The sequence below is a fragment of the Terracoccus sp. 273MFTsu3.1 genome (assembly GCF_000383675.1).
GTDB lineage: Bacteria > Actinomycetota > Actinomycetes > Actinomycetales > Dermatophilaceae > Terrabacter.
Genome location: NZ_KB911825.1, coordinates 229,186 through 286,856, shown reverse-complemented (window position 1 = coordinate 286,856; position 57,671 = coordinate 229,186). Strand labels below are relative to the sequence as shown.

45 protein-coding genes and 1 tRNA gene (2 of these 46 only partly in view) are annotated in these 57,671 nt (G+C 72.4%); 27 read left to right on the top strand and 19 right to left on the bottom strand.

Annotated features, from left to right (window positions below):
- The 3 genes in view from mfd to H283_RS0118090 are tightly spaced (at most 33 nt apart) and all read left to right on the top strand, a layout consistent with a single transcriptional unit that may run on beyond the window.
- On the top strand, nucleotides 1-2,228 hold the 3' portion of the coding sequence (gene mfd / locus H283_RS0118100; protein WP_020144943.1) for a transcription-repair coupling factor. The gene continues 1,453 nt to the left of window position 1, outside the view; 2,228 of the gene's 3,681 nt are visible here — the last part of the coding sequence; the start codon falls outside the window, past its left edge; it ends in the stop codon at nucleotides 2,226-2,228.
- Between the two features lie 33 nt (nucleotides 2,229-2,261).
- Nucleotides 2,262-2,825, top strand: a complete 564-nt coding sequence (locus tag H283_RS0118095; RefSeq protein WP_231372319.1) for a hypothetical protein — start codon at nucleotides 2,262-2,264, stop codon at nucleotides 2,823-2,825.
- A gap of 19 nt (nucleotides 2,826-2,844) precedes the next feature.
- The gene (locus H283_RS0118090) at nucleotides 2,845-3,858 is read left to right on the top strand and encodes a MazG family protein (protein WP_020144941.1); all 1,014 of its coding nucleotides are present in this window, start codon (nucleotides 2,845-2,847) and stop codon (nucleotides 3,856-3,858) included.
- 110 nt (nucleotides 3,859-3,968) lie between these two features.
- Here H283_RS0118090 and H283_RS0118085 read toward each other — a convergent pair whose 3' ends face one another.
- The gene (locus H283_RS0118085) at nucleotides 3,969-5,405 is read right to left on the bottom strand and encodes a sugar transferase (protein ID WP_020144940.1); all 1,437 of its coding nucleotides are present in this window, start codon (nucleotides 5,403-5,405) and stop codon (nucleotides 3,969-3,971) included.
- 405 nt (nucleotides 5,406-5,810) lie between these two features.
- On the opposite strand from H283_RS0118085, the gene eno reads away from it, so the two are divergent.
- From eno to H283_RS0118065, 4 genes are read left to right on the top strand one after another with little or no spacing between them, the layout of a single operon-like run.
- Nucleotides 5,811-7,112 (top strand): phosphopyruvate hydratase, encoded by a 1,302-nt coding sequence (gene eno / locus H283_RS0118080; RefSeq protein ID WP_020144939.1) that lies wholly within the window; start codon nucleotides 5,811-5,813, stop codon nucleotides 7,110-7,112.
- Between the two features lie 4 nt (nucleotides 7,113-7,116).
- On the top strand, nucleotides 7,117-7,890 hold the full coding sequence (locus H283_RS0118075) for a septum formation initiator family protein (protein ID WP_020144938.1): 774 nt from the start codon (nucleotides 7,117-7,119) through the stop codon (nucleotides 7,888-7,890).
- A gap of 57 nt (nucleotides 7,891-7,947) precedes the next feature.
- A complete protein-coding gene (locus H283_RS0118070; protein ID WP_020144937.1) occupies nucleotides 7,948-8,523 on the top strand; it encodes a DUF501 domain-containing protein in 576 nt (191 codons plus the stop codon).
- Nucleotides 8,516-9,490 (top strand): Ppx/GppA phosphatase family protein, encoded by a 975-nt coding sequence (locus tag H283_RS0118065; RefSeq protein WP_020144936.1) that lies wholly within the window; start codon nucleotides 8,516-8,518, stop codon nucleotides 9,488-9,490. The genes H283_RS0118070 and H283_RS0118065 overlap by 8 nt, the downstream gene beginning before the upstream one ends.
- A gap of 39 nt (nucleotides 9,491-9,529) precedes the next feature.
- Here the strand turns inward: H283_RS0118065 and mptB are convergent, their stop codons facing one another.
- Both mptB and H283_RS0118055 read right to left on the bottom strand, forming a co-directional pair.
- Nucleotides 9,530-11,113: a polyprenol phosphomannose-dependent alpha 1,6 mannosyltransferase MptB gene (mptB, locus tag H283_RS0118060; protein WP_020144935.1), complete on the bottom strand. Its 1,584-nt coding sequence runs from the start codon at nucleotides 11,111-11,113 to the stop codon at nucleotides 9,530-9,532.
- Between the two features lie 191 nt (nucleotides 11,114-11,304).
- A tRNA-Leu gene (locus H283_RS0118055) sits at nucleotides 11,305-11,379 on the bottom strand.
- Nucleotides 11,380-11,564: 185 nt separating this feature from the next.
- Between H283_RS0118055 and H283_RS0118050 the strand changes: the two genes are divergently transcribed.
- The gene (locus tag H283_RS0118050) at nucleotides 11,565-12,437 is read left to right on the top strand and encodes a Bax inhibitor-1/YccA family protein (protein ID WP_020144934.1); all 873 of its coding nucleotides are present in this window, start codon (nucleotides 11,565-11,567) and stop codon (nucleotides 12,435-12,437) included.
- 20 nt (nucleotides 12,438-12,457) lie between these two features.
- Nucleotides 12,458-12,766 (top strand): hypothetical protein, encoded by a 309-nt coding sequence (locus tag H283_RS0118045; RefSeq protein ID WP_020144933.1) that lies wholly within the window; start codon nucleotides 12,458-12,460, stop codon nucleotides 12,764-12,766.
- A gap of 110 nt (nucleotides 12,767-12,876) precedes the next feature.
- On the opposite strand, the gene H283_RS0118040 is transcribed toward H283_RS0118045, so the two are convergent.
- Nucleotides 12,877-14,100: an acetyl-CoA C-acetyltransferase gene (locus H283_RS0118040; RefSeq protein ID WP_020144932.1), complete on the bottom strand. Its 1,224-nt coding sequence runs from the start codon at nucleotides 14,098-14,100 to the stop codon at nucleotides 12,877-12,879.
- Between the two features lie 322 nt (nucleotides 14,101-14,422).
- Here H283_RS0118040 and H283_RS0118035 point away from each other — a divergent pair, with 322 nt between their 5' ends.
- Nucleotides 14,423-15,184 (top strand): hypothetical protein, encoded by a 762-nt coding sequence (locus tag H283_RS0118035; protein ID WP_020144931.1) that lies wholly within the window; start codon nucleotides 14,423-14,425, stop codon nucleotides 15,182-15,184.
- 61 nt (nucleotides 15,185-15,245) lie between these two features.
- Here the strand turns inward: H283_RS0118035 and H283_RS25690 are convergent, their stop codons facing one another.
- Nucleotides 15,246-16,475, bottom strand: a complete 1,230-nt coding sequence (locus H283_RS25690) for an SGNH/GDSL hydrolase family protein (RefSeq protein ID WP_020144930.1) — start codon at nucleotides 16,473-16,475, stop codon at nucleotides 15,246-15,248.
- A 156-nt stretch (nucleotides 16,476-16,631) separates the two neighbouring features.
- Between H283_RS25690 and H283_RS0118025 the strand changes: the two genes are divergently transcribed.
- Nucleotides 16,632-18,002: a cystathionine beta-synthase gene (locus H283_RS0118025; RefSeq protein WP_020144929.1), complete on the top strand. Its 1,371-nt coding sequence runs from the start codon at nucleotides 16,632-16,634 to the stop codon at nucleotides 18,000-18,002.
- 93 nt (nucleotides 18,003-18,095) lie between these two features.
- On the opposite strand, the gene H283_RS0118020 is transcribed toward H283_RS0118025, so the two are convergent.
- Nucleotides 18,096-18,668, bottom strand: coding sequence for an HhH-GPD-type base excision DNA repair protein (locus tag H283_RS0118020; RefSeq protein WP_020144928.1), 573 nt, complete (start codon nucleotides 18,666-18,668; stop codon nucleotides 18,096-18,098).
- Between the two features lie 83 nt (nucleotides 18,669-18,751).
- The gene (locus H283_RS25685; protein WP_020144927.1) at nucleotides 18,752-19,405 is read right to left on the bottom strand and encodes a YigZ family protein; all 654 of its coding nucleotides are present in this window, start codon (nucleotides 19,403-19,405) and stop codon (nucleotides 18,752-18,754) included.
- Nucleotides 19,406-19,527: 122 nt separating this feature from the next.
- Between H283_RS25685 and H283_RS0118010 the strand changes: the two genes are divergently transcribed.
- The 3 genes from H283_RS0118010 to H283_RS0118000 all read left to right on the top strand — a co-directional run bounded on the left by H283_RS0118010 (nucleotide 19,528) and on the right by H283_RS0118000 (nucleotide 20,988).
- Nucleotides 19,528-20,157 (top strand): hypothetical protein, encoded by a 630-nt coding sequence (locus H283_RS0118010; protein ID WP_028785710.1) that lies wholly within the window; start codon nucleotides 19,528-19,530, stop codon nucleotides 20,155-20,157.
- 103 nt (nucleotides 20,158-20,260) lie between these two features.
- The gene (locus H283_RS25680; RefSeq protein ID WP_020144926.1) at nucleotides 20,261-20,626 is read left to right on the top strand and encodes a CrcB family protein; all 366 of its coding nucleotides are present in this window, start codon (nucleotides 20,261-20,263) and stop codon (nucleotides 20,624-20,626) included.
- On the top strand, nucleotides 20,623-20,988 hold the full coding sequence (locus H283_RS0118000) for a CrcB family protein (protein ID WP_020144925.1): 366 nt from the start codon (nucleotides 20,623-20,625) through the stop codon (nucleotides 20,986-20,988). The genes H283_RS25680 and H283_RS0118000 overlap by 4 nt, the downstream gene beginning before the upstream one ends.
- Here the strand turns inward: H283_RS0118000 and H283_RS0117995 are convergent.
- Nucleotides 20,981-21,670, bottom strand: a complete 690-nt coding sequence (locus H283_RS0117995) for a sirohydrochlorin chelatase (RefSeq protein ID WP_020144924.1) — start codon at nucleotides 21,668-21,670, stop codon at nucleotides 20,981-20,983. The genes H283_RS0118000 and H283_RS0117995 overlap by 8 nt on opposite strands.
- A 166-nt stretch (nucleotides 21,671-21,836) precedes the next feature.
- Here H283_RS0117995 and cobA point away from each other — a divergent pair, with 166 nt between their 5' ends.
- Nucleotides 21,837-22,904 (top strand): uroporphyrinogen-III C-methyltransferase, encoded by a 1,068-nt coding sequence (gene cobA, locus H283_RS0117990; protein WP_020144923.1) that lies wholly within the window; start codon nucleotides 21,837-21,839, stop codon nucleotides 22,902-22,904.
- Between the two features lie 77 nt (nucleotides 22,905-22,981).
- A complete protein-coding gene (locus H283_RS0117985; protein WP_156023307.1) occupies nucleotides 22,982-24,115 on the top strand; it encodes a uroporphyrinogen-III synthase in 1,134 nt (377 codons plus the stop codon).
- Here the strand turns inward: H283_RS0117985 and H283_RS0117980 are convergent.
- Nucleotides 24,105-24,494 carry a helix-turn-helix domain-containing protein gene (locus H283_RS0117980; RefSeq protein ID WP_020144921.1) on the bottom strand — a complete coding sequence of 130 codons (390 nt, stop codon included), beginning with the start codon at nucleotides 24,492-24,494 and terminating at the stop codon, nucleotides 24,105-24,107. The genes H283_RS0117985 and H283_RS0117980 overlap by 11 nt on opposite strands.
- Before the next feature lie 96 nt (nucleotides 24,495-24,590).
- On the opposite strand from H283_RS0117980, the gene H283_RS0117975 reads away from it, so the two are divergent.
- Nucleotides 24,591-25,466, top strand: a complete 876-nt coding sequence (locus tag H283_RS0117975; protein WP_020144920.1) for an SDR family oxidoreductase — start codon at nucleotides 24,591-24,593, stop codon at nucleotides 25,464-25,466.
- 67 nt (nucleotides 25,467-25,533) lie between these two features.
- Here the strand turns inward: H283_RS0117975 and nirD are convergent, their stop codons facing one another.
- The 5 genes from nirD to H283_RS0117950 are packed head-to-tail and all read right to left on the bottom strand — an operon-like array spanning nucleotide 25,534 to nucleotide 33,744.
- The gene (gene nirD / locus H283_RS0117970; protein ID WP_020144919.1) at nucleotides 25,534-25,968 is read right to left on the bottom strand and encodes a nitrite reductase small subunit NirD; all 435 of its coding nucleotides are present in this window, start codon (nucleotides 25,966-25,968) and stop codon (nucleotides 25,534-25,536) included.
- Nucleotides 25,969-25,986: 18 nt separating this feature from the next.
- On the bottom strand, nucleotides 25,987-28,545 hold the full coding sequence (gene nirB / locus H283_RS0117965) for a nitrite reductase large subunit NirB (protein WP_028785706.1): 2,559 nt from the start codon (nucleotides 28,543-28,545) through the stop codon (nucleotides 25,987-25,989).
- Nucleotides 28,545-30,113 (bottom strand): FAD-dependent oxidoreductase, encoded by a 1,569-nt coding sequence (locus H283_RS25675; protein ID WP_020144917.1) that lies wholly within the window; start codon nucleotides 30,111-30,113, stop codon nucleotides 28,545-28,547. Before H283_RS25675 ends, nirB begins: the two co-directional genes overlap by 1 nt.
- Nucleotides 30,110-32,236 carry a molybdopterin oxidoreductase family protein gene (locus H283_RS0117955; RefSeq protein ID WP_020144916.1) on the bottom strand — a complete coding sequence of 709 codons (2,127 nt, stop codon included), beginning with the start codon at nucleotides 32,234-32,236 and terminating at the stop codon, nucleotides 30,110-30,112. The genes H283_RS25675 and H283_RS0117955 overlap by 4 nt, the downstream gene beginning before the upstream one ends.
- A gap of 17 nt (nucleotides 32,237-32,253) precedes the next feature.
- Nucleotides 32,254-33,744, bottom strand: coding sequence for a NarK/NasA family nitrate transporter (locus tag H283_RS0117950; protein WP_020144915.1), 1,491 nt, complete (start codon nucleotides 33,742-33,744; stop codon nucleotides 32,254-32,256).
- Nucleotides 33,745-33,994: 250 nt separating this feature from the next.
- Between H283_RS0117950 and H283_RS0117945 the strand changes: the two genes are divergently transcribed.
- Nucleotides 33,995-34,828 (top strand): alpha/beta fold hydrolase, encoded by an 834-nt coding sequence (locus H283_RS0117945; RefSeq protein WP_020144914.1) that lies wholly within the window; start codon nucleotides 33,995-33,997, stop codon nucleotides 34,826-34,828.
- Between the two features lie 160 nt (nucleotides 34,829-34,988).
- Here H283_RS0117945 and H283_RS0117940 read toward each other — a convergent pair whose 3' ends face one another.
- Both H283_RS0117940 and H283_RS0117935 read right to left on the bottom strand, forming a co-directional pair.
- On the bottom strand, nucleotides 34,989-35,693 hold the full coding sequence (locus H283_RS0117940; protein ID WP_020144913.1) for a response regulator transcription factor: 705 nt from the start codon (nucleotides 35,691-35,693) through the stop codon (nucleotides 34,989-34,991).
- A complete protein-coding gene (locus tag H283_RS0117935; protein ID WP_020144912.1) occupies nucleotides 35,690-37,165 on the bottom strand; it encodes an ATP-binding protein in 1,476 nt (491 codons plus the stop codon). Before H283_RS0117935 ends, H283_RS0117940 begins: the two co-directional genes overlap by 4 nt.
- A gap of 85 nt (nucleotides 37,166-37,250) precedes the next feature.
- On the opposite strand from H283_RS0117935, the gene H283_RS0117930 reads away from it, so the two are divergent.
- The 3 genes from H283_RS0117930 to H283_RS0117920 all read left to right on the top strand — a co-directional run bounded on the left by H283_RS0117930 (nucleotide 37,251) and on the right by H283_RS0117920 (nucleotide 41,290).
- Nucleotides 37,251-38,609, top strand: coding sequence for a PspC domain-containing protein (locus tag H283_RS0117930; RefSeq protein WP_196806017.1), 1,359 nt, complete (start codon nucleotides 37,251-37,253; stop codon nucleotides 38,607-38,609).
- Entirely contained in the window at nucleotides 38,606-39,196 is a 591-nt protein-coding gene (locus tag H283_RS0117925; RefSeq protein WP_028785705.1) for a hypothetical protein, read from the top strand. The genes H283_RS0117930 and H283_RS0117925 overlap by 4 nt, the downstream gene beginning before the upstream one ends.
- A gap of 135 nt (nucleotides 39,197-39,331) precedes the next feature.
- The gene (locus H283_RS0117920) at nucleotides 39,332-41,290 is read left to right on the top strand and encodes a M13 family metallopeptidase (protein ID WP_028785704.1); all 1,959 of its coding nucleotides are present in this window, start codon (nucleotides 39,332-39,334) and stop codon (nucleotides 41,288-41,290) included.
- 71 nt (nucleotides 41,291-41,361) lie between these two features.
- Here the strand turns inward: H283_RS0117920 and H283_RS0117915 are convergent, their stop codons facing one another.
- Together H283_RS0117915 and H283_RS0117910 are read right to left on the bottom strand one after the other, a co-directional pair.
- Nucleotides 41,362-41,817, bottom strand: a complete 456-nt coding sequence (locus tag H283_RS0117915) for a GNAT family N-acetyltransferase (RefSeq protein WP_020144909.1) — start codon at nucleotides 41,815-41,817, stop codon at nucleotides 41,362-41,364.
- Nucleotides 41,817-42,281 carry an SRPBCC family protein gene (locus H283_RS0117910; RefSeq protein WP_020144908.1) on the bottom strand — a complete coding sequence of 155 codons (465 nt, stop codon included), beginning with the start codon at nucleotides 42,279-42,281 and terminating at the stop codon, nucleotides 41,817-41,819. Before H283_RS0117910 ends, H283_RS0117915 begins: the two co-directional genes overlap by 1 nt.
- Nucleotides 42,282-42,504: 223 nt before the next feature.
- Between H283_RS0117910 and H283_RS0117905 the strand changes: the two genes are divergently transcribed.
- Nucleotides 42,505-53,040, top strand: a complete 10,536-nt coding sequence (locus tag H283_RS0117905) for a calcium-binding protein (RefSeq protein ID WP_020144907.1) — start codon at nucleotides 42,505-42,507, stop codon at nucleotides 53,038-53,040.
- Nucleotides 53,041-53,119: 79 nt separating this feature from the next.
- On the opposite strand, the gene msrA is transcribed toward H283_RS0117905, so the two are convergent.
- A complete protein-coding gene (gene msrA / locus H283_RS0117900; RefSeq protein WP_020144906.1) occupies nucleotides 53,120-53,794 on the bottom strand; it encodes a peptide-methionine (S)-S-oxide reductase MsrA in 675 nt (224 codons plus the stop codon).
- 162 nt (nucleotides 53,795-53,956) lie between these two features.
- Here msrA and H283_RS25670 point away from each other — a divergent pair, with 162 nt between their 5' ends.
- From H283_RS25670 to H283_RS0117875, 5 genes are all read left to right on the top strand, one after another.
- Nucleotides 53,957-54,973: a GNAT family N-acetyltransferase gene (locus H283_RS25670; protein WP_020144905.1), complete on the top strand. Its 1,017-nt coding sequence runs from the start codon at nucleotides 53,957-53,959 to the stop codon at nucleotides 54,971-54,973.
- Nucleotides 54,970-55,968: a GNAT family N-acetyltransferase gene (locus tag H283_RS0117890; RefSeq protein ID WP_020144904.1), complete on the top strand. Its 999-nt coding sequence runs from the start codon at nucleotides 54,970-54,972 to the stop codon at nucleotides 55,966-55,968. Before H283_RS25670 ends, H283_RS0117890 begins: the two co-directional genes overlap by 4 nt.
- A gap of 164 nt (nucleotides 55,969-56,132) precedes the next feature.
- Nucleotides 56,133-56,546 carry a hypothetical protein gene (locus tag H283_RS0117885; protein ID WP_020144903.1) on the top strand — a complete coding sequence of 138 codons (414 nt, stop codon included), beginning with the start codon at nucleotides 56,133-56,135 and terminating at the stop codon, nucleotides 56,544-56,546.
- Between the two features lie 50 nt (nucleotides 56,547-56,596).
- Nucleotides 56,597-57,112, top strand: coding sequence for a hypothetical protein (locus tag H283_RS28245; protein ID WP_020144902.1), 516 nt, complete (start codon nucleotides 56,597-56,599; stop codon nucleotides 57,110-57,112).
- 50 nt (nucleotides 57,113-57,162) lie between these two features.
- Nucleotides 57,163-57,671, top strand: partial view of an ATP-binding protein gene (locus tag H283_RS0117875; RefSeq protein WP_020144901.1) — the 5' end (the start) only. The gene runs 940 nt beyond the window's last position; the window shows 509 of its 1,449 coding nt (coding positions 1-509); the start codon lies at nucleotides 57,163-57,165; its stop codon lies beyond the right edge, outside the window.

Sequence of the window (57,671 nt, the reverse complement as noted above, 5' to 3'; positions counted from 1 at the left end):
GCGCCCGCGTCGAGGTGCTCACCGAGACCGACCTCACCGGCCAGCCCGGCAGCGGCACGTCCACCAAGGACATGCGGCGTATGCCGTCGCGGCGCCGCAACCAGGTCGACCCGCTCCAGCTGCGCCCCGGCGACCACGTCGTCCACGAGCAGCACGGTGTCGGCCGCTTCGTCGAGATGATGCAGCGCACCGTCGCCGGCGCGACGCGCGAGTACCTCGTCATCGAGTACGCCCCGGGCAAGCGCGGCCAGCCGGGTGACCGTCTCTTCGTCCCCACCGACCAGCTCGACCAGGTGACGAAGTACGTCGGTGGCGAGGAGCCCACCCTCAACAAGATGGGTGGCTCCGACTGGTCCAAGACGAAGTCGCGGGCCAAGCGCTACGTCAAGCAGATCGCGGCCGACCTCATCCGTCTCTACAGCGCCCGGCAGGCCACGAAGGGGCACGCCTTCGCGCCCGACACCCCGTGGCAGCGAGAGCTCGAGGACGCCTTCGGCTACGTCGAGACCCCCGACCAGCTGATCAGCATCGACGAGGTCAAGGCCGACATGGAGAAGCAGGTCCCGATGGACCGGCTCATCTGCGGTGACGTCGGCTACGGCAAGACCGAGATCGCCGTCCGCGCGGCGTTCAAGGCCATCCAGGACGGCAAGCAGGTCGCGGTCCTCGTGCCGACGACCCTGCTCGTCAGCCAGCACCAGCAGACCTTCGCCGAGCGCTACGCGCAGTTCCCGGTCAAGGTCGCCTCCCTCTCGCGGTTCCAGAGCGACAAGGAGGCCAAGGACGTCATGGCCGGGATGGCCGACGGCACCATCGACCTCGTCATCGGCACGCACCGCCTGCTCGCCAAGGACGTCACGTTCAAGGACCTCGGGCTCGTCATCATCGACGAGGAGCAGCGCTTCGGCGTCGAGCACAAGGAGCTGCTCAAGACGATGCGGACGGCCGTCGACGTCCTGTCGATGTCGGCCACCCCGATCCCGCGCACGCTCGAGATGGCGGTCACCGGCATCCGCGAGATGTCCACGCTCGCAACGCCGCCCGAGGAGCGCCACCCGGTGCTGACGTTCGTCGGCGCCTACGACGAGAAGCAGATCACGGCGGCCGTCCGCCGCGAGCTGCTGCGCGAGGGCCAGGTGTTCTTCGTGCACAACAAGGTGAGCAGCATCGAGCGGGCGGCGGCCCGCCTGCGTGAGCTCGTCCCCGAGGCGCGCATCGCCACCGCGCACGGCCAGATGGGTGAGCACAAGCTCGAGCAGGTCGTCGAGGACTTCTGGGAGAAGCGCTTCGACGTGCTCGTCTGCACCACGATCGTCGAGACCGGCCTCGACATCTCCAACGCCAACACCCTCATCGTCGAGCGCTCCGACATGCTCGGCCTCAGCCAGCTGCACCAGCTGCGCGGTCGGGTCGGTCGCGGTCGTGAGCGGGCCTACGCGTACTTCCTCTACCCGCCCGAGAAGCCGATGACCGAGACGGCCCACGACCGTCTGCGCACCATCGCGAGCAACACCGACCTCGGATCCGGCATGGCGGTCGCGATGAAGGACCTCGAGATCCGCGGCGCCGGCAACCTCCTCGGCGGCGAGCAGTCCGGCCACATCCAGGGCGTCGGCTTCGACCTCTACGTGCGGCTCATCGGCGAGGCCGTCGCCGACTTCCGCGGCAACGCCGTCGACCTGCCCGCCGAGATCAAGATCGAGCTGCCCGTCGACGCGCACCTGCCGCACGACTACGTGCCGGGGGAGCGGCTGCGTCTCGAGGCGTACAAGAAGCTCGCGACGGTCGAGACGTTCGAGGCCGTCGACGAGATCGAGGCCGAGCTGCGCGACCGCTACGGCGCACCGCCCAAGCCCGTCGAGAACCTCCTCGAGGTCGCGCGGCTGCGCGTCGTGGCCCGGGAGGCGCGCATCGGCGACATCGGCGTCCAGGGCAAGGTCGTGCGCTTCGGCCCGGTCAAGGACCTGCGTGAGAGCCAGCAGCTGCGGCTCATGCGCCTCTACCCGGGCACGATCGTCAAGGACGCCCTCGGCACGATCCTCGTCCCCGCCCCGATGACGGCCCGGGTGGGTGGCAAGCCGCTCCGCGACGTCGAGGTGCTGACGTGGGCGCGACAGCTCATCACGGCCGTCCTCCTCGACGACATCGCCGCCGCGTCGGGAGCCGCGGCCAGTGCCTCCGCGGGCGCTTCGTCGGGCGCGGCGAAAACCCGCGTGGGAGCACCGTAGGATGTCAGACGCATCCGCCAGAGGAGGAAATCAGTGAAGGCTTGGTCTGCTCAACCCGCGAAGCGCGTGGCCGTCGTCGGCATCGCCGCGCTCGGCGCCGTGTCGCTGCTCGGCGGGTGCGGTTTCGAGACGCGCCAGCAGGCCGCCGCCGTCGTCAACGGCGAGGTCATCCACGAGTCCGACGTGCGTGAGACGTACGACCAGCTCAAGGCGGCCAAGCTCGACTTCGCCGAGAACATCGTCGTCACCGCCCTCGTCGCGGCGCCCCTGCTCAAGGACGTCGTCGAGAAGTCCGGCAGCTGGAAGCCCGACGAGACCTACGCCTCGGTCATCTCCTCCATCCCCGACGCCACCGACACGACGAAGGAGTTCGTCGCGGCGGTCGCCCTCATCCAGTCGCAGAAGATGACGCCCGCCGACGTCGCCGCCTACCGCGCCAACCTCAAGAAGGCCGACATCAGCGTCAACCCCAAGTACGGCTCCGTCGTGCAGTCCGCCGAGGGACCCGTCTACTTCACCATCGGCCAGCAGACGCCCAACTGGGTCAAGCCGGGCAGCAACCCTGCCCCGGCCACCGCCCCGGCCACGGCCCAGTAGACCTCCGCAGCCCTCCGTCGTGACCGCCCGCGTCGTCCTTCTCGTCACGACCCCACGCATCGCCCCGGGACTGCTGACCCGTGAGGCGTGGCAGAGCCTCGAGGGGGCACACGCCGTGTGGGGCCGTCCCGACGAGCCGCAGGTCGCCGCGCTCGTCGAGGCCGGCATCGCGGTGCTTCCCCGCGAGGACGGTCACCCGGCCGACCTCGCGCGCGACCTCGTCACCGCCTCCGAGGTGGGTGACGTCGTGTGGGTCGGCTCGTCCGACGGTGACCCCGGCCTCAGCGACGCCGTCGCCGTCGAGGTGACCCGGCTGCCCGAGCCGCCCGAGGTCGAGCTGCTCATCGGCTCGTTCGACGTGCCCGGTGCTCGGCTGCTCGACGTCGTCGCCGTCATGGACCGGCTCCGGTCGCCCGGTGGCTGCCCCTGGGACGCGAAGCAGACCCACGAGACGCTCGTGCCCTACCTCCTCGAGGAGGCGCACGAGGCCATCGAGGCCATCGAGGGCGGCGACCCGTCGCACATGCAGGAGGAGCTCGGCGACCTGCTGCTGCAGATCGCGTTCCAGTCCCGCGTGGCGCAGGAGCACCCGAGCGAGCCGTTCGACATCGACGACGTCGCAGGCGGTCTCGTCGACAAGCTCGTCCGGCGTCACCCGCACGTCTTCGCCGACGTCGAGGCCGACACGGCCGATGCCGTCGAGGCCAACTGGGAGTCGATCAAGGCCGACGAGAAGCAGCACCGCACCCACCCGGTCGAGGGCGTCCCGAGCTCACTGCCGGCCCTGGCCCGGGCCGAGAAGTACGTCTCCCGCCTGCGTCGCGCGGGCCGCGAGGACCTCGTCGACGACGCCGTGGCCGGCGGGGGGCTCGGCGCACAGCTGCTCGACCTCGTCCGCACGGCGCGGGCCGAGGGCATCGACGCGGAGGCCGCCCTCCGCGAGACCCTGCGCGCTCTGGAGGCCGCCAGCGCGGCCGGCACGCAGGCCGGCCCCGCCCTCGGCCCCGACCCTGATCTCGACGCGGACGCCTGAGCCGGCCGGACGGCATACGCCCTCGGGTCGTGCCGGCCGAGGCCGGACGAACGGTGAGGGCCGACGTCACCCTGCGGCGACGCGGCCCTCACCGGGCAGAGGATGCGGCGTCAGTAGGCGCCGCGCGAGGCGAAGACCGCGTGGATGGTCTTGGCCATGATCGACAGGTCCTGGACGATCGACCAGTTGTCGACGTAGTAGAGGTCGAGGCGCACCGTGTCCTCCCACGACAGGTCGCTGCGTCCGGAGACCTGCCACAGGCCCGTCATGCCGGGGCGGACGTGGAGGCGGCGCTGGACGTCCGGCACGTAGCGACGCACCTCGGCCGGCAGGGCGGGCCGCGGGCCGACGAGGCTCATGTCGCCGTTGACGACGTTGATCAGCTGGGGCAGCTCGTCGATCGAGTAGCGGCGGATGAACGCGCCGACCCGGGTGATGCGCGGGTCGGACTGCGCCTTGAAGAGCACGCCGTCGGCGTTCTGGTTCAGGTGCGAGATGCCGGAGAGCTTCGCCTCGGCGTCGATGACCATGCTGCGGAACTTGAGGCACTCGAAGAGCTCCCCGTCGCGGCCGACGCGCGTCTGCCGGAAGAGCACCGGCCCGCCGTCCTGGAGCTTGGTGGCGATCGCGACGACGATCATGACGGGCGCCGCGACGAGCAGCAGGAGCGTGGCGCCGACGAAGTCGAAGGCGCGCTTGAGGCCGCGTGAGGCACCCAGGCTCTGCGGCTGCTCGACGTGGACCAGCGGCAGCCCGCCGACCGGTCGCATCGCCATCCGACCCGAGCTGATGTCGCTGAGGCTCGGGACGACCGCCATCTGCACGTGGTGGCCCTCGAGGTCCCACGCGATGCGGCGGAAGTCGACGGCCGACGGGAACGCGCCCTCGGTGAAGACGACCATGTCGGCCTTCTCCGCGATGACCGACTCCGCGGTCTGCCCGGTGTTCCCGACGACCGGCACCCCGCGCGGCGTGGCCGCGGTCGGGTGCGACGACGGCGTCAGCGCGCCGACGATGCGGTAGCCGAGCCACGTCTCGCGCTCGAGCACCGCGGCGACGTCGTCGACGTGCGACGCCGAGCCCGAGATGAGCACGCGCGTCAGCAGGTGGCCGTGGGCGTGCGCCCGGTGCACGAGCCGACGGGCGTACCACCGCCAGAGCAGCACGAGCGGAACCCCGATCGCGAAGATCAGCACGAAGAAGCCTCGCGAGAGGTTGAACTTCGTCAGGTAGCTGAGGATCCCGATGGCCCCGGCCGTGAGGCCGGCCGCGCTGCACACCCGGGCGTACTCGATCGTGCCGACCCCCAGGTGGCTGCTCGTGTACGTCCCGAGCGCGAGGTTGGCGACCATCCACGCGGCGACGATCCACAGGCCGACCGACTGGGCGACTTGGTTGACGTCGTTCGCGACGTCGAAGACGTCGAGACCCGTGCGTCCGACGGCCGCCAGGGCGGTCGCCGCCGTGATGATGACGAGGTCACCACCTGCGATCCCGAGCTGCAGCAGACGCTGCCCCCGGCCCCTCTCACTGAGCGGCTGCGTCACCGGACGCGCGCTCACATTCAGTAGAACAACCCCCGACTCGCGCATGGGTTGACCCATGACAACACCCCACCCCCGGCACCCACTGGTGCCCTATTCACGACCAGCTCCACCCCCCCGGATGGCTAGTTGTGAGTATGCCTGCTCCCGGTCAGCCTTTGGTAAGGAAGTAGTAAAAATGTTTGGGCGGAAGGACCCCGGTTTGTCCCCGTGCCCGATACGTCCCGGTCTGCCCCACGTGCCGTTCCACCTGCCCGTATGCCGGGTCGCTCCACCGGGCCGGAGACCCCACGGGCTAGGCTCGTCCCCAGCACCTGTGCTCGGTGCGCGGGGGTTCGCAGCGCTGCGACTCGCCGGCGCCGAGCACTCCCAGAGCACCCATGAGCAGCACCAGCACAGGAGAGCCAAGTGGCCAGCATTGAGGAGATTGGCGCCCGCGAGATCCTGGACTCGCGCGGCAACCCCACCGTCGAGGTCGAGATCCGTCTCGACGACGGCACGTTCGCTCGCGCGGCCGTCCCGTCGGGCGCCTCGACCGGGGCCTTCGAGGCGTCCGAGCGGCGTGACGGCGACAAGGGCCGCTACCTCGGCAAGGGCGTCGAGCAGGCCGTCGACGCGGTCATCGAGGAGATCAACCCGCGCCTCGTCGGTTTCGACGCGAGCGAGCAGCGCCTCATCGATGCCGAGATGATGGCGCTCGACGGCTCCGCCAACAAGGAGAACCTCGGCGCGAACGCGATCCTCGGCGTCTCGCTCGCCGTCGCGCACGCCGCCGCCGAGTCGGCCGGCCTGCCGCTCTTCCGCTACGTCGGTGGCCCGAACGCCCACGTGCTCCCGGTCCCGATGATGAACATCCTCAACGGTGGGTCGCACGCCGACTCCAACGTCGACATCCAGGAGTTCATGATCGCGCCCGTCGGCGCGCCCACCTTCCGCGAGGCCGTGCGCTGGGGCGCCGAGGTCTACCACGCGCTCAAGAAGGTCCTGCACGAGCGCGGTCTCGCGACCGGCCTCGGCGACGAGGGCGGCTTCGCCCCGAACCTCGAGTCCAACCGTGCCGCCCTCGACCTCATCCTCGAGGCGATCAAGGCCGCCGGCTACGAGCCGGGCCGCGACATCGCCCTCGCGCTCGACGTCGCGGCGTCCGAGTTCTTCGAGGACGGCTCCTACGCCTTCGAGGGTGCGAGCAAGTCGGCCGACGAGATGATCGCCTACTACGCCGAGCTCGTCGAGGCCTACCCGCTCGTCTCCATCGAGGATCCTCTCAACGAGGAGGACTGGGACGGCTGGAAGTCCATGACCGACCTGCTCGGCTCCAAGGTGCAGATCGTCGGCGACGACCTCTTCGTCACCAACCCCGAGCGGCTCGGTCGCGGCATCTCGACCGGCACCGCCAACGCGCTGCTCGTCAAGGTCAACCAGATCGGCACGCTCACCGAGACGCTCGACGCCGTGACGCTCGCGCAGAGCAACGGCTACCGCTGCATGATGAGCCACCGTTCCGGCGAGACCGAGGACGTCACCATCGCCGACCTCGCCGTCGCCACCAACTGCGGCCAGATCAAGACCGGCGCCCCGGCCCGCTCCGAGCGCGTCGCGAAGTACAACCAGCTGCTGCGCATCGAGGAGGAGCTCGACGACGCCGCCGTGTACGCCGGCACGGGCGCCTTCCCGCGCTTCGACGCGAGCCGCTTCGGCGCCGAGGGCTGACCTCGTGGCCGACCGCACGCCGTCCCGCCCGGGCCGCCCGTCGTCGACGGGCCGCCCGGGCGGTGGCGCGCGACCGGCCACCCCCCGACAGACCCCCGGTGCGAAGCCCGGCGCCAAGCCCGGTCCGAAGGCGACGTCGAAGCCGAGCGCGAAGCCGGGGGCGGGCGCCGGGACGCCGGGCTCGACGTCCACCGGTCGCCCGTCCTCCGCCCGGTCGCCCGGTCGCACGGGCGCGGGCCGCTCGTCGGCCACCCGCCCGGGTCAGTCCCGTCCCGGGGCCGCGCGCGCGAGCCGTCCCGGAGCCGGCAAGGAGCGTCCCGCCCTCGCGGCCCGCCCCCGCACCCCGCAGACGGCGCCGCCGTCGGCCTCGACCGCCTGGGTGCGCGGCGCCATCCTGCTCGGCATCCTCGTCATGCTCGCCGTGACGATCGTGCCGACCCTCCGCTCCCTCGTCCAGCAGCGGGGCGACGCCGCGGCGATGCAGGACAAGGTCGCCGCCCAGCGTGAGACCGTGGCCCAGCTCGAGCGCGAGGCTGCGTTGTGGAAGGACCCCGCCTACATCGAGGTCCAGGCCCGCGAACGCCTCAAGTTCGTGCGGGTCGGCGACCGTGCCTACACCGTGATCGACCCGTCGACCAACGAGGCGAGCGCGCCCGCCGCGGAGCGCCCCGTCGTCGCCGCGCCCATGGCCAACGCCGCCTCGCCGTGGTACGGCAAGGTGTGGCAGTCCATCCAGATCGCCGACCGACCCACCGCCGGGGTCAACCGTCCCAAGTGACCTCGTCGTCACCCACGGCAACCCGGCGTCCCTGAGAGCCCGAGAAGTGAGTAACACGTGAGCGACCCCTCCCGTCCGACCGCACCGGCCGCCGCCGGCGCCCGCCACGTCGAGTTCGCCGACCTCGATGCCGTCGAGCGCCAGCTCGGTCGCCGGCCGCGCGGTGTGGCCGAGGTGGCCCACCGCTGCCCCTGCGGGGAGCCCGACGTCCTGCGCACCGAGCCCCGCCTGCCCGACGGCACTCCCTTCCCGACGACGTACTACGCGACGTGCCCGCGCCTCACCGGCGCGGTGAGCACCCTCGAGACGGCCGGGGTCATGAAGGAGATGACCGAGCGGCTCGCCCACGACGAGGAGCTCGCCGCCGCCTACGCGAAGGCGCACGAGCACTACCTCGCGCAGCGGGCCGAGCTCGGCGACGTGCCCGAGATCGACGGCATCTCGGCCGGTGGCATGCCGACCCGCGTCAAGTGCCTCCACGTCCTCGTCGGGCACTCCCTGGCGGCCGGTCCCGGCGTCAACCCGCTCGGTGACGAGGCCCTCGCGATGCTCGACGACTGGTGGCTGCCGACGTCGTGCGCAGCCCTGCACGCGGCCGAGGACGCCGGCGTCGAGGGAGCCACGGGTGAGTGACCGCACCGTCCGCGTCGGCGCGATCGACTGCGGCACCAACTCGATCCGCCTGCTCGTCGCCGACGTCGACCCGCAGACAGGCAGGCTCACCGACGTGCTCCGCCGGATGGAGATCGTGCGCCTCGGCCACGGTGTCGACCGCACCGGCGTCATCGCCCCCGAGTCCATGGAGCGCACGCTCGCCGTCACGCGGGAGTATGCCGCGTCGTGCCGTGAGCTGGGCGCCGTGCACGTGCGCTTCGTCGCCACCTCGGCGTCCCGCGACGCGCGCAACGCCTCGGACTTCATCGAGGGCGTGCGCAACGCCTTCGTCGAGCACTTCGGCTCCGAGGTCTCGCCCGAGGTCGTCTCCGGTGACGAGGAGGCCGCCCTGTCCTTCGCCGGCGCGACGGGTGGCCTCGCCGTGCAAGGCGTCTCCGGGCCCTACCTCGTCGTCGACCTCGGCGGCGGCTCGACCGAGCTCGTCCGCGGCACCGACCACGTCGAGGCCGCTCGCTCGGTCGACATCGGCTGCGTCCGGATGACCGAGCGACACCTCGTGTCCGACCCCGCCACCGATGAGGAGGTCGCGGCCGCCACCCGGGACATCGACGCCGCCCTCGACGTCGCCGAGTCCGTCGTCCCGCTCGAGGGCGTCGCGACGCTCGTCGGTCTGGCCGGCAGCGTCACGACGATCACGGCGCACCTGCTGCGGCTGCCGGCATACGACGCCGAGCGCATCCACCTGGCTCGCTCCGCCCCGGCCGAGATGGTCGCGGCCTGTGACGACCTGCTGGCGATGCCGCGCGCGCAGCGCGCCGAGCTGCCGTACCTGCACCCGGGCCGCGTCGACGTCATCGGGGCCGGCGCGCTCGTGTGGCGCCGGATCATCGAGCGGGTCGTCGACCGTGCCGGCGTCACCGAGGTCATCACGTCCGAGCACGACATCCTCGACGGCATCGCCCTCAGCGCGGCGCGGCCCAGCTGACCGACGCCTGACCGGCGGGTCAGCAGGGACCAGCAGCGGTCAGCGGCGGGGGAGTGCCGCCGCGAGCACCGGCTCGTCGGCCCGCTCGTGCACGCGTCGGCGGTTGGCGCGCAGGCGGGCCGCCATCCAGAGCGCGGCCGAGACGCCGAGCGCCCACGTGCCGTTGGAGACCGTCGCGTCGACGACGCCGTAGGTGACGAAGAAGAGCGTCACGAAGACGACGGCGCGCAGGTGCTTCGCCGAGAGGCGCACGGCGGCGAGGAGCAGCCCTCCCCAGAGGAGGTACCACGGGTGGATGACCGGACCCGAGGCGCAGAGCACGAGCAGGGCGCCGGCCGTGGCGAGCACCGGGTTGCGTGGGGCGACGCGCCACGTGATCCAGGCGATGCCGGCCAGGCCCAGGAGCAGCCCGATCGTCTGGGCGATCGGGACGGGCGCCGAGGTCACGCTCTCGGGCATGCCGGCGAGCTTCAGCAGCCACTCGACGACGCTGCCGACGAAGGTCGGCGGCGACAGCATCGAGCGGAGCGAGACGGGCACGGAGAGGTTGGGGATCCAGCCCCAGCCGAGACCCGAGACCGCGGTGATCGCCGTGAAGGTGGCCGCGGTGACGCCGCCGTAGACGAGGCCGTGCCGGACCATCGCCTTGAACCGCGCAGGCGCTCCGGGCTCGAGATCGGTCTGCGCCTGCAGGGCCATGCCGACGACGCCGATGAGAGCGAGGACCGCCGTCTGCTTGTAGGCGGCGGCCGCTGCGATCGTCACCGCCGCGACGACGAACTGGCCGCGGCTGGCGAGGAGCAGGGCGAAGGTCACGAGGGCGACCATGACGGCGTCGCCGTGGCCTCCGCCGACGAAGTGCATGAGGACGAGCGGGTTGAGCACGCCGAGCCAGAGGGCGTGTCGACCGCTGACGCCGTAGCGCTCGGCAAGGCGAGGCAGGGCGTAGGCGAGCAGCCCGACGGCGAGGAGCGCGGGCACGCGCATGGCCAGCGCCGAGACGTAGGCGTTCTCCGGGAAGATGCTGACGACGAGGTGCTGCACCTGCAGTGCGAGCGGACCGTAGGGCGCCGGGGTGTCGATCCACATCGGGTCGACCTGGTCGGCGAAGGGGCCGGGCACCCAGAACGGCCCCACGGCGTACGGGTCCATCCCGCGCAGGACGATCTGTCCCTGCGCCGCGTAGCTGTAGGCGTCGCGGCTGAAGAGCGGCGGCGCGAGCATGATCGGCAGGCTCCAGAAGAGCCAGGCCATCGACGGGGCCTTGCGGCCGTGGACGGGGCGCATCCGCAGCCACGCGTCGACGAGGAGGGCCATGCCGACGGCGAGCAGGATCGTCGTGAGGACCCGTCCGGCGCCTGAGCCGAGCCACACGAGGCCGAAGCGCTCGATGAGCGGGGAGGCGGGCAGCTCGAAGGTGTCGGCGGGCAGGAACGCGGGGCTGACGGAGCCGGCGGCCACGAGGGTCGTGCCGAGCGTGCCGCGGCGGACCATGGGGTCGGCCCACGTGCGCCGGAGCGCGGCGGAGAGGCGGTCACCGAAGTCGACGACGCGCGGGTCGACGACCCAGGCCGCGCGCGGCGGAGCAGCGGTCGTCGCGCCGGCGACACGATGCTCCAGCACCCGCTGCTCCTTCGTGTGGTGAGGGGTTCGCACTCGAAGTGCGGTACAGGTCGTGCAGGAGCGGATCGGAAGGGCCCCTGGACCTCGGTCTCGACGGCCAGTCTAGGCGGAGCGGGCGCATGCGTGCCGTGCCACGCCAAGGCGTGAGCGGGGCGTTACCGAACCGTGCCGCACAGCCGACGCCCGTGACGTACCCCCGGAGGGACTCGAACCCTCACCTGTGGCGATTTTAAGTCGCCTGCCTCTGCCGATTGGGCCACGGGGGCGGGGTCCCCAGTATGCCGTCGCGCCGGGTCGCGGTGGTCACCCCGGCCCGCGTCACGATCCCGTGTCGGGCGAGCACTTCTCGCGCGCGGGAACCTTCCGGTGGGGTGCGTTCGCTTACTCTTGGGGACAGTCGCCACGCCCAGTCGCGGGTCGTGGCACCCAGTGCTTTTAGGAGCGCACTCACATGGCAGGTGGAAACCCGGTCTTCGACCGGCTCAACAAGCAGATCGAGAAGGAGCGCTACGCCGGCTTCGGCTCGCCGCAGGGCAACCCGCAGCAGGGCACCCAGGCCGCGACGACCGGTTACGCGACCCAGGACGCTATGACGGCGCAGCAGCTCAACGAGATGTACGCGCAGCCGCCGGCCGGCCCGGCCGACACCGGCCGCGTCACGGTCGACGACGTCGTCGTCAAGAGCATCACGCTCTTCGTCGTCACGGTCGCCGTGGCCTTCGTGTCGTGGTTCTGGACCGAGGCCAACACCGACATGACGCTGCCGTTCTGGCTCGGCGGCATGTTCGGCACGCTGATCCTCGGCTTCGTCATCGCCTTCATGAAGAAGGTCTCGGTGCCGCTGCTCATGGTCTACGCGGTGCTGCAGGGTGCCTTCCTCGGTGCCTTCAGCCAGTACATCGCGGCGATCCCGGACTACGACGGCGTCGTGCAGATGGCCGTCCTCGCGACGCTCTGCGTCTTCGTCGCGATGTACGTCGGCTACGCGACCGGCTTCGTCAAGGTCAACGACAAGACGCGCCGGATGTTCTTCTTCGCGATCGTCGGCTACGGCCTCTTCTCGCTGCTCCAGGTCGTCCTGCTCATGACGGGCGTCATCGACGGTTGGGGCTTCGGCGGCAGCGGGATGCTCGGCATCGGCCTGTCGATCCTCGGGGTCGGCCTCGCGTCGTACTCCCTGGCCATCGACTTCGACTCGATCGACCGCGCGGTCCAGATGGGCGCCCCGAAGAAGTACTCGTGGCTGCTCGCCCACGGCCTCATCGTCTCGATCGTCTGGCTCTACATCGAGTTCGTCCGTCTCTTCGCGCGTCTGCGCGACTGACGACCGTGACACCTCAGCGCGTGGGTTCGCCGACCCCGCACGAGGTGTCCGACGAGCTCCGGCGCGTGGTCGAGCGGTGGCACCAGCTGCCGCTCGACCACGCGCTTTCGCGTATGCCGTCCGTCCGGGCCCTCGTCCAGTCGCTCGCCGACCGCGTGGCCGCGGCCCGCGGGGCCTCCGGCTCAGACGCGCCGCCGGTGCCCGACCTCGGCCCGGCCGTCGTCATGGACCAGCTCGCGGTCATGCTCTTCGACCTCTTCCGGGCCGAGCCCGACGCCGACCCCCGCGTGGTCGCGGAGGGCCTGGCCGGCATACGCCGCGCTCTGTAGCCGAGTCGGCACGTTCCCGCACCGGGACGGACCGCGAACGTCGAGTGGGCACCCTCCCGCGGGGGAGGGCGCCCACTCGACGTGGTTCTGGCGGGCGGCAGCCCGCGGGGTCAGCTGAGGCGCTCGAAGATGACGGCCATGCCCTGGCCGCCGCCGACGCACATCGTCTCGAGGCCGAACTGGCCGTCGCGCTCGCGGAGCGCGTTGATGAGCGTGCCGGTGATGCGGGCTCCGGTGGCGCCGAACGGGTGGCCGATCGCGATGGCACCGCCGTTGACGTTGAGCTTGTCGTAGTCCATGCCGATCTGGTCGGCCGACCCGATGACCTGCGCGGCGAACGCCTCGTTGATCTCGTAGAGGTCGATGTCGCCGATCGACAGGCCGGCCCGCTTGAGCGCGAGGTTCGTCGCGTCGACCGGGCCGAGACCCATGATCTCGGGGGAGAGCCCCGTCGCGGCCGTCGAGACGACGCGGGCGAGCGGCTCGAGGCCGAGCTCCTTGGCCTTGGTGTCGCTCATGATGACGAGCGCCGCGGCGCCGTCGTTGAGCGGGCAGCAGTTGCCGGCCGTGACGGTGCCCTGCTGGCGGAAGACGGGGTTGAGGCCCTGGACGGCCTCGAGGGTGACACCGGCGCGGGGTCCGTCGTCCTTGCTCACGACCGTACCGTCGGGCGTCGTGACGGGGGTGATCTCCCAGTCGAAGAAGCCGCGGCCGATGGCGGCCTCGGCGCGGTTCTGGCTCGTGACGCCCCACTCGTCCTGGCGCTCACGCGAGATGCCGTAGGCCGTCGCGACGTTCTCGGCCGTCTGGCCCATCGCGATGTAGATGTCGGGGAGCAGGCCCTCCTCGCGGGGGTCGGTCCACGTCTCGTTCGTCTCGGCGATGCGCTTGGTGCGGGCCTGGGCATCGGCGAAGCGGCCGTTCTGCTGGTCCTCCTTGGCGCCACCGGCGCCGGCCCAGTCGGTGTACTGCGAGACGCACTCGACACCGGCCGAGACGAAGATGTCGCCCTCGCCGGCCTTGATCGCGTGGAAGGCCATCCGCGTCGTCTGGGCCGAGGAGGCGCAGAAGCGGTTGATCGTCGCGGCAGGGGTCGCGTCGATGTCGAGGAGCGTGGCGACGACCTTGGCCATGTTGGAGCCGTGCCGGCCCGAGGGCTCGGCGCAGCCGAGGTAGAGGTCCTCGACGAGGCGCTTGTCGAGCGCGGGCACCTTGTCGAGCGCGGCCTGGATGACCGTGGCGGCGAGGTCGTCGGGACGGACCTCCTTGAGCGAGCCCTTGAAGGCCCGGCCGAACGGCGAGCGGGCGGTCGAGACGATGACGGCTTCGGTCACGGGGGATCTCCTGGTGCAGCATCGACGGCCCGCGCGGCGGTGCGACGGGCGACTAAGCGCTTGCTCAGTCCCCACGATGGTAGGACGTCCTCGCACCGGTTGGACAGGCCACCGGCCATGACGTGCGTCTCGCCCACCCCACGCGTACGCTCGGTCCGCTCCGCCCCGCCAGACCGCTCCGAGGACGCCGCCCGCCCAGCGGGTACGACTCCGAGGTCCGCTCACGCGACCGCTAGGGTGGATGAGTTGTCGGCGCCTCCACGCGCCGGCCGGGTCCGGACGCTCACGCCGGACCCTCCGACGATCAGGGGGCACGCCCACCATGAAGACCTTCACGACCCGCGTCGTCGCCGTGTCCGGCGCGATCGCGATCAGCCTCGGCGCCGCCGCGTGCTCGAAGTCCGAGACGCCCGCCACCGGCTCCACCGGCGCGAGCGCGTCGACGCCGGCCGCCTCGGCGAGCTCGTCCACGTCCGCCGCCACCGACGCCCCCAAGGCGTCGGAGATCCTCGACAAGGCCAAGACGAACGCGCTCGCCGCGACGTCGGGCGCCTTCGTCGGCCAGGTCGACCAGAGCGGCAAGACGATCAAGATCGACTTCAAGGGCACGAGCGACGGCAAGACCGCCGACATCGCCATCGAGATGGAGGGCGACGGCAAGGCACGCGTCATCTCCGTCGCAGACGGCGTCTACATCCAGGGCGACGCGACCTTCTGGAAGAAGCAGGGCGCTCCGACGTCGGTGCAGAACGCCGGCGACAAGTTCATCAAGGCGCCGTCCTCGGCCGGCTCGATGACCCAGAGCCTCAGCCTCAAGAGCTTCCTCGAGAAGGCCTTCGGCGCGGTCACGCCCCAGCAGCTGGCCACCGACGTCGCGAGCGAGAACGTCGGCGGCGTGGACTGCTGGGTCCTCACCGACAAGAAGGGCAAGTCGGAGGGCGCGCTCTACGTCTCGAAGGACAAGTCCGAGGTCGTGCGCTTCACCGGCTCCTCGACGAGCCCCGGTCAGCTCGACTTCTCGCAGTGGAACGCCGACCTCGGCATCAAGGCGCCCGATGCCAGCCAGATCATGAAGATCAGCTGAGCTCGTCCACGCAGCGAAGGGGCCGTCCGCACCAGCGGGCGGCCCCTTCCGCCTGTCCCGGTCAGTGCAGGACGGGGTCCTCGGCCCGGCCACCGGCCGGCCGCTCGTCGGTGCCGCCGGCGTGGTGGGCGGAGTCGGTCCGGTCGGTGTCCTCCGTCGGGGCCGGGTCCACGTCACCGAGGGCGTATGCCGTCCCGGAGGTCGTCCCGGCGTCCGGCGCGCTCGCGTCGGAGGCGGGGGCCGCCGACGGGGCTGCGGGTCGGCCCGGCGGTGCCGGCAGTGCCGGCAGTGCCGGCAAGGGCACGGTGGGTCGGATGCGGTGCAGCAGGACGGCCCAGCGACCGTGGGCCCCGCGCGCCTGACCGCCGACCTCGGCCGGAGCCACCTCGGTGCCCGGCTGGGTCACCGCCTTGGTCGCGGCCACGGCCAGGGGGCCGACGCTCTCGCCGCGCCGCAGGTTGGGCTCGGCGGGCGTGCTGCCCTCGCCGAAGAGGTCGAGCGCCGCGCTCACCGTCGGGAGCAGGGCGGCGGCGACGCGGGCGTAGCCGGCCGGGCTCGGGTGGAAGCGGTCCTTGCTGAACATGACGTGCGGCTCGGCCGAGAACGCCTCGCTGAGCAGGTCGCCGACCGACACGGCGCGCCCGCCCGCCTCGACGACCGCGACGGTCTGGGCCGCCGCGAGGTCGCGCGACCAGCGGCGGGCGAGGAGGCGCAGCGGCTGCGGCACGGGCTGGATGGCCCCGAGGTCGGGGCACGTGCCGACGACGACCTCGGCCCCGGCCTCCCGGAGGCCGCACACGGCCATCTCGAGGTGGCGCACGGCGATCGAGCGGTCGATGCGGTGGGTCACGTCGTTGGCACCGACCAGGATGACGGCCACGTCGGGCTGGGGGACGGCCGCGAGGCCGCGCTCGAGCTGCTCGTCGAGGCCGGTCGACTCGGCGCCGATGACGGCCACGTTGGTCAGCTCGACGGGGCGGCCGCTGAAGGCGGCGACGCCGCTCGCGATCGTCGCCCCGACGGTCTGGTGGGGGTGTTCGGCGCCCATCCCGACCCCGGTCGAGTCGCCGAGCACGAGGAACCGCAACGGCGACCCCGAGCCGGACCCGTAGGTGCCGCTGTCGGACGGCGCGCCCTCGAAGTGCTGGCCCACGATCCGCCGGGCCATCATCGCCTCGCCGCGCAGGATGCCGTAGCCGAGGGCCCCGAGCGCGCCGAGACCGGCGACTCCCATCCCGCCGCCGTAGGCCGCCGCCTGGGCGATCTTGCGCGCGCGTCGTGCACGCCCCATGCCGGACCCCCTTCCAGTGCCGTGTCGAGCTGCTCGACCGGGTCCACCACGGTAACGCCCGGGCCGGACGCTCCGTGCCGCTTCGCACGTCCTTCGGGCGCGGTGCCGGGCACCCGCGTGTCTCGGACCGTGGGACGGCCCTCCTAGGATGGACGCGTGAAGTACGCAGAGAACGTCGCCGACCTCGTCGGCAACACGCCCCTGGTCAAGCTCGGCTCCGTCGTCGCGGACGCGGGGGTGAGGTGCACGGTGCTGGCGAAGGTCGAGTACTTCAACCCCGGCGGCTCGGTGAAGGACCGCATCGCCCTGCGCATGGTCGAGGCCGCCGAGCGCGACGGCCTGCTCCAGCCCGGCGGCACCATCGTCGAGCCGACGAGCGGCAACACCGGTGTCGGTCTGGCCCTCGTGGCGCAGCGCCGCGGCTACCACTGCGTGTTCGTCTGCCCCGACAAGGTGAGCCAGGACAAGCGCGACGTGCTCAAGGCCTACGGCGCCGAGGTCGTCGTCTGCCCGACGGCCGTCGAGCCCGAGCACCCCGACTCCTACTACTCCGTCTCCGACCGGCTCGTCCGCGAGATCGACGGGGCCTGGAAGCCGAACCAGTACTACAACCCCGAGGGGCCGAACAGCCACTACCTGACGACCGGACCCGAGATCTGGCGCGACACCGACGGGCGCATCACGCACTTCGTCGCGGGCGCCGGCACGGGCGGCACGATCAGCGGCACCGGCAAGTACCTCAAGGAGGTCAGCGACGGCGCGGTGCGCATCATCGCGGCTGACCCGGAGGGGTCCGTCTACTCCGGCGGCACGGGCCGCCCCTACCTCGTCGAGGGCGTCGGTGAGGACTTCTGGCCGGGCGCGTACGACCCGTCGGTCGTCGACGACGTCATCGCCGTCAGCGACGCCGACTCCTTCGAGATGACGCGCCGCCTCGCCCGCGAGGAGGGCCTCCTTGTCGGCGGCTCGTGCGGCATGGCCGTCGTGGCCGCGCTGCGCGCCGCGAAGGACCTGCCCGAGGACGCCGTCATGGTCGTGCTGCTGCCCGACTCGGGCCGCGGCTACATGAGCAAGATCTTCAACGACGAGTGGATGCACTCCTACGGCTTCCTCAACGACCACACCGAGGCGACCGTCGGGTCCGTGCTCCACGGCAAGTCCGGTGACATGCCGGCCCTCGTGCACACCCACCCCAACGAGACGATCCGCGACGCGGTGCAGATCCTGCGCGAGTACGGCGTCTCGCAGATGCCGGTCGTCAAGGCCGAGCCGCCCGTCATGTCCGGCGAGGTCGCCGGTTCCGTCAGCGAGCGGGCCCTGCTGGCGGCGCTCTTCACCGGTCAGGCACACCTCGCCGACTCCGTCGAGAAGCACATGGAGAAGGGCCTGCCCCTCGTCGGTGCCGGCTCGCCCGTCTCGGCCGCGCGCAAGGAGCTCGAGGAGTCCGACGCGATCCTCGTCGTCGAGGACGGCAAGCCGATCGGCGTGCTGACGCGGGCCGACCTCCTCGGCTTCCTCGCCGACTGACCTCCGTCAGGCGCTGCCTGAGACCACGTATGCCGCTGGGCTCGCTTCCATGAGAAGCGAGCCCAGCGGCATACGTGCGAAAAGTGTTGCGGCTCAGGCGTCCTGCTTGGCCTTGGCCTCGGCCTTCTTGGCCTGCTTGAACTCCCGCACCTTGAGGAGGGAGTCGCCGTCGACGACGTCGGCCACCGAGCGGTATCCGTCGAGCGCGTAGTCACCGGCGACGGCCTCCCAGCCCTCGGGCCGGACACCGAGCTGCTTGGCGAGCAGCGCGACGAAGATCTGCGACTTCTGCTTGCCGAAGCCCGGCAGCTCCTGGACCCGCTTGAGCAGCTCCTTGCCGGTCGTCGCCTCGGTCCAGAGCCGGGTCACGTCGCCGTCGTAGCGATCCTCGACGAGGGCGGCGAGCTCCTGCAAGCGGGCCGCCATCGAGCCGGGGAAACGGTGGATGGCCGGTGGGGTGCTCGCCATGGCCTTGAACTCTGCGGGGTCCGCGGCGGCGATCGCAGCCGGGTCGAGCGTGCCGAAGCGGCTCAGCACCTTGTAGCCGCCGCGGAACGCGTGCTCCATGCCGTACTGCTGGTCGAGCATCATCCCGACGACGACGGCGAACGGGTACTCGTCGAGGACCTGGTCAGCGGCTGGTTCGTTGGCGATCTGGAAGCCCATGCAGGCATGGTCTCACGCGTCCGTCGGCTGTCGGCGGGACCGGCGGGGACCGGTGGGGACCGGCGGGACCGGCAAGGGGACGACTACCGCGTCGGGACCCGGACCCACGACCCGGGTCCGCCCGTGACCTCTCCCGCGCCTGCGGTGAGGGCGCCGACGAGCCCGCGCACGGAGTCGCTGGTGCCGGGCTCGACCGCGAGGGCGAGGACGATGCCGGTCGCTCCCCACGTCGTCGACGTGACGGCACACCCGGGGTGGCCGCGCAGCGCGTTCTCGACGCGCGGCGCGTCGGCGCTCCCGACGGTCACGACGAGCCCGTCGCGCAGCGCGTAGGCCACGGGCGTCGCCGCGTCGACGGCGGAGGTGACGGCGTCACCGTACGCGCGGATGAGACCTCCGGTGCCGAGCAGGGTGCCACCGAACCACCGGGTCACGACGGCCACGACGTCCGTCAGGGCGCGACCGCGCAGGACGTCGAGCATTGGCGCGCCGGCCGTCCCCGAGGGCTCGCCGTCGTCGTTGCTGCGCTGGGTGTCGCCATCGGGCCCGAGCACGAACGCGGTGCAGTGGTGCCCCGCGTCCCGCGTGGCCGACCGCACCGTCTCGATGAACGCCCTGGCGTCCTCCTCGGACGCCACCGGCGCCACGTCGCAGAGGAAGCGTGAGCGCTTCACCTCGAGCTCGGCGGAGGCCGGGGACGCGAGGGTGAGGTAGCGACGCGGCGGGCTCAGCCACATACCTTCTCCGGCGGTGGGCGGGACGCTCCGAGTATGCCGTGGAAGCGGGGAGGGCTCCCCATTGCACGGGGCGGCGCCGGCAGGTGAGGATGGGCCCGGTGTGCAGGGGTGAAGGGAGATCTGTGTTCTCGAAGGGTGCTGACGTCGACGCGCTGCGCGACTCGGCGGGCCGGATGGCGTCGTTCGGCCGTGAGGTCGACGTCGTCCGCGCGCGTGGGCAGCGAGCCGTGTCGACGATGCAGGGGGCCTGGCACGGGCCGGACCTGCAGCACCTCGTCGAACGGTGGCGGCGGGTCGAGCACGACCTCACGCGGATCAGCACGGAGTTCGACCGGCTGTCACGACGCCTGCACGACAACGCCGACCTCCAGCACCGCTCGAGCGGCACGTCCGTCGGAGACGGAGGGTCGCACCACAGCGTCGGTGGCGGTGGTGCTGCCGCTCCCACAAGCGACGGTCAGACGACTGGTCACACGGGTGGCGGCGCAGGTGGTCACGGGGGTCGACCCACGCTGCACGCAGCGCCGGCCGCCGCGTGGTCGCAGGTCCTCGTCGGGTGGGGACCGGACGGCGGTCGACCGATCGTCACGCCCGGCGTTCCGCAGCCGCTCCACGGGATGGGCTGGGGCCTGTGGTTCGGCAGCCCGTCCGCCGGTGCCGGGTCGGCGCCGGTCGACGCGGCGTACGGGCCGGCGCTTCCTGCCGACGTGGCCGCCGCCACAGCGCACGGTCTCGGCCTGCCGATCCGCTGAGGACCCCTGAGCCCGCCGGGGACTGCCCGGCACGGTCGCGTCGCGGCTCGCCCGGACAGCGGCCTCGCGCGGACGGCCGTGCTCGGGCTGAGAGACTGGCGCCATGCACCCGTTCGCAGTGGCCCTCGGCGGCGCCGTGGGCACCCTGCTACGGCTGCTCCTGACGATCGGCGGCAGCGGCGCGGTCGGCTGGGACCCGCGGATCAGCGTCATCAACGTCGTCGGCGCCTTCCTGCTCGGGGTGCTCGTCCGGCTTCCCGTGCGGCCCCGGCTCCGCTCGATGCTCGCCTCGGGCGGGCTCGGCTCGCTGACGTCCTTCTCGGCGCTCAGCATCACCTTCGTCGACGGCACCCCCGGGTATGCCGTCGCGCTCGGTCTGTTGACGAGCATCGGCCTCGGGGTGGCCGCCGCCGCGCTGGGCATGTGGCTCGGTGGTCTGCTCACCGCCGGTGTCCGGGGGACCGCGTGACCGCGGTCGCCTGGTGGGGCTGGGCGCTCGCCGTGGCAGCCGGCTCGATCGGCGCCCTCCTGCGCACGTGGCTCGTGCGGACGCTGTCGAAGCGACCGCTGCCCTTCGGGGTGCTCGCCGCCAACGTCGCGGCGTCGGTGGTCGGTGGGGCCGTCGTGGCCGCCCGGGCCGAGCTCGGGCCGACGTGGTCGCTCGTCCTCATCGGTGGCTTCTGCGGCGGCCTGTCGACCCTGTCGACGCTCGCGGCCGACACCGTGGAGCTGTGGCTCGAGAACCGTCGCCGTAACGCCGTCGGCAACGTCGTCGTCAACGTGGCGCTCGGGCTGTTCGCGGCCTGGAGCGCCTGGGCGCTCGTCAGCTGAGGTAGCGCTCGACGACGACGTCGACGAGGGCCTCGGGCGCGGGTTCGTGGGGCAGCAGGAGCGGTGGCGTCACGACGTCGGCGCCGGACCTGCCGGCCAGGTCGGCGAAGAACCCGGGCGCGAGCAGGTAGGTGGCGACCACCACGCGACGCCCCGGAACACGTTGTGCTGCAACGGCATCGGCGAGCTTCGGCTCCACGGCCGACAGGTAGCCGGCCACGACGGGTCGCCCCAGGCGCCGCCCGAGGGCGGCGGCGACACGCTCGCAGTCGTCGACCGCCGAGGCCTGCGACGACCCTGCCGCGCCGAGCACGACGGTGTCGTCGTCGCGCAGCCCGGCTGCCACGAGCCGGTCGCGCAGCAGGTCGGCGAGGCGGTCGTCGGGGCCGAGGGCCGGTGCGACCGTGGTGCCGGGCACTCGTGCGGCGGCCTCGGCGAGGTCGACGTAGACGTGGTAGCCGGCCGACAGGAGCAGTGGCACCAGCCGCGCAGGCGCGTCGTCGTGCAGCGACGACAGCACGGCGGCAGGGTCCGGGGGCTGCACGTCGACGAAGGCCGCGCGGACGGTGAGGTCCGGGCGCCGCGCGGCGACGGCCGCGACGAGGCTGCCGATGGCCGACCGGCCGGCGGCGGACGACGTGCCGTGCGCCACCGCCACGAGCACGGGCACGGGGCTGGTCATGGGCCCACTCTGTCAGGTCGGAGTCAGGTCGAGCCGGACCGTCGGTGTCGTGAGGACGCGGGACGGGGCCCGGGTCGCGACCGCACTGGACGCCCACGCCCGGGTGAGTCGGCCGTTACCGGGGCATCGCGGGACGGAAACGCGGACGAAACACACCCTTCCTACCGTGGGAGCCGACGTGGACCACGAGCTGCGACGGGAGGCCGCCGTGCTGATCGAGACCGACCTGACGGGACTGCCCGTGCTCGTCGTGGGGCCTCCGGGCCTCACGGCCTCCGTCGTGCGACGCCACGAGCGAGCCGGGGCCGTGGTCACGGTCGCTCCCTCGCCGGGCGACGTGACGGACGAGGTGTGCGCCGACGCGCGACTCGCGGTGCTCGTCGGGCCGGGAGCCGGGTGGGCGTCCGTCCGCGACGCGCTCGCGGGACGGTGCCCGGTCGTGGTCGAGGTCCCGGACGCGCCCCGGGGTCGGGTCGTCCTCGTGGGGGCGGGTCCCGGGGGTCCCGAGCTGCTGACGCTCGCCGGGATCCGCGCCCTCGCCGAGGCCGACGTCGTGCTCACCGACCGGCTCGCCGAGGTCGGTGACGTCGCGCGTCTCGCGCCCGGTGCGGAGGTCGTCGACGTCGGCAAGCGGCCGGGACACCACGCAGTGCCCCAGGACGAGATCGAGCGGATCATGGTCGCGCGGGCGCGCGCGGGCCTCACGGTCGTGCGCCTCAAGGGCGGTGACCCCTACGTGTTCGGCCGCGGCGGCGAGGAGGTCGCGGCGGCCGTCGAGGCGGGCCTGCCCGTGACGGTCGTGCCCGGGGTCTCGTCGGCCGTCGGCGTGCCGGGGAGTGCCGGCATACCGGTCACCCACCGCGGTGTCAGCCACGTCTTCACCGTCGTGTCGGGGCACGTCCCCCTCGAGCCCGAGCAGGCACGCTCGCTCGCGGGCCTCGGAGGAACCGTCGTCCTCCTCATGGGGATGCACAACATCGTCCCGCTGACGACGGCGCTGGCCCGGGCCGGGTTGGCCGCAGACACTCCGGCTGCCGTCGTCGAGCGCGGCTTCACCCCCGACCAGCGCAGCATCGTCGGGACCCTCGCCACGCTGCCGGACCTCGCGGCCCGGGCCCGGGCCACGTCGCCGTCGGTCATCGTGGTCGGCGAGGTCGTGCGCCAGTCGGCCGTGTGGGCCCGACGCGTGGGGGCGGGGTCCGCCGACGCACCCGCGATGGACGGCGTCGCGTGAGCGAGCCGAGCGTCGCCTCCACGCGAGCAGCCCGGCAGGCGCGGCGCAGCCACCCGCCGACGGCGTGGTCGGCCGAGCTGACCGGACCCGACCCGGACGCCGCCCGGGTGGACCCGACGGGCCCGGTGCTCGACGGCTTCCGGATCGCCGTGACCTCCGACCGGCGGTCGGGAGACCTCATCGACGCCTTCGTGCGCCGTGGCGCCGAGGTGCTGCACGCGCCGGCCGTCCGCATCGCCCCCGTCGACGAGGACGAGATCCTCATCGGCGACACGCGCGCCGTCATCGACTGCCGCCCCGACGTCGTCATCGTCACGACGGCCTACGGCTTCCGGCGGTGGATCGAGGCGGCCGACGCGGCGGGCCTCGGTGAGGACCTGGCGCGGACCCTCGACCGGGCCCGCATAATCGTCCGCGGTCCCAAGGCGCGGGGCGCGGTGCGGGCCGCGGGCCACGACGACGACGGCATCGCCGACGACGAGCGCACGGCATCCACGGTCGGGCTCGCACTCGAGGGCGGCGTCGTCGGGAGGCGGGTCGCGGTGCAGCTGCACGGCCACGAGGACGTGGAGCAGCTCGAACGGCTGCGGTCGGCGGGGGCGACGGTGCTGACCGTGGCGCCCTACCGCTGGGTGCGGCCGACCGACGAGAGCCGGCTGGGGCGTCTCGTCGCGGCCGTTGCGGCCCGAGAGGTCGACGTCGTCACCTTCACGTCGGCACCGGCGGTCGACGGACTCGTCTCTGCCGCAGCGCAGCTCGGCATGGACGGCGTGCTCGTCGAGGCCCTGCGGTGTGGCGTCACGGCCGCCGCGGTGGGGCCGGTGACGGCGGCACCGCTGCTCGACCTCGGGGTGACGCCGATCGTGCCCGACCGCTTCCGGATGGGCGCGCTCATCCGGACCGTCATCGAGCACCTGACGCTCAACGGCGTCGCCGAGGTCCAGACCGCGCTGGGTCCGCTCGTCGTGCACGGGCGTGTCGTGACCTTCGGCGGCGAGACGGTGACCCTGGCCCGCGGGCCGCGGGCGATGCTCGCGGCCCTGATGTCCGAGCCGGGCGCTGTGCTGAGCCGCGAGCGGCTCCTCGACGAGCTGCCCGAGGCCGAGAACGAGCACGCCCTCGACATGGCCGTGAGTCGGCTCCGGTCGGCGCTGCCCGACCGTCACCTCGTGCAGACCGTCGTGCGGCGGGGCTACCGGCTCAACGTGTAGCGGCAGCAGCCTCGGCGTCGCCGACGATGGCGGGCGCGTGGTCGGCGATCCAGTCCATGAGCGGCACCATCCGCTCGGCGAGCGCGCCGCCCCGTGCCGTGAGGGAGTACTCGACGTGCGGCGGGACGACCGGCCGGGCGTCCCGGTGGACGAGCCCGTCGGCCTCGAGCATGCGCAGGGTCTGGGCGAGCATCTTCTCGCTGACGCCCTCGGCGCGACGCCGCAGCTCGCTCCACCGCAGGGGCTCGCCCTCGGCGAGGGCGAGGATGACGAGCGTGCCCCACTTGCTCGTCACGTGGTCGAGCACGACGCGGCTGGGGCAGTCGGCGGCGAAGACGCCGTCGGGGAAGTGTCGACGCAGGGTGGGACTAACCGTCATGTCAGTACCTTACTTCAAAGTGGGTACTAACTTCTGGGAAGTATGCCGTGGGCGCGGTCGTTCTCGTGGATGTCAGCCCCACCCGAAAGGAACGCCATGACCCTTCTCGTCACCGGTGCCAGCGGCCACCTCGGCCGTCTCGTCGTCGAGTCCCTCCTCGAGCGCGGCACGCCCGCCGCCGATGTCGTCGCCATCGCCCGCAACCCCGAGTCCGTCGCCGACCTGGCCGACCGCGGTGTCGTGGTGCGCCGAGCCGACTACACCGACCCGGCGTCGCTCGACGCCGCGTTCGTCGGTGTCGACCGGCTCCTCCTCGTCTCCGGGAGCGAGGTCGGGCAGCGGATCACCCAGCATGCCAACGTCATCGATGCGGCCAAGCGGGTTGGGGTGGGCTTCGTCGCCTACACGAGCATCACGCGCGCCGACTCGTCCGACCTCACGCTCGCCGCCGAGCACGGCGCCACGGAGGAGCTGCTCGCGGCGTCCGGTCTGCCGCACGCCCTGCTGCGCAACTCCTGGTACCTCGAGAACTACACCGGCCAGCTGCCGACCGTCCTCGAGCACGGCGCCGTCCTCGGTGCCGCCGGAGACGGCCGCGTCAGCGCCGCGACCCGGGCCGACTACGCCGACGCCGCTGCCGTGGTGCTCGCGGGTGAGGACGGACGGGGCCACGAGGGCGCCGTCTACGAGCTCGGTGGCGACGACGCGTTCTCCCTCGGCGAGCTCGCCGAGACGGTGGGTCGCGTCGCCGGGCGCGAGGTCGCCTACCGCGACCTGTCCGTCCCCGACTTCACCGCGGCACTCGTCGCGGCCGGTCTTCCCGAGGGGTATGCCGGCGTGCTCGCCGACAGCGACCGCGGGATCGCCGAGGGGGCCCTCTTCACCGACACCGGCGACCTGTCCCGTCTCATCGGCCGCCCGACGACCGGCCTCGAGGACGCCCTCCGCGCAGCACTCGTCGCCGCAGCCTGACCCCGAGGCACCCCTGCCTCATCCTCGATAGGCCACGAACGGGTCCCCGTTGGTGGCCTGTCGACGGTCAGGGGAGCGGGAGCCCGACTCGCACGGTGCCGTGCTGGACGCGGACGGCATACGTCGGGAGGGCGACCTCCGGGTCGTCGAGGGCGGCGCCGGTGCGCAACGAGAAGACCTGCTTGAGCAGCGGTGAGGCCACGGTCGGCTCGCCGCTGCGGTCACCGGTCAGACCGCGCGAGAGGACCGCGGCCCGCGCGTACGGGTCGAGGTTGTCGACGGCGTAGATCATCCCGTTGGGGAGCAGGAAGAGGGCAGCCTGGGCGCCGCCGGGCAGGAGCACGGCGACCCCTCGGCCGGGCACGAGCGCCGTGACCGGACAGGCTGACACCCACTGTCTCGCTCCGGGGGACGGCAGGATCCCGGGCCGCACGACGTTGCGACCAGCCGTGGGCGCGACCTCCGCCGGCAGCACCTGGGGTGGGGTGGTGAGTGTCGTCATGATGGGTTCCTTTCGCACTCAGGCGTTCTCGCGGACAGTGGGCAGCCCCAGCAGCACCGGGACCTTGCGCGGGCCCGACTCGTCGAAGGCGACCATGGGGTCGGCCTCGTCCGGGGCGTTGACGAACGACACGAAGCGCGAGAGCTTCTCGGGGTCGTCGAGGACCGCCTTCCACTCGTCCCGGTAGCCCTCGACGTGACGCCCCATCGCGCCTTCGAGGTCGTCGGCGATGCCGAGCGAGTCCTCGCAGACGACGGCCTTGAGGTGCTCCAGCCCGCCCTCGAGCGCGTCGAGCCACGGAGCCGTGCGCTGGAGGCGGTCGGCCGTGCGCACGTAGAACATGAGGAAGCGGTCGATGTAGCGCACGAGGGTCTCGTCGTCGAGGTCGCTCGCGAGCAGTCGCGCGTGGGCCGGCGTCTGGCCGCCGTTGCCGCAGACGTAGAGGTTCCAGCCTCGGTCGGTGGCGATGACGCCGACGTCCTTGCCGCGGGCCTCAGCGCACTCGCGCGCACAGCCCGAGACCCCGAACTTGATCTTGTGCGGCGACCGGAGCCCGCGGTAGCGGTGCTCGAGGTCGACGGCCATCCCGACGGAGTCCTGCACGCCGTACCGGCACCACGAGGAGCCGACGCACGACTTCACGGTGCGCAGCGACTTGCCGTAGGCCTGCCCCGACTCCATGCCGACGTCGACGAGGCGCCGCCAGATCGCGGGCAGCTGCTCGACGCGGGCGCCGAAGAGGTCGATGCGCTGACCGCCGGTGACCTTGACGTAGAGACCGAAGTCCTGGGCCACCCGGCCGATCGTGATGAGCTGCTCGGCCGTGACCTCGCCGCCGGGCATCCGCGGGACGACGGAGTAGGTGCCGTTCTTCTGGATGTTGGCGAGGAAGTGGTCGTTGCTGTCCTGGAGCGCCGCCTGCTCCCCGTCGAGCACGTGGTCGCTGCTCGTCGAGGCGAGGATCGAGGCGACGGTGGGCTTGCAGATCTCGCACCCGGTGCCCGTGCCGTAGCGCGCGAGGAGCCCCGAGAAGGTGCGGATGCCCGTCGAGGCCACGATCTCGAACAGCTCGGCCCGGCTCTGCTCGAAGTGCTCGCACAGCGCCTTGGAGAGCTCGACACCCGAGTCGACAAGCAGCTTCTTGACCGTGGGCAGGCAACCGCCGCAGGTGGTTCCGGCGTTCGTGCAGCCCTTGATGGCCGCGAGGTCACAGGCGCCCTCGGCGATGGCACCGCAGATCGACGCCTTCGTCACGTTGTTGCACGAGCAGATGACGGCGTCGTCGGGCAGGGAGTCCGCACCGAGCTCGGCGCCGGCGGGAGACACGAGCGCGCCGGGGTCGCCGGGGACCTCGCGGCCGACGTACGCCTTGAGCGTCGTGTACGCCGAGGCGTCGCCGACGAGGATGCCGCCGAGCAGCGTCTTCGCGTCGTCGCTGACGACGACCTTGGCGTAGGTGCCCTTCGTCGCATCGGTGTGGACGATCTCGAGGGCCCCGGGCGTCGTCGCCATCGCGTCCCCGAAGGAGGCGACGTCCACGCCGAGCAGCTTGAGCTTGGTCGACAGGTCGGCGCCGGGGAAGCTCGCCTCCCCCCCGAGGAGCCGGTCGGCGACGACCTCGGCCATCGTGTAGCCGGGGGCGACGAGGCCGTAGCACCGACCCTCGACGGCGGCGACCTCGCCCACGGCCCAGACGTTCTCGTCGCTCGTGCGGCACGCGGCGTCGGTGAGGACGCCGCCCCGCTCGCCGACGTCGAGGCCGGCGGCGCGCGCCACCGCGTCCGACGGGCGCACGCCCGCCGAGAAGACGACGAGGTCGGTGAGCAGCGCCGTGCCGTCGGAGAGCTCGACGGCGAGGCGACCGTCCTCCTGCACGGCGATCGAGCTCGTGCCGGCCCCGGTGTGGACCTGCACCCCGAGGTGGCTGATGAGACCCTCGAGCACCGCGCCGCCGCCGTCGTCGACCTGGAGCGGCATGAGGCGCGGAGCGAACTCGACGACGTGCGGCGTCAGTCCCAGCAGGCGCAGGGCGTTGGCTGCCTCGAGGCCGAGGAGGCCACCGCCGACGACGAGGCCGTTCGCCTCGCGCCCTGCCGCCGCGGCCCGCTCGATCGCGGACTCGGCGGCGACGCGGATGCCGTCGAGGTCGTCGAGCGTGCGGTAGACGAAGCAGCCCGTCGAGTCGTGGCCCGGCACCGGGGGCACGAAGGGGTGGGAGCCGGTCGCGAGGACGAGCTCGTCGTACGCGATGACGTCGCCCGCGCTCGTCGTGACGGTGCGTGCCTCGCGGTCGACGTGCTCGGCGCGTGTGCCGAGCCGCAGGTCGACGAGGTCGTCACCGGCATACGTGTTGCCGGCGAGGGCGAGCGATGCGCGGTCCCAGGCCCCGACGTAGGACGAGAGGCCGACGCGGTCGTATGCCGCCTCCGCCTCCTGCGAGAGGACGGTGACCTTCCACGTGCTCTCCGTGTCGCGCGACCGCAGCGCCTCGACGAAGCGGTGGCCGACCATGCCGTGGCCGACGACGACGACCGTGCGGGTGGTGGTGCGCGTCGGGTTCTCGGTGGTGGTGGACATCAGGCGGCTCCTTCGGTCAGGGCAGCGGCTGCCGACACCGGTTCGGGGGTCGAGGAGGTGGAGGTGGGGGAGGCGGCCGGCTCCGACGAGCGGAGCCACGAGCAGAGGCCGTCGACGGCGCTCCTGCACGAGCCGCAGCCGGTCGTCGCCCGGGTCGCCTCGGCGACCGCGCCGACGGTCTCGGCGCCCGTCCGGAACGCGCCGACGATCGCGGACTTCGTCACGGTGTTGCACCGGCAGATGACGGCCGTGCCGGGCATCTCGGCGAGGTTGACGGCCTCGGTGGCTCCCGACCGGGTGATCGCGCGACCGAGCATGAGCGACAGACGGTCCCGCGGGACGACCGAGCCGGTGTCGTAGAGCTGGGTCAGGGCGCCCGCCGCGTCACCGACGCCGAGCAGGATGGCGCCGACGAGACGGTCCTGGCGCAGCACGAGCTTGGCGTAGCGACCCCGGCTCGGGTCGGTGAAGGTGAGCACCTCGTGCCCGGGGTCGTGGACGTCGACGGCGACCGTGCCCATGCTCGCGAGGTCGATGTCGTGGGCCTTGAGCCGGGTCAGGACGCTCGTGCCCTCGTACGTCGCGTCGGGGTCGGCGCCGGTGAGCACGTCGGCGAGCACGCGGGCCTGGTCCCAGCCGGGCTGGACCAGTCCGGGCACCTCACCGCGGTGCTGGGCGCACTCACCGATGGCGTGGACGTGCGGGAACGACGTGGCGAGGCGGTCGTCGACGACGATCCCGCGGTCGACCTCGAGACCGGTCGCGACGGCGAGGTCGGTGCGGGGCCGGACGCCCGTCGCGACGACGACGAGGTCGGCGGCGAGGGTCGTACCGTCGTCGAGGACGACGTGCGCTGACCCCCCGTCGACCGGTGCGTGTCGCTCGACGACGAGCCGCCCGAGCACGAGGCGGGCGCCGATGCCGCGGACGACGCGGGACAGGACGGCGCCGCCGTCGGCGTCGAGCTGGCGATCCATCGGGAAGTCCTGCGGGTGCACGACGGTGACGTCGACGCCCCGGGCGAGCAGGCCACGGGCCGCCTCGAGCCCGAGCAGACCGCCGCCGAGCACGACTGCGGTGGAAACGGACTCGGCCGCTGCGACGATGCGACCACAGTCGTCGACCGTGCGGAAGGCGACGACCCCGTCGGCCAGCGGGGTCGCAGGACCGGGCGGCCCGGCATACAACCCCTCGGTCGGGGGGACGAAGCTCGTGCTTCCGGTCGCGAGGACCAGCTCGTCCCACAGGACGACTCGCTCGGTGCCGTCGGTGTCGAGCGTCGCCGTGCGTGCGTCCACGTCGACGGCTGCGACCCGGGAGCCGGCGACGACGTCGATGTGGCGCGCCGCCCACCAGCCGTCGGGTTTGAGGCGCGTGTCGCGCGGACTGATGCCGCCGGCGACGACGGTCGACAGGAGCACCCGGTTGTAGGCCGCGTGCGGCTCCTCGCCGACGACGGTGACGGCGAAGCGCTCGGCGTCGGGATCCCGGTGGCGGATCTCCTCGGCGAGCCGGGCGCCGGCCATGCCGTTGCCGACGACGAGGACATGGGTGCGGGCTCGCGTCATGCGATGGCCTCCAGGCGGACGGCGCACGCCTTGAACTCGGGCATGCGGCTGGTCGGGTCGAGGGCGGCGTGGGTCAGCGAGTTGGCTCGTGCGTCACCGGCCCAGTGGAAGGGCAGGAAGACGACGTCGGCGCGCATGTCGTCGTCGACGCGGACGACGGCGCGGGTCCGGCCGCGACGGCTCACGACGTCGGCGAGGTCGCCGTCGCCGAGACCGGCGGCCTCAGCCGTGTCGGGGTGCACCTGGACGAACACGTCGCCCGCCGCCGCCGACAGCTCGGCGACGAGCCGCGTCTGGGCGCCGGACTGGTAGTGCTGCAGCACCCGACCCGTCGTCGCGACCAGGGGATAGGTCGCGTCGTCGGCCTCGGCGGGACCCACGTGGTCGACGGCGACGAAACGGGCGCGACCGTCGGGTGTCGCGAAGGCGTCGAGGAAGAGTCGCGGCGTGCCCTCCGGTCGCGCGGTGCTGCACGGCCAGTGGAGGCTCTCGCCGGCGTCGAGCCGCTCCCACGTCACCGCGGAGTAGTCGGCCGGACCGCCGGCGGAGGCCCGGCGCAGCTCGTCGAAGACGACGCGCGGTTCGGTGGGGAAGGCTGTGCTGCAGCCGATCCGGCGCGCCAGCTCGCTCCAGAGCTCGAGCTCGCTGCGGCACCCGGCGGGCGCGTCGAGCGCCTTGCGGCGGCGCAGGACCCGGCCCTCGAGGTTGGTCAGCGTGCCCTCCTCCTCGGCCCACTGGAGGACGGGGAGCACGACGTCGGCCACGGCGGCCGTCTCGGAGAGGACGAAGTCGGAGACGACGAGCAGGTCGAGGGCGGCGAGGCGCTCCGTCACGACCCGCGCGTCGGGTGCCGAGACGACGGGGTTGCTGCCGTGGACCATGAGCACGCGCGGGCCGCCGTCGGTGCCGAGCGCCGACAGCAGCTCGAAGGCGCTGCGACCGGGGCCCGGCAGGTCGGCCGGGTCGACGCCCCAGACCGACGCGACGTGGGCCCGCGCTGCCGGGTCGTCGATCCTGCGGTAGCCGGGCAGCTGGTCGGCCTTCTGGCCGTGCTCCCGCCCGCCCTGGCCGTTGCCCTGGCCGGTGATCGTGCCGAAGCCGGTGCCGGGGTTGCCGGGCAGCCCGAGCGCGAGGGCGAGGGCGATGAACGCCGTCACCGTGTCGGTGCCGCTCGCGTGCTGCTCGGTCCCGCGCGCCGACAGGATGTAGGCGCCGCGCTCGGTGTCGCGGGCGCGGGCCAGTGCGGCGACGGCAGCCCGCATCGTCGTGACGGCGACACCCGTGACCCGCTCGACGCGCTCGGGCAGCCACTGCGCCGCGGTCGCCCATAGCTCGTCGAAGCCCGTCGTGCGCTCGGCGACGAACCCGCGGTCGGCATACCCCTCGGTGACGGCGAGGTGCAGCATGCCGAGCGCCAGCGCGGCGTCGGTGCCGGGACGCAGCTGCAGGTGCAGCCCGCCGCCGTCGAGGGCCTTGGCCGCGGTCGGGGTGAGGCGCGGGTCAGCGACCATGAGGCCGCCGGCGTCGGCGGCGCGGACGAGGTGCGTCAGGAAGGGTGGCATCGTCTCGGCGGGGTTGGCGCCGAGGAGCAGCACGGCGTGCGCCGAACCGATGTCGGTGACCGGGAAGGGGAGGCCGCGGTCGAGGCCGAAGCAGCGGATGCCCGCCGCGGCGGCCGAGCTCATGCACCAGCGACCGTTGTAGTCGATCTGGCTCGTGCGGAGCGCCACTCGGGCGAACTTGCCCAGCTGGTAAGCCTTTTCGTTGGTCAGGCCCCCACCGCCGAAGACCGCCACGGCGTCCCGGCCGTAGGCCGCCTGCGTCCGCACGATGGTGTCGGCGACGACATCGAGGGCCTCGTCCCACGACGCCGGGGCGAGCTCGCCGTCGCGGCGGACGAGAGGAGTGGTGAGCCGACGGGGTGTCCGGAGGAGCTCGGCGCTCGTCCAGCCCTTCTGGCACAGGCCGCCGCGGTTCGTCGGGAAGCGACGCGGGCTGACCGTGAGGTCGGCCGCGGACGACCCGGTGAGGGTCATCGCGCACTGGAGCCCGCAGTACGCACAGTGCGTCGCGACCCCTGCCCGCTCGGAGGGGACGTCCCCACCGAGCGAGCGGGACGGCATTCGCGATGAGGTGGCGGTCATCGGCGGTAGCGCACCTTCGTCAGGGTGGCGGCGCCGACGTAGAAGAGCGTGAAGACGACGAACGCGGCCGTGGCCGAGTGGCTGGCGCCCTGGTAGGACGCGCGCAGCCCGAGGTTGATGAGGACGCCGCCGAGGGCGCCGATGGCGCCGGCGATGCCGATGAGCGCGCCTGCCATCGAGCGTGACCAGGCCGTGCGCTCGACGGCGGGACCGGGGATCGAGGCCGACTTCGCCTCGAAGAGGGCGGGGATCATCTTGTAGACCGAGCCGTTGCCGATGCCCGAGAGGACGAAGAGGAGGACGAAGCCGCCGATGAGGCCGGTGAGCTGGAGCCCCGTCGCCGCGCCCGACGTCACGTCGTCGGAGCGGGCGGCGAGCGTGACGAGGACCCCTGCGACGGTGAGCCCGACGAACGTCCACAGGGTGACCGCGGCCCCGCCTCGGCGGTCGGCGAGCTTGCCGCCCCAGACCCGGCTGACCGAGCCGAGGAGCGGACCGACGAAGGCGATCTGGGCGGCGTGCAGGCTCGCGGCCGCCGTCTGGGCCGGCGTCGGCGCGGCGCCGCCGGTCATGCCGGCGAGGAACGTCTGGTTGAGCACCTGTCCGAACGCGAAGCCGAAGCCGATGAACGAGCCGAAGGTGCCGATGTAGAGCAGCGAGATGACCCACGCGTCGGCGTGCCGCAGCACCTCGAGCATCGCCTTCGGGTTGGCCGTCTGGTGGTCGAGGTTGTCCATGAAGACCGCGGCGCCGATGCTCGCGACGGCGAGCAGCACGAGGTAGACGGCGCAGACGACCTCGGGCCGGCGGTTGCCGAGCGTCGCGATGACGAGGAGCCCGACGAGCTGGACGACGGGGACGCCGATGTTGCCGCCACCGGCGTTGAGCCCGAGGGCCCAGCCCTTCATCCGCTGCGGGTAGAAGGCGTTGATGTTCGTCATCGACGAGGCGAAGTTGCCGCCGCCGAGCCCGGCGAGCCCGGCCACGAGCAGGAAGGTCGTCAGGGAGTGGCCGGGGTTGACCATGAGCCACCACGTCAGGGTGGTCGGCACGAGGAGGGCGACGCCGCTGACGATGGCCCAGTTGCGGCCGCCGAAGAACGCCGTCGCCATCGTGTAGGGCACCCGGAGCACGGCGCCGACGAGTGTCGGGACGGCGACGAGGAAGAACTTGTCGGCGGGCGTGAAGCCGTAGACGGCCTGCGGCATGAAGAGGACCATGACCGACCAGATCGACCAGATCGAGAAGCCGATGTGCTCGGTGGCCACCGACCAGATCAGGTTGCGGCGGGCGACGTCCTTGTTGCCGCCCTCCCACGCCGCCGTGTCCTCGGGGTCCCAGTCGCGGATGACCCGCGTTCTCGGCGCGGTGAGCTCACGGAAGCGACCGGGACGGTCGAGCGCCGGGACTGGAGTGGGTGACGCGGTGGTGGTCTCGGCGGCGCTGCCGGTCGTGCTGTCGGTGCTGCTTCCGGTGGTGGTGCTCACGGGGTTCCTCCTGGGCTGCTCGAGCCGAGCGGGACGGTGACGGGGTGAGGCGGGTCTGGGCCGCTGCGAGAGCGTGACGCTCACGCTAGGAAGCCGGTGTTGCCGGTCGCCGGGCCTGCTGTGACGCCGTGGTTACAGCTGTCTCACGGACTCCGGGAGGGTCGGTGAGGTCACGCACGGAGCGCTCCCGCGGGGTCCTCACGGACGACCGGGAGTCGCGTGAGGTGGGCTGCCGCGTAGGCTCGCGCTCATGACCACGGCTGCAGACCAGGCCTCCCTCAACACCCTGTCCGTGGGCACGGCCGGGCCCCGCATCGCCTTCCTCCACGGGCTCTTCGGCCAGGGCCGCAACTGGAACCAGATCGCCAAGGCGGTCAGCGGCGCGGAGGGCACGGACGCCCGCTGCCTCCTCGTCGACCTCCCCGACCACGGCCGGTCCCCGTGGTCGCAGCAGTTCTCGCTCGACGCGTATGCCGACGCCGTGGCCGCGACGCTCCGCGCGGTCGGCGAGGGGGAGCGGTGGACCGTCGTCGGCCACTCCCTCGGCGGCAAGGTCGCCATGGTGCTCGCGCTGCGCCATCCCGAGCTCGTCGAACGGCTCGTCGTCGTCGACATCGCACCCAAGGGCTACGGCTCGCTCGAGCGCTTCGAGGGCTACATCCGCGAGATGCAGGCCCTGCCGCTCGCCGAGCTGACGAGCCGCGGTGACGCGGAGGCCCGCTTCAGCGAGCCCGATCCCGGCGTCAAGGCCTTCCTCCTGCAGAACCTGCGCCGTGACGGGCAGACGTGGCGCTGGCAGGTCAACCTCGACCTCGTCGCGGGCGACGCCGCGCTGGGGGTCGACTCACGCATCGCCGACTGGCCCGACGACGCCGACGCGCTCCCGCCCTACGAGGGGCCGGTGCTGTGGGTCGCCGGCGGCGACTCCCGGTACGTCAAGCGCGAGGACGGCGAGCGCATGCGACGCCACTTCCCGCGCACGCGGCTCTTCACGATCAAGGGCGCCGGTCACTGGGTGCACACCGACGCGCCGGAGATCATCGTCACCGCCCTGCGCCGCTTCGTCGCCGCCACCGACGAGTGACCTACAGACACCACTCGAGTGAGCGCCCCGTCCCACTCGAGTGAGCGCGTCGTCCCACTCGAACGGACCGTTCGCCCACGCCATGGGAGTACGCGCTCACTCGAGTGTGGCTGGGCGCTCACTCGAGTGTGGCTGGGCGCTCACTCGAGTGGGGGTGGGGTCAGAGGAGGCGGCGGCCCATGGCCCAGGCGGTCAGCTCGTGGCGTGAGCTGAGCTGCAGCTTGCGCAGCACCGAGCTGACGTGGGTCTCGACGGTCTTGACGGAGATGAAGAGCTCCTTCGCGACCTCCTTGTACTGGTAGCCGCGCGCGATGAGGCGCATCACCTCGCGCTCGCGCGCCGAGAGGCGGTCGAGCTCCTCGTCGATCTCGGCGACCTCACCCGCCGTCGCGCCGAACGCGTCGAGGACGAAGCCGGCGAGGCGCGGGCTGAAGACGGCGTCGCCGTCGGCCACCCGACCGATGGCGGTGAGCAGCTCCTCGGCACTGATCGTCTTCGTGACGTAGCCCCGGGCGCCGGCGCGGATGACCGCGATGACGTCCTCGGCGGCGTCGGACACCGAGAGCGCGAGGAAGCGCACCGGCACGTCGGCCCCCGACTGGACGCCGGCGCACGCCCGGATGACGTCGGCACCACCGTGTCCGTCGCCGCCGGGCAGGTGGACGTCGAGGAGCACGACGTCGGGTCGCTGCTCCTTGATGACCTGCACGGCCGACTCGACCGCACCGGCCTCGCCGGCGATCTCGAGCGTGAAGCCCCCGGCCCGCGGCGTGGCGGCGAGGGAGGTCAGCTCGGCGCGCACGCCGGTGCGGAACATGTGGTGGTCGTCGACGATGACGATGCGGATGGTCCGCGGGTCGGTCATGAAGCCTGCTCCTGGGGGTCGGGGTCCGGCGCGCTGCCGGGGTCGCTGCTGGGGGTGGTGACGGGTGGATCAGCCGGCGCACCGGGGGCGGACGCCTCGGGCGCCTGCGGCTGCCGGACGGGCAGGCGCAGGACGACCTCGGTGCCGTCGGCGCGGCGCCGGATGCGGGCCGTGCCGCCGTGTCGCTCCATGCGGCCGATGATCGACTCGCGCACGCCGGCCCGGTCGTCGGGCACGGTGTCGAGGTCGAAGCCCGCACCGTGGTCACGGACGAACGCCTCGACGGCGTCGGGCCCGACCTCGACGTAGGCGCTGACGGGCGGGCTCGCGTGGCGCACGGCGTTCCACGTGGCCTCGCGCACGGCCTTGACGAGGGCGTCGAGGTGCTCGTCCATCGGCCGGTCGCCGGTGACGACGAGCTGGACGGGCACACCGTGGAGGTCCTCGACCTCGCCCATGGCCGCGGTGAGCGCGGCACCGAGCGTGCCGGCCCGGGCGTCCTCGTCGTAGAGGTAGCTGCGCAGCTGGCGCTCCTGGGCGCGGGCGAGTCGCGCGACGGTCGCGGCGTCGCCGGACTGGCGCTGGATGAGGGCCAGGGTCTGGAGCACCGAGTCGTGCAGGTGGGCGGCGATGTCGGCGCGTTCGGTGGCCCGGATGCGCGCGGCCTGCTCGAGGCGCAGGTTGCTCCAGAGCCGCAGGATCCACGGCGCCGACAGGACGGCGACCCCGACGAGGGCGGCGAGCACGGCACCCGCCACCTGCCACAGCTCGGTGAGGTTGGTGCCGCGCACGAGCAGTCCGACGAGGCCGAGGATGGTGAGGCCGAGGCCGACGACGAGCCAGATCCAGCGCACCGGGCGGCGCGCGCCGAGGGTGTCGGTGTCGTCGAGCTGCGACCAGAAGAAGATCGCGCCGATGACGATGGCGACGACGGGGAGGATGAGCTCGGCGTGGACGTCGAGGCCGGCACCCCCGAGCCAGAGCGCCCCCGCGACGGCCAGGGCGGCCACGCCGAGGAGGGTGATGATGACGGCCTGGTTGCCGCTCCGCAGCCACGTGCGCAGGCCGGCGAGGTCGACGTGGTGCTGTCGGGTTCCGGGGGAGACGGACGTGGTGCCGACGCTCGCGGGGCCGACCGCGGTCGGGCTGCCCGGCGCCTGGGTCGTGGCGGCGGCGATCGCCGGGTCGACGTCGCCGACCTCGCGCATCGTGGCCCAGAGGAAGACGTAGACGGCGAGCCCCGCGCCGAAGGGGATGCTCGTCAGGACGAGCGCCACTCGGACGGCGACGACCGGCAGGCCGAGGTGCTCGGCGAGCCCCATCGCGACTCCCGCGATGACCTTGCCCTGCCGCTGGCGCACGAGCGGGGGCCGTGGCGTCGCCCGCCAGGCCGGGCGCACGGGGCCCGTTCCGTTCTCGTATGCCGTCTGCACCGTTCCATCCTGACCCACCCGGCGGGCGAGGGCGACCATCCCGGCCTCCTTTGGGGGTCGCGTCAGGGTGCGCTCAGGGTCGACCCTCATGGTTGGCGGGCGTCCGGCGCGCCACTGTGGTGGCATGACGAAAAGCAATGACGCCCCTCCGCAGGGGCACGGCCTCGACGGTTTCTACACCGCTCTGCGACGCCCGGGGATCGTGCGTCAGGGGGACGGTCGCTGGTTCGCCGGCGTCGCGACGGGCCTGGCCCGTTGGCTCGGCGTCGACCCGCTCGTCGTCCGGGCGGGCTTCATCCTCTTCTCCATCTTCTTCGGGATGGGTGTCGCGCTCTACCTCGTGCTGTGGCTGCTCATGCCCGACGAGCGCGGCGAGATCCACGTCGAGCGCGCCCTCAAGCACGGCGAGGGCAGCTCGATCTTCCTCCTCGTCGTCACGGCCATCTCCGTCCTCGGCGGCGGCCCCTGGTGGGGCGGCGACTCGAGGGGCTTCCGCTTCTTCGGCTTCGTGCTCCTCGTCGTCGGTGCCTGGTGGTTCGCGACCCGGACCGCCACCGGCCGTGAGCTCATGGAGCAGGCGCCGTGGCGCAACCGCGGCACGTCTGGACCGGGTGCGGCCGGCGCGACGACCGTCGACCCCGTGACCGGGCAGCCCGTCGGCCAGCCGGTCGGCCAGCCCGGCACCGGAGCCGGCACCTCTGCACCTGCGCCAGCGACGGCATACGGCTCGACGGGCAACGCGGCGGCGAACGCCGGCGCGACTCTCGCGGCGCCGCGTCCACCCGCGCCGACGCCGGTCCGTGAGCGGACCCGCGCGATCGGCTTCGCCGGTGGGCTGCTCGTCCTCGGACTCGCCATCGTCGTCGGTGTCGTGATGTCGTCCGTCGCCCAGGCGGCCGGCTGGCCGGGCAACCACGTGGCGGTCGGGATCGCCTCCGGTCTGGGCGTGCTCGGCCTCGGGATCCTCGTGGCCGGTCTCGCCGGACGTCGGTCGGGAGGGCTCGCGTTCTTCGCCGTCATCGGCATGATCGCGGCCGCGGCGACGACGGCCGCACCGATGGGTCTCTCGCAGCCCTGGCAGGCGGGCGACCGCAGCTACACGGTGACCTCGATGACGCCGGCTCCGGCCTTCGAGCTCGGCCTCGGCCAGATGAAGGTCGACTTGCGTGATGCGAACTGGAAGGGCACCACGGGGACGGACACCGTGACGACGACGATGGGCGTCGGCGAGCTCGACCTCGTCGTCCCCGAGGGCGTCAACGTGGTCGTCAACACCCGGGCGCGGGCTGGCGAGATCATCGCCACCGGACCCGGAGTGGCCGGCGAGGGCATGCGACGCGTCGGGCCGGACGAGCTCCAGCACGAAGGCACGGGTTGGACGCAGACGGTGACCTTCGGTGACACCACGAAGACCCCCGAGATCGTCGTCGACGCCGAGCTCGGCGTCGGCCAGATCAAGATCACGACGGCGAGCGCGTCATGAGCGCCGGAGCCCAGAACCCGACGAACGACCCGATGACGAACCCAGCGGAGAGCAGCGACATGAGCAGCACCGACACCCCCGACCCGACGGCGGAGTTCCGCGACCCGACGGCCGACCCGGCACCGACGCCCGACCCGGCACTGACGCCCGGCCCGACGCCCGACCCGGCGGAGACGACGACGATCCCGTCCACGTCGACCCAGGCGCTGCCCGCGTCGACGCCCTTCCGCGTCGAGCCCGCGACGCCGGTCCCCGACGACGCCGTCGCCGCCGGAGCCCGCCTCCCGCACCTGCCGCCGCCGACGACCTCGGCGCCCGATCCCTCGTGGCCGGCGCCGACGGTGCCGACGCCGGCACCGCAGCCGGCCCCGCGCCCGGCCCTCGTCACGGTCCGCAAGGGCCCGCGCCCCGGCTCGATCATGCTCGGCCTGCTGACGATGCTCGTGGCGGCCTACATCCTCGTCGCCAACCTCACCGACGCCGACCTCAGCTTCCGGATGGTGGGCCCGTCGATGGTCGGCGCCTTCGGCGGGATGCTCCTGCTCGTCGGCCTCGCCGGCGTCGTCGCAGGCCGGATGCGGCGCTGAGCCACAGGCCGCCGACGCCGCCACACGGCACACCTCCTCGGGTGGTCGCCGCACGTGGCGTCGGCGGTCGTGACTAGGCTCGGGAGCACGCTCGCCGGTCAGGTCCGGCACTCGCAGTGGGGAGAGAACGTGCTCATGAAGTCCGGCATCACGCTCGAGGGTTTCGACCGGTCCGCCCGCCCGCAGGACGACCTGTTCCGGTTCGTCAACGGCACCTGGCTCGACACGACGGAGATCCCGGGCGACCGGGCCCGCTTCGGCACGTTCGACATCCTGCGTGAGGAGTCCACCGCGCGGGTGCGCGACCTCATCGAGGAGGCAGCCGCCGACGAGGCCGGCGCACCGGGGTCCCCGAAGCGCCAGGTCGGCGACCTCTACGCCAGCTTCACCGACACCGACCGCATCGAGGAGCTCGGGCTCGCGCCCCTGCAGGTGGTGCTGTCGGAGGTCGCGGCGGTCGACGACGTCGACTCGCTCGGGACGGCCCTCGGCCGCGTCGCCCGTGACGGTGTCGCCGGCGCCCTGCAGCACTTCGTGTCGCCCGACGAGCGCTCGCCGGAGGACTACGTCGTCTACCTCGAGCAGGCCGGTCTCGGTCTGCCGGACGAGTCCTACTACCGCGAGGACAAGTACGCCGACATCCGCACCGCCTACGTGGCGCACATCGAGAGGCTGCTCGGTCTCGCCGGCATCCCGGACGCCGGTGCCAAGGCCACGAGCATCATGGCGCTCGAGACCCTCCTTGCGGCGTCGCACTGGGACACCGTGAGCAACCGCGACGCGATCAAGACCTACAACGCCCACTCACTGGACGAGGCCAAGGCACTCGCGCCCCAGTTCCCTTGGGAAGCGTGGCTGTCCGGCCTCGGTGCCCCGGCGGGCTCGTTCGACAAGGTCGTCGTGCGCCAGCCGAGCTTCGTCACCGGCCTCGGGGCCGCGCTCGAGTCCACCGACGTCGCCGACTGGCGCTCGTGGCTGACGTGGCACGTCCTGTCGGAGTTCGCGTCGGTGCTCCCGCAGTCGTTCGTCGACGAGGACTTCGACTTCTTCGGCCGCACGCTCTCGGGCCAGCCGGAGAACAAGGAGCGGTGGAAGCGCGGCGTCTCCGTCGTCGAGTCGTGTGTCGGCGAGGCCGTCGGCCAGCTCTATGCCGAGCGCTGGTTCCCGCCTGCGGCCAAGGAGCGCATGCAGCAGCTCGTCGCCAACCTCGTCGAGGCCTTCCGCCGGTCCTTCTCGTCGCTCGAGTGGATGGGTCCCGACACCCGTGCGCAGGCCGTCGACAAGCTCGACGCGTTCACGCCCAAGATCGGCTACCCCGACGTGTGGCGTGACTACTCCGCCATCGAGATCGACCCGACCGACCTCGTGGGCAACGTGCGGCGCAGCTCGGCCTTCGAGGTCGACCGCAACCTCGCCAAGATCGGCGGTCCGATCGACCGCACCGAGTGGTTCATGCTGCCGCAGCACGTCAACGCCTACTACATGCCGTCGATGAATGAGATCGTCTTCCCGGCCGCGATCCTGCAGCCGCCGTTCTTCGACCTCGACGCCGACGACGCCGTCAACTACGGCGGCATCGGCGCCGTCATCGGTCACGAGCTGGGCCACGGCTTCGACGACCAGGGCTCGCGCTACGACGGCACCGGAGCCCTGCGCGACTGGTGGACGGAGGCCGACCGCGAGCGGTTCGACGCCCTGTCGCAGCGGCTCATCGAGCAGTTCAGCGGCTACACCCCGGCGGGGCTGTCCGACGACCACAAGGTCAACGGCGGTCTGACCGTCGGCGAGAACATCGGCGACCTCGGCGGCCTCCAGATCGGCTACTCCGCCTACCGCATCGCGACCGAGGACGCCGGCATGCCCGAGCTCGACGGGTTCACCGGGCCGCAGCGCTTCTTCATCGGCTGGGCGCAGGTCTGGAAGGGCAAGGCCCGCGAGGCCGAGGCCATCCGACTGCTCGCCATCGACCCGCACTCGCCGCAGGACGTTCGCGGCAATGCCGTGCGCAACCTCAGCGAGTTCCACGAGGCCTTCGCGGTCAAGCCCGGCGACGCCCTGTGGCTCGACGACGCCGAGCGGGTCCGCATCTTCTGAGCAGGCGTCTTCGGCTTCCTCCGAGTGGAGCCGTCGCGTGACGACCGACCCCGTGGGCAGCGCCCGCGGGGTCAGTCGTCGAGGGCGAGCTTGAAGCCGACGTGCGAGGCGACGAAGCCGAGCCGCTCGTAGAAGCGGCGGGCGTCCGTGCGGCTCGCGTCGCTCGTCAGCTGCACGAGGGTGCACCCGAGGCGGCGTGACTCCTCGACGGCCCACGTGACGAGCTCCGTCCCGAGACCCGTGCCGCGCTCGTCGCGGGAGACGCGCACGCCCTCGATGACCGAGCGCGTGGCTCCACGCCGGGACAGCCCCGGGATGACGGTGAGCTGGAGCGTGCCGACGACGATGCCGTCACGCTCGGCGACGACGAGGTGCTGCCCGGGGTCGGCCACCACCCGGTCGTACGCCGCGTCGTAGGCGTGCAGGTCGCCGAGGTCCTCACGGGCGGCGCCGAGCGGGTCGTCGGCGAGCATGGCGACGATCGCCGGCACGTCGTCGCGGCTCGCCGGCCGGATCTCGATGCCCATCAGGCGCTCTCGGCGGCGCGCTTGAGCTGCGCAAGACCCTTCTCGAAGTCGGGCCCGATGAGCTTCTCCATCGACCACACCCTGCTCATGAGGCGCATGACGAGGTTCTGTGGGCCGGTCATGGCCCACTCGACCCGGGTGCCGTCGCCCGCGGGCGTCAGCGTGAAGTCCACGCGGTTGTGCGCCTTCATCGGGGCGGCGAAGAGCAGGTCCACGGCGAGGTGCTGCGGCTCCGACTCGAGGATCTCCATGCGGCCCTCGCCGGCCTTGCTGTTGCCGCGCCAGGCGTAGACGGCGCCCACACCGGACGACGGGCCGGCGTACGTGCGCTCCATCGCCGGGTCGAGGCCCTCCCAGGGCGACCAGGCCCGCCACTCGTGGAAGTCGTTGACGAGAGCGTGGATCCGCTCAGGGGGAGCGGCGATCGTCGTCTCGCGGCTGATGTGGAAGCTCTTGTCGGCCATGGCCGCATCCTGCCATCGCGAGCCACCGGTCGGGCGCACGCCGGGTCGGGCGACCCCTTTGTCCCATGTGTCACATGCGCCCCGATATCACCGATTCGCAATGAGTTCCGGGGGTTTTCCGGACATGTGACGTGTTCCTCAATACCTTGGGCCGAGGGATGGCGTGGCGGACACGGCTCGCGCAGGGAACGAGCACACGGCACGCCCCCGCATGGGGAGTATCATGGTGCGCAAGTCGATTCGTCGTGCCCTCGGAGCCGGTCTCACCTCGCTCCTCGTCGTCGTGGGAGCGCTCGCCGGCCAGTCGCCTGCGTATGCCGCCGACCCCGATCCCGGGGTCGACCGCGTCGTCGCACTGCTGGGCGGCAGCGGAGGGTCGCGGAACCTCGCCGCCTGGACCTCCGGGCTCGCCGGCATCGGCGCGCTCGGCAAGCCGATCCCCTTCGTGTCGGCGAGCCCCGGCGGCCTCGCCGGCGCCGACGACCTCATCGACAAGGGCGTGGCCCCGGCCCTCGCCGGCACGACGACGTGGGCCGACCTCGCGACGTCGGGCGAGTCGGTCGCCCTGCCCGGAGGTCGGACCGGGACGCTCGACGTCTCCGTCGACGACCTCGGTGACGGCAAGCGCGTCCACGTCAACCTCGTCGTGACCCGCACGGCGACCCAGCAGGCGCTCACCGTCAGCTCCACGAGCCCCAAGGTCGAGCTGTCCTCGCCCAAGGGGGTCACGGCCACCGTCGAGGCCACGCTCTCGCTCTGGGTCGTCTGGACCGGACCGACGACCAACCGCGTCTATCTGGCCAGCGACACGGCCCACGCGCCGCGGCTCGACGTCGACGTCACGGCACAGCTGTCCGGCGCGGCCAAGGCGGCCGTCGGGATCCTCGGCGTCACGCTCGAGAGCACGGACTTCACCGTCAGGGCCCACGCGTACGCCCGCGTCAACGACCCGAACAACGACGGGATCCTCGCCTTCGACGCGGCCGCGGTCGGCGACGGCGAGCTCGCCGCGGACGGCTCCCTGGCCGGCCTCGTCTCGGCCGCCCTCGACCCGACGGGCTCGCCCTCCGACCCCGGCACGCCGGGCTCGGTCGGCGGCACCCTGTCGGTCGCCGCCGACACGAGCGGCATCGCCGGGGTCAGCTTCCCCGCCAACGTCGCGGCCGACGTCACCCTGACGTGGCCGAACATCTCGACGGGCACGCCGACCGTCTCGGCGCCGAGCCTGGCCGCCCTCGTCGGCAAGTTCCAGAACATGAGCCTGCGCGACCTCGCCGACGGCCTCGCGCAGGTCGCGGTCGCCCTCACCGGCATCCAGCAGGCGAAGTTCGACCCTGACGGTGCCGGCCCCCTCCCGACGACCGGCAACCTCGACCTGCCGTTCCTGCGCGGCACCGTGTCCGATGCCGTCAAGGCCAACCAGGTCCTCGTCGACTTCCTCAAGGCGAACGTCGTCCAGCAGCCCGACCCCGACCAGCCGACGCCTCCCGGCTTCGACGCGACGACCGTCGGCAACCCGACGTTCGACTCGATCCAGGACCTCATCGGCAAGCTCAAGGCAGCCGGCATCGGCCTCGACGACCTCGCGTGGGACCCGACGACGAGCAAGCTCGTCTTCCGCATGCGGATGGTCAAGACCGCGCCGAGCACCGGGGTCGCCATGGACGCCGGCAGTGCCCGCACCTCCCGGCCCTCTGCCACGTATGCAGCCACCGGCCTCACGCTCGACGACGGGTCCCAGCCGTGGCAGGCGAACCAGTGGACCGGCATGCGCGTCATGGCGGGCACGTCAGCCGGTGAGGTCGCCTCGAACACGAAGAACGCGCTGACACTGTCTGGACCCTGGATCGGCGGACAGCCTTCTGCTGCAACGCCGTTCGTCATCGTCGGTCCCGAGGCCCAGCTCGGCGCCGTGACCTTCGGCGACATGTTGACCGACCAGCCCGTCGCCGGTGGACCGCGCCGCGGCATCCTGCGGGCGAACTCCGCCCAGACCTTCGCCACCGTCAAGCCGTCGTTCGCGGCGGACCTGACGCTCGTGCTCGACCTGCAGGACGCCCGTACCGGTGCGGCGTGCATCGGCTTCGAGGGCAACACCGAGGCCTGCCCCTTCGTCGAGACGACCGGGGCGTTCAAGACCAACGTCACCTCGCTCCCGTTGGGCGCCGACCGCGTGCTCATCCGCACCGGCAGCCCGCTCCTCACGGCCGACTTCCCGATCGACACCGCGGTCGACTTCACCGCCAACGCCGGCTTCTTCCAGGTGCGCCTCAAGGGACACCTCGCGGTGTGCAACAGCGCTGCGCCCGCCGACTGCTCGGCCGCCGGCTCGGGGCACATGCTCTCGATCGGCCTCAAGCAGGCCGGGGACGCCCAGCACGACATCCGTCTGCGGCAGCTCTTCGAGCAGCTCGTCACGGCGAGCCCGACCGGGCCGAGCAAGGCCGCTGACCTGCTCGACGTCGACGTCCACGTCCGTGCCACCGCCGACCTCAAGGCCTCGATCCCCGAGGCGGACGGCTTCCTGCCCGCCGGCACCGACGTCGGCGTCTCCGCCTCGTGGAACGACCTGACCCAGCTCACCGGGACCGACGGACCGCAGCTGGACCTCAGCCGGCTGAGCCGGATCTTCGCGCTCGACATCAAGCCCGGCTCGCAGGCCGAGCTCTTCGCGATCGTGCTCAAGACCCTCCAGACCCTCGCCGCCCAGCTCGCCGACGCCCAGCCCGGCGGCGCGTCGGGCGTCTACAGCCGCGAGATCCCCGGCACCGGCACCTCCCTGCGCGACCTGATGCAGCGCGACTCGTCGGGTGTCGGCAGCGACGTCAACTACGGCGCGAACACCCTCCAGCACGTGGGCCGCACGTTCGACACGTCCTTCGTCGGACGCACCGTCATCGTCGGCACCCAGGTGGCCGTCGTCGCGTCGGTCTCGGGTGACACGGTCACCCTGACCGAGAACTGGACGACCCGACCGGCCGACGACACGGCATACACCTTCCGCTCGCCCCTCGACGACGCCATCGACATCATGTCGGTGCACCCGCCGCAGAACATGCAGGACCTCGTCGCGTTCCTCGACGAGCGACTCGGCACCGGCGCGCTGCACTTCCGCTACCTCGACGACGCCGGGACCCCGAGCGTCGTGCTCGACCTCGACTGGAAGCGCGACTACCAGACGAACGCCCCCCTGCGCCTCGACCTCGGCGGCGACCAGTCGCTCGTCTCGGCGGCCGCGACGGGCCAGGGATCCGTGCACGTCAAGGGCGGCGTCGACGTCGGCCTCGTCGTGCCGCTCGCGCCCGGCACGGGGCCGGGCGACGCGTCCTCGCTCAAGGTCCTCGCCGACTCGAAGGTCAGCGTCGCGGCCGCGGCCAGCTTCAACGGCCGCGTCGCGGGCACCATCGGACCGCTGACGGTCTCGGCCGGCGACCCCGGCGGCGATGCCGCCAAGCAGGTCTCCCTCAAGGCCGACGTCAGCCTCGACCTGGCCGACGCGAGCGCCACCGCCGACACCCCGGTGAGCTTCTCGACGTTCCTCTCGGGCCTGGACGTGAGCTTCAACGCCACGAACACCCCGGTCGACTGCGGTGAGGGCCTCGCGACCCCGCTCATGGTCTGCGGCACCGTCCCGCTCTACGCGACCGTGCCGGGCAGCCCGGCGGCCTCCTTGGGCTCCATCGCGCTGCGGCTCCCGGACTCCACGAACCCGGCCGACCTCGCCACCCTGACGGGCAACCTCCCGGCACCCGACGCCGCCAAGAAGCGCTTCGAGGTGCCCGACCTGTCCGCGGCGTTCGCGAGCGCCTTCGCCGACTTCACCCAGATCGGGCCGGGCCTCGACGGCTACCTCGAGAAGATCGAGCAGGCCATGCGCCTGGCCACCTTCGACGGCAAGCTGCCGTTCGTCGGCAAGGACCTCCAGCAGGGCGCCGACTCCATCGGCCGGCTCCGGACGGAGATCAAGTCCAAGCTCGGCAACGTGCCGGCCAGCCCGGCCGAGGCCCGCACCTACGTCAACGACAAGCTCGCCGAGGCGATCGCCGCGGCGGGTCTGGAGAAGACGACGCTCGAGGTCAACTACGAGTGCAAGCTCAAGCTCGAGCCGACCGGCGCCCCGACGCTCGCCGCCACGCCGTCCACGACGGGCTCCACGGCCTGGCGCTACGAGATCGTCGCGAGCCAGGGGAGCGGCACCGGCACGGGCGGCGACACCGTCCCCTCGGCCCCGAGCGCCGCGACGACGACGTCGTGGACGACCCTCGGCGGCGCCAACTCGATCACGGTCTCGTGGTCGGCGGCAGCGGGTGCCACGAAGTACAAGGTGCTGCGCAGCAAGGACGGCGGCGCCTACGAGCTCGTCAAGGTCGTCGACGCGATCGCCGGAAGCGCGCAGACCTTCACCGACGACGGCACCGCCACGGCCACGGCATACGCCCCCGTGAGCACGAAGCCCGACCGCACCGACTGCCCGACGACGAGCATCAACGGGATCAGCCTGTCCTTCACCATCAAGGCGGGCACGGTCACCCCCGAGCAGGGCTGTGTGGCCGGCTCCGGCTGTCTCGGTGACGGCAAGAAGCTGCCGCTCGACATCGGCATCCCGGGCCTGGCCCTCAAGGCGGGCGACACCGACGCCATCACCTACGGCGTCGGCCTCCAGCTGCACCTCAAGGCCGGTGTCAACACGACCAAGGGCTTCGTCATCTACACGCACGACGCCTGGCAGGACGGGGCGGCCGCGCCCGAGTTCGGTCTGGGCGCCCGCTTCGACATGCCCGCGTCGATGAAGGCCCAGCTCGCCTTCCTCGACATCGACGTCACGAAGAACGGCACCGCGCCACTCTTCGCGGGCGCGTTCCTCGTCGACCTCAAGTCACGCGACACGACCGAGTCCGACGGCTCGGTCCTGACGGTCGCCGACATCGGCGACGGGGACGCGTCGTCCCTCTTCGGCATCTCGCTCACGGCCAAGGTCAAGGCCGACTGGATCGTCAAGGCGTCGGTCGACTCCGTGCTGCCCGGTGTCCAGGCGAACTTCGTCCTCGGCTGGGAGTTCACGAACCAGGACCTCAAGCACCTCGGCGCACCGACGATCGAGTTCAAGGAGGTCGCCATCGACGCCGGTGGCTTCCTCTCCAACCTGCTCGGGCCGGTGCTCAAGAAGGTCAAGTCCGTGACGGGCCCGCTCCAGCCGGTCCTCGACACGCTCTACGCGCCGATCCCCGTCCTTTCCGACCTCAGCCGGATGGCGGGTGGGGGCGACGTCAGCCTCATGACGCTGGCCAAGACGTTCAACACGCTGGCCGGCGGCCCAAAGCTCGACTTCGTCGACAAGATCGCGGCCCTGACGACGCTCATCAACAACCTGCCCGACTGCGGTGGCGGGGGACCGTCGTGCCTCATCCCGATCGGCAGCTTCACCGTGAGCGGTGACAAGGCCCTCGACACCGACGTGTCCCCGACGAGCAGCCTCGCGCCCGGCACTGCAGGCTCGCTCATCAAGACCGCCAGCGCAGCCAGCCCGGACACCGTGAAGTCCGCCCTCAACAGCAAGGGCGGCAAGGGCAACGTCTTCGGCGCCGGCGGCGCCGCTGGCAGCGCCAGCAAGTCCGGCTTCACCTTCCCGATCCTCGACAACCCGTCGTCGGTCTTCAGCCTGCTCATGGGCAGCGACGTCTCCCTCGTCGAGTTCGACAGCGGCCCGCTGACCCTCGGCTTCACCTGGCGCCAGTCGTTCGGCCCGGTCTACGCCCCGCCGCCCGTCATGGTGACGCTGTCGGGGTCCGCGTCGGTGACCTTGCGCTTCATGGCCGGTCTCGACACCGCCGGCATCAGGTATGCCGTCGAGGCCGCCCAGCAGGGAGCCGCGGTCAACCCCGTCAAGCTCCTCGACGGCCTCTACTTCAAGACGACGGACTCCGAGGGGCGACCGGTGCCGGTCGTCCAGCTCGACGGCGAGATCGCCGCCGGCGCCGCGGTCACGGCCGTCATCATCACCGTCGGCATCGAGGGCGGGTTGCACCTGACGATCGGCTTCCACTGGAACGACCCGAACAACGACGGGAAGTTCCGGGTCAGCGAGTTCCTCCACGCCGCGGTCAACAACCCGCTCTGCCTCTTCACGACCACGGGTCGGCTCAGCCTCTTCCTGCGCCTCTACGTGACCCTCGGCTTCTCGCCGTTCAGCGTGTCGTTCTCGATCAACCTGGCGGACATCACGCTGCTCGACTTCACGGCGCAACCCAACTGCACCCCACCGCCGCCCAGACTCGGCGGCACCTCGGGTGACACGCTCGTCGTCTTCGCCGGACGCTTCGGCACCGACACGCAGCGCGGGGAGCCCTGGGGCAACACGAGCGAGACCGACGCGGACGTCGTCAAGGTGACGGCCCTGCACTTCGCGCAGACGGACGACGACCCGGCGGGGACGAACGCGGGCTTCGACGGCTTCGCGATCCAGATGCTCGGTGAGCGTCGTGAGTACCTCGACCCGACGCTGAAGCGGGTCGTCGTCGACGGCCGCGGCTCGTCGACGCCCCTCGTCGTCAGCTTCGTCGGAGACGGCAAGAAGGACTCCGACCCGTCGTCGGCGGGTGGCGCAGGTGACCTGAGGTCCTTCGACAAGGACGCCATCGTCTTCGGCACCCCCGGCAAGGACCAGATCCAGACCGGGACCGGAAGCTCGTGGGTCGACGGTGGCGCCGGGGACGACCGCATCGTCACGGCCGACGCCGTGGGCCAGGTGGCCCGCGTCGCCGGCGGTGACGGCGACGACGCCATCACGACCGGACAGGGCGACGACCTCGTCACCGGCGACGGGAGCCTGCCCTCGCCCACGAAGGCCTTCTCCGCGACGCTCAACGCCGTCGACGACGCCAACTGGCCGAAGAAGTCACCGATCAGCCTCGGCGACCTCGTCGACCCGGACCAGCTCAGCGTCGACCCGACGACCCGGTCCCAGGCGACCGGCGGGGCGGACACCATCAGCGTCGGTCTCGGTCGCAACCGCGTCGACGCCGGCCCCGGCGACGACAAGGTCGGCGTGGCCGCCGACCGGCCCGACGGCTCGGGGACGACGATCCGTTCGAAGGGCAACGTCCTCGTCGGCGGCCTCGGCAGCGACTCGGTGACCGGTGGGACCGGTCCCGACACGATCTACACGTCGTCGGAGCAGACCTTCGGCGTCGACGCGGCGGGTCAGCCCGACACGCTCACGACGCCGTCCGGCCAACCCACGGTGCCGAACATCGTCGAGACGGGATCCGGTGACGACGTCGTCTACGGAAGCCGTGAGCAGGACGTCGTCACGAGCCACTCTGCGCCGTCCGAGCACGCGCGCATCCTCGGCGGCGGGGGCGAGGACGCCCTCGTCGGCGGCTATGGCTCCGACGCGATCTACGGCGGACCGGGTGACGACTACGTCGTCGCCGAGCCCAGCCGTGTCGGTGGGCTGGCGGCCGCCGAGACGATCGAGGGGGTCACGTTCGGGCACACCCGGCTCGTCGAGCACCAGGCCCTGCCGACCGGCACGGCGCCGTCTCCCAAGACGCTCGTCGGGGGCCGGGGCAGCGACCACGTCATCGGCGGCGACGGGGCGTCCACGATCTTCGGCGACACCCTGCGTGACGCCGCGACCGTGACGGCCGTCGCCGACGAGACCTGTCGCGCGGGCTCGCCCGTCGCGTCCGACCCGGTGCCGGAAGGCACGTCGGGTGGCAGCGACCCGAGCACCGACGACGGTCCCGACCTCATCACCGGTGGCGCCGGCGTCGACACCATCTCCGCCGGGGGTGCGGCCGACCGCGTCGACGCCCGCGGTGGCGACGACCTCGTCTGCGGCCAGCAGGGTGACGACGTCCTCTTCGGCGGCGACGGTGCCGACCGAGCCTGGGGTGGCACCGGCCAGGACCGCGGCTACGGCGGTCAGGGCCTCGACCTGCTCTTCGGCAACGCCGGACCCGACGTGCTCTACGGCCAGGAGGCCGCGGACGTCATCGAGGGCAACGACGGCGCGGACTGGGCCAGCGGCGGCGACGGCGACGACGTCGTCTACGGCGGCACGCGGGCCGCGGGACGCACCGACACCGACCCGGCCGATGCCGGCGACGTGCTCTCGGGTGACACCGGCCGCGACATCCTCATCGGGGACAACGGCACCGTGGACGACCCGTCGTCGTCAGCCGACCCGGATGCCGTCCCCTTCGACCTCGCCGGGACCGCTCTCGACGCGGGTCGCGGAGACCAGCTCTTCGGCGGCGCAGGCGACGACACGGCATACGGCGGGCTGGGCGACGACCGCGTCAACGGCGGCGACGACGCGGACCACCTCGAGGGCAACAACGGCTCCGACCTCGTCCACGGTGACCGCGGCGAGGACGAGGTGGTCGGGGGCTCGTTCCAGCAGTCGACCGCGGGCGTCGGGCGACCGGACACCGGTGACGTGCTGTTCGGCGACGCCGGCCCCGACATCGTCACCGGTGACAACGCCGTCGTGACGTCCGGGGTCGGCGCGGTCGACTCGACGCCGATCACGCGGATGCGCGGCTTCGCGGCCACGCACCGCATCACGCTGCTCGACCTCGGCGCGAGCCCGGTCCTCGCCAACTCGGGGGCCGACCAGGTCTTCGGCGGTGACGACGCGGACGTCGTGCTCGGTCAGCGTGGCACCGACCGCCTCAAGGGCGACGCGGGCGACGACTACGTCGAAGGTGGGCCCGACGTCGACTGGGTCGAGGGCGACCTCGGCGACGACGACCTCGTCGGCGGCAGCTCGACGCCGTCGGCTGGGTCGGGCGTCACGACGGCCGGCCAGCCCGACACCGACGACGCCGTCTACGGCGGTCCCGGCGACGACGTCGTCCTCGGCGACAACGGCCAGGTGCTGCGCCCGGTCCCGGGTCAGGCACCCACCTCGGTGACGGTGCGCCTCGGCAGCTCGCCGGGCACCGCGATGACCCCGCGCGTCGTCGAGCCGTACGACCGGTCGGTGGGCGCTGGCTTCCTCACGACGCCTTCTGCGACGCTCTACGGCTTCGACCGCCTCTCCGGCGGCGACGGCGTCGACGTGCTCGAGGGACAGGACGGCAACGACGTCGTCACCGGTGACGCCGGAGCCGACCACGTGCAGGGCAACGGGGGAGCCGACGCGCTCTTCGGCGACCTGCCGTTCGGCACGGCGTCGGCCCACGGCACCGCGGCGACGGCACTGAGCGCCCCCTGGCCCGGTTCGGCCAGCCCGGTGGCTCTGCTCCGCGGCACGAGCACCGACGCGGGACAGGACGACATCGTGGGCGGCACGCCCACCCCCGGCTTCCGCGACGGTGCCGACGTCATCGAGGGCAACGGCGGCGACGACGTCGTCCTCGGCGACAACGGCTCGCTCCTGCGCACGCTCGTGGGCGCAGCGGGCGCCCGCTCCGAGAAGGCGTATGCCGACCGCTACCCCGACGGTCCGCTGCCTGCCGACGCGACCGCGTCGCGCACGCACGATCCGGCACTGCCGGGGCCGAGCACCCGCTTCTGCTCCACGACGCAGGCGACGTGCGAGGTGGTCGGTGCCTTCGGTGCCGACGTCATCTGGGGCGACGACGGCAACGACGGCATCTGGGGTCAGGACGGTGACGACACCGTCTCCGGTGGCGCCGGCGACGACGACCTCTACGGCGAGCTGGGCAACGACCGCCTCACGGGCGACAGCGGTCGGGACGCGATCGTCGGCGACCGCGGCGGCATCGTGAACCAGTACCTCAGCGCCGGCGACAGTCCGGCGGTGTTCACGAGCTCGCTCAACAGCCCGCCCAAGGAGAGCTTCACCGGCTTCCCGCGGACGGCGTACGACCGGCGCGTCGACCTGCTCCACGACGTCGACGGCGACCAGTGGATCGGCGCCTCGACCGACGCGTCCATGCCGCACAACGGCATGGACGAGGGCGGGCGCGACCTCATCCGGGGCGGCACCGACGACGACACCATCCACGCCGGCTACGGCGACGACGTCGCCAACGGCGACAGCGGCGGTGACGACGTCTACGGCGATGACGGCGAGGACGTGCTGTGGGGCGGCCAGGGCTGCGACGCGGGGCTCGACGGCAACACGCCCGACTGCCGCACGAACGGCGCCTTCGACCCGTCGTCGCGCGGCACCGGTGACCGGTTCGTCGACCACCTCTTCGGCGGTGCGGGCGAGTCCGACCCGGCGAAGCAGGACGTCCTCGGCTCCGACCTGCTCGACCTCAGGCCGCGCGGCAGCTACACGCCGGGCACCGGGTGCACGCTCGGTGACTGGCCGCTGACGTCCGGCACGAAGAAGGCCGTCACGACGGTCGACCCGTGCCTGTGGTTCGAGATGACCGGGACCGACGACGCCGACCCCGCGAACAACAACCACCACCAGGGGACCGACTGGATCTACGGCGGCTGGGACCGCGACGTCATGCAGGGCGACGTGACGGCCAACGGTCCGAACGCCGGTGACCGGCTCATCGACTGGAACGGCGCCTACAACCTGTTCTCGCACTGCAACTCGGCCTACGGCGGCTTCAACGACGTGCGTCAGCACTCGCCGGCCATGCAGGACTTCCTGCAGCAGCTGGCGTGGGCCACGAGCGCCGGACGGTCCGCCACCGACGTGACGACGGCGGGGACGTCGGCCTTCCGCGAGCTCGCGCTCGTCCACCCGGGCGAGACGGAGCACGGGGCGGGAGCGGCCTACCCGGGCACGCCCGGCCACTTCGACGAGGCGGCCTGCCAGAACTGAGCCTCGCTCGAACACCGAAAAGACTGCGGCGCTGTGGGATCCGAGATCCCACAGCGCCGCAGCCGTGTGTCGAGAGCCGTCAGGCCGGCGGAGCGATGTCCTGCTGGGCCGGGAGCTGGTCCTGGCGCACGATCCCGACCGGGCACGTCATGCCGTTGGGGCCGTGGTTGCAGTAGCCGCCAGGGTTCTTGTGGAGGTAGCCCTGGTGGTAGTCCTCGGCGAGGTAGAACGGCCCGGCGTCGTCCGCGGAGCGGATCTCCGTCGTGATCTGTCCGTAGCCGTTGTCGTCGAGCACCTTCTGGAAGGCCTCGCGCGTCGCCTCGGCGGCGAGACGCTGCCCCTCGGTCGTCCAGTAGATCGCCGAGCGGTAGGCGGTGCCGATGTCGTTGCCCTGGCGGTTGGCCGTCGTCGGGTCGTGGTTCTCCCAGAAGGCCTTGAGCAGCAGCTCGGGCGAGGTCTTCTCGGGGTCGTAGACGACGCGGACGGTCTCGGCGTGTCCGGTGCGGCCGGTGCACGTCTCCTCGTAGGTGGGGTTGGGCGTGTAGCCGCCCATGTAGCCCGCGGCCGTCGAGACGACGCCGTCCTGCTTCCAGAAGATCCGCTCGACCCCCCAGAAGCAGCCCATGGCGACGTAGAGCACCTCGCTGCCGTCGGGCCAGGGGCCCTCGAGCGGGGTGCCGAGCACGACATGGGTGGGGTTCACGGCATACGGGCGGTCCGCGCGACCCGGGAGGGCCTCGTCGCGGCTGGGCATCTGGGACTTCCTACCGAATCCGAACACCATGCCAGTGTCACATCCTTCGTGCTGGGAGCGTCTTACGTCCCTGTAACGCCCGCGACCCCCTGCGTATGCCGGGTGGCGCGGTCCCGGACAAATCGCTCGCCGCGTGCGGGGCCGGCCCGACAGACTGCCCCCATGAGCGACGACCTCGAGATCCGGCCGATCGACCTGCTCGACGAGGCCCAGGAGGCTGCGGCCCGCGACTGGATCGGCGTCCACGCAGCCGTCCAGCGCGAGCTGTTCGGTCCGGCCGGCAGCGCCTGGACCCTGGAGGAGATCCAGGGCTTCCACCGCTCGCCGTCGGGCACGCGGGTGGCCCGCGCGGCCTGGGTGGGGGACCGTCTGGTCGGAGCGTTCGAGGTTCGGATGCCGACGACCGACAACCTCGACCTGGCCCTGCTCTGGCTGTCGGTCCTGCCGGACCACCGGCGGCGGGGCATCGGTGAGGCACTGCTGCTCGAGGGGGAGGCGATCGCGCACGAGCACGGCCGCGGCACGTTGATGGGCGAGACGGAGTGGGCCGAGGGCGGTGTCGACCTCGCGGAGACGTTCGCGGCCCGGCACGGCTACGCCGTGGGGCAGACGATGCTCCGCAGCGCCATGCCGCTGCCCGCCGACCGCGACGCCCTCTCGGCCCTGGTGGCCGTCACCGACGACTACGCCATCGAGACCTTCGTCGACACGATGCCCGAGGGGTGGCTCGACGACCGCGCGGTCCTCCAGCAGCGGATGAGCACCGACGCTCCCACGGACGACCTCGCCCTCGAGGAGGAGGCCTGGGACGCCGACCGCCTGCGGGAGACGCACGCTCGCACTCTGGCCTCCGGGCGGCGGATCGTCGAGTCAGCCGCGCGCCACACGCCCTCGGGGCGCCTCGTGGCCTTCACGACGATCGGGGTGTCCGCAGGAAGTCCCGACCTCGGCTACCAGCAGGACACCCTCGTGCTCAAGGAGCACCGCGGCCACGGGCTCGGTCTCCGGCTCAAGGCGGCCAACGCGCTGCGGCTCATGGACGAGCTGCCCGACGTGACGGCGGTCCGCACGTGGAACGCCGCCTCCAACGAGCACATGCTCGCGGTCAACCGGCAGCTCGGCTACGCCGTCGACGGGTACAGCCGGGAGTGGCAGAAGATCGCCGGGAGCAGCGAATGAGTCTGCAGATCAAGGAGATCGACCTCGCCGTCGACGACCCGACGAGCGAGGCCTGGCTCGAGGTGCACCACGCAGCCAACCGCCACGTGTGGGGCGATGCCGCCGAGCGCACGTCGGTCGCCGAGATCGTCGACGTCGCAGAGCGCCGCCACGAGGCGCGGCGCTCGTTCCTCGTCACCGAGGAGGGCGCGGACCTCCCGACCGCCGCGGCCCAGACGATCCGCCGCACCCGCGACAACATCGGGACCGCAGGGCTCTGGCTGTCGGTCCACCCCGACCACCAGAGGCAGGGAATCGGCTCGTCCCTCCTCGCCCGGTGCGAGCAGGTGCTCCGCGACGACGGGTGTGACCGCATCCACGAGCACAGCGGCGCGCCCGTCGAGAACGGTGACGCGGCAACGGGATTCGCGCGCGCGAACGGCTACCGGCAGACGCTCCTCGACCTCCGGCAGGACCTGGCCCTGCCGGTGGACGAGGTCGCACTGACCGCGCTCGACCCCCGACCCGATCCGGCGGCATACGTCATCGAGACGTCGGTCGACGGGCTCCCCGAGGAGTGGCTCGAGGACCGGGCGCTGCTCGCACGACGGATGAGCACCGACGCCCCGTCGGGCGACATCGACCTCGACGAGGAGGACTGGGACGCCGAGCGCGTGCGGCTGGTGTGGAACACCCCGAGTCCCATCTGGGGCATCGAGTCCGTCGCGCGGCACGTGCCGACCGGACGCCTCGTGGCCTTCACCGACCTCGTCGTGCGACCCGGGCAGCCCGACCTCGCCGTCCAGTCGGACACGCTCGTCCTCCGGGAGCATCGAGGACGGGCGCTCGGCCTCGCCGTGAAGATCGCGAACCTCCGCGCCCTCCAGCGGGAGCGCCCGGACGTCACGACGGTGCGCACGTGGAACGCCGACACGAACACCCACATGGTCGCCATCAACGAGCGGATGGGCTTCGCCGTGACGGGTTGGACGCGGGAGTGGGCCAAGGACCTCTGAGCCGGGGGGCGGTGAACCCACGGCGGCAACACGGCGTCGTCGTGGGCAGGTACTAGGACCAAAGCCCGATGGTGCCTGCCCGCCCCGGGGACGCACGGTGGACCCACAGCACCCGCTGACCCGCCGCGGACCACCCGGGACGGGCCCCCACCAGGAGGTCACGCATGAGGACTCGCCGAACTCTCACCGCCACGTCCGCCGTCGCCCTCGTCGCAGCCGCCCTCGCGTCCGGCGCCGTCCCCCTCGCCCCGGCCGCCTCGGCCAAGGGACTCGAGGTGCGCACGTCGGGCAACTGCTCGGCCGGCGCCACGTGGAAGCTCAAGGCCAGGCAGGACGACCGCCGGATCCAGGTCGAGCTCGAGGTCGACAGCAACCGCGTCGGCCAGCGCTGGAGCGTCGCGCTCAGCGACAACACCGTCCGGGTCTCGTCCGGGTCAGCCGTCACGACGGCGCCGAGCGGCTCGTTCACGGTGCGCAGCCTCGTCACGAACCGCGCCGGCTCGGACACGATCCGCGCCTACGCCCGCTACGCGGCGACGGGCCAGGAGTGCCGTGCCACCCTCGTCTACCCGGGCTGACCGCAGCCTCCCTCCGCCCTCGCGCCCCCTGTCACGAAAGGACCACTCCCATGAGACGCCTCACCCTCGCCGCGGCTGCGGTCGCCGCCCTCGTCCCGGCCACCCTCGGTCTCGTCGGCAACAGCTCCTTCGCCCAGAGCGTCCCTGCCCGCGTTCCCGCGTCGGCGCAGCTCCTGCAGGAGTCCGGCGACGACGACCCGACCCCGACGGGTATGCCGTCCGCCACCCCGAGCGCCACCCCGACCACGGAGGTCGGTGACGACCACGGCGGCGACCGCCCCCGCGACTCCCGCACCGAGGCCGGCGACGACCACCGTGCCGGCGGTGGATCGGACTCGTCGGGCTCCGGCTCCTCGGGCTCCGGCTCGTCGGGCTCCGGCTCGTCCGGGTCCTCCGGCTCGTCGGGGTCCTCCGGTTCCGGGTCCTCCGGTTCCGGGTCGTCGCACTCGGGGGGCGACGACTCGGGGTCGGGGAGGTCCGGCTCCGATGACTCCGGCTCGCACTCGTCCGGCTCGCACTCGTCCGGGGGCCACGGGTCGGACGACTCGGGCGGTGACGACCACTGACCAGTCCGCGCACCGACCGCGCAGGCGCCGGGGACACGATCCCGGTGCCTGTGGCGGCGCCGCACCCGGGGGACCCCCAGCCCCCGGACGCGCCGCGAGCCGTCGGCGAGCGTGACCACCGGGACCTCCCCCCTTGGTGGACGCTCGCCGACGGTGTCGCCCCGGCGCGGGTGCGCCCCCTCCCGAGCCGGCGCCGGATGCTCGTGCAGCTCGGGCTCGCGGCCCTCGTCGTCTTCGTCGTCGTCGTGGTCGGGACCTCGTTCGCAGCGAGCCGGCTCGCGGAGCGCGAAGCCGTCAACGATGCGGCGCACACGACGAACCTGCTGGCCCTGGCCGTCGTCCAGCCGGTGCTCCAGGACTCACTCCTCACCGGCGACCCGGCGGCCTACGCCGCTCTCGACCAGGTCGTCCGGGCGCGTGTGCTGCCCAACGGGATCGTCAGGGTCAAGCTGTGGGCACCGGGCGGCCGCATCGTCTACGCCGACGAGACGCGGCTCGTGGGTCAGCACTTCGCGCTCGGCGAGGAGCAGCGCGAGACGCTCGCCGTGCCGCAGACCCG

What these genes read in the sequence shown, in the direction of transcription:
- H283_RS0118050 (WP_020144934.1), top strand. Translation starts at nt 11,565, where the DNA reads ATGGCAGGTGGAAACCCGGTCTTCGACCGGCTCAACAAGCAGATCGAG.
- H283_RS0118035 (WP_020144931.1), top strand. Translation starts at nt 14,423, where the DNA reads ATGAAGACCTTCACGACCCGCGTCGTCGCCGTGTCCGGCGCGATCGCG.
- H283_RS25690 (WP_020144930.1), bottom strand. Translation starts at nt 16,475, where the DNA reads ATGGGGCGTGCACGACGCGCGCGCAAGATCGCCCAGGCGGCGGCCTAC.
- H283_RS0118020 (WP_020144928.1), bottom strand. Translation starts at nt 18,668, where the DNA reads ATGGGCTTCCAGATCGCCAACGAACCAGCCGCTGACCAGGTCCTCGAC.
- H283_RS25685 (WP_020144927.1), bottom strand. Translation starts at nt 19,405, where the DNA reads ATGTGGCTGAGCCCGCCGCGTCGCTACCTCACCCTCGCGTCCCCGGCC.
- H283_RS25680 (WP_020144926.1), top strand. Translation starts at nt 20,261, where the DNA reads ATGCACCCGTTCGCAGTGGCCCTCGGCGGCGCCGTGGGCACCCTGCTA.
- H283_RS0117995 (WP_020144924.1), bottom strand. Translation starts at nt 21,670, where the DNA reads ATGACCAGCCCCGTGCCCGTGCTCGTGGCGGTGGCGCACGGCACGTCG.
- H283_RS0117980 (WP_020144921.1), bottom strand. Translation starts at nt 24,494, where the DNA reads ATGACGGTTAGTCCCACCCTGCGTCGACACTTCCCCGACGGCGTCTTC.
- H283_RS0117975 (WP_020144920.1), top strand. Translation starts at nt 24,591, where the DNA reads ATGACCCTTCTCGTCACCGGTGCCAGCGGCCACCTCGGCCGTCTCGTC.
- nirD (WP_020144919.1), bottom strand. Translation starts at nt 25,968, where the DNA reads ATGACGACACTCACCACCCCACCCCAGGTGCTGCCGGCGGAGGTCGCG.
- nirB (WP_028785706.1), bottom strand. Translation starts at nt 28,545, where the DNA reads ATGTCCACCACCACCGAGAACCCGACGCGCACCACCACCCGCACGGTC.
- H283_RS25675 (WP_020144917.1), bottom strand. Translation starts at nt 30,113, where the DNA reads ATGACGCGAGCCCGCACCCATGTCCTCGTCGTCGGCAACGGCATGGCC.
- H283_RS0117955 (WP_020144916.1), bottom strand. Translation starts at nt 32,236, where the DNA reads ATGCCGTCCCGCTCGCTCGGTGGGGACGTCCCCTCCGAGCGGGCAGGG.
- H283_RS0117945 (WP_020144914.1), top strand. Translation starts at nt 33,995, where the DNA reads ATGACCACGGCTGCAGACCAGGCCTCCCTCAACACCCTGTCCGTGGGC.
- H283_RS0117940 (WP_020144913.1), bottom strand. Translation starts at nt 35,693, where the DNA reads ATGACCGACCCGCGGACCATCCGCATCGTCATCGTCGACGACCACCAC.
- H283_RS0117935 (WP_020144912.1), bottom strand. Translation starts at nt 37,165, where the DNA reads ATGGTCGCCCTCGCCCGCCGGGTGGGTCAGGATGGAACGGTGCAGACG.
- H283_RS0117930 (WP_196806017.1), top strand. Translation starts at nt 37,251, where the DNA reads ATGACGAAAAGCAATGACGCCCCTCCGCAGGGGCACGGCCTCGACGGT.
- H283_RS0117925 (WP_028785705.1), top strand. Translation starts at nt 38,606, where the DNA reads ATGAGCGCCGGAGCCCAGAACCCGACGAACGACCCGATGACGAACCCA.
- H283_RS0117920 (WP_028785704.1), top strand. Translation starts at nt 39,332, where the DNA reads ATGAAGTCCGGCATCACGCTCGAGGGTTTCGACCGGTCCGCCCGCCCG.
- H283_RS0117915 (WP_020144909.1), bottom strand. Translation starts at nt 41,817, where the DNA reads ATGGGCATCGAGATCCGGCCGGCGAGCCGCGACGACGTGCCGGCGATC.
- H283_RS0117910 (WP_020144908.1), bottom strand. Translation starts at nt 42,281, where the DNA reads ATGGCCGACAAGAGCTTCCACATCAGCCGCGAGACGACGATCGCCGCT.
- H283_RS0117905 (WP_020144907.1), top strand. Translation starts at nt 42,505, where the DNA reads ATGGTGCGCAAGTCGATTCGTCGTGCCCTCGGAGCCGGTCTCACCTCG.
- msrA (WP_020144906.1), bottom strand. Translation starts at nt 53,794, where the DNA reads ATGCCCAGCCGCGACGAGGCCCTCCCGGGTCGCGCGGACCGCCCGTAT.
- H283_RS25670 (WP_020144905.1), top strand. Translation starts at nt 53,957, where the DNA reads ATGAGCGACGACCTCGAGATCCGGCCGATCGACCTGCTCGACGAGGCC.
- H283_RS0117890 (WP_020144904.1), top strand. Translation starts at nt 54,970, where the DNA reads ATGAGTCTGCAGATCAAGGAGATCGACCTCGCCGTCGACGACCCGACG.
- H283_RS0117885 (WP_020144903.1), top strand. Translation starts at nt 56,133, where the DNA reads ATGAGGACTCGCCGAACTCTCACCGCCACGTCCGCCGTCGCCCTCGTC.
- H283_RS28245 (WP_020144902.1), top strand. Translation starts at nt 56,597, where the DNA reads ATGAGACGCCTCACCCTCGCCGCGGCTGCGGTCGCCGCCCTCGTCCCG.